Annotated in this window: 53 protein-coding genes and 4 pseudogenes (1 of these 57 only partly in view); 27 read left to right on the forward strand and 30 right to left on the reverse strand. The window is 55.8% G+C overall.

Features of this window, described 5'->3' with window-relative positions; all coding sequences use genetic code 11:
* Positions 1-164 precede the first annotated feature (164 nt).
* Positions 165-1,067, reverse strand: a pseudogene (locus B0G80_RS48265) (LysR family transcriptional regulator).
* Between the two features lie 612 nt (positions 1,068-1,679).
* On the opposite strand from B0G80_RS48265, the gene B0G80_RS28990 reads away from it, so the two are divergent.
* Positions 1,680-2,978: an MATE family efflux transporter gene (locus B0G80_RS28990; RefSeq protein ID WP_116121426.1), complete on the forward strand. Its 1,299-nt coding sequence runs from the start codon at positions 1,680-1,682 to the stop codon at positions 2,976-2,978.
* A gap of 128 nt (positions 2,979-3,106) precedes the next feature.
* On the opposite strand, the gene grxC is transcribed toward B0G80_RS28990, so the two are convergent.
* The 3 genes from grxC to B0G80_RS29005 form a co-directional block, all read right to left on the reverse strand.
* A complete protein-coding gene (gene grxC / locus B0G80_RS28995) occupies positions 3,107-3,376 on the reverse strand; it encodes a glutaredoxin 3 (protein WP_116123749.1) in 270 nt (89 codons plus the stop codon).
* Positions 3,377-3,424: 48 nt separating this feature from the next.
* Complete coding sequence (locus B0G80_RS29000; RefSeq protein ID WP_116121427.1) at positions 3,425-3,769, reverse strand: DUF4148 domain-containing protein; 345 nt, start codon at positions 3,767-3,769, stop codon at positions 3,425-3,427.
* A gap of 220 nt (positions 3,770-3,989) precedes the next feature.
* On the reverse strand, positions 3,990-4,940 hold the full coding sequence (locus tag B0G80_RS29005) for an AraC family transcriptional regulator (protein ID WP_116121428.1): 951 nt from the start codon (positions 4,938-4,940) through the stop codon (positions 3,990-3,992).
* A gap of 169 nt (positions 4,941-5,109) precedes the next feature.
* Here B0G80_RS29005 and B0G80_RS29010 point away from each other — a divergent pair, with 169 nt between their 5' ends.
* Positions 5,110-6,507 carry a dihydrolipoyl dehydrogenase gene (locus tag B0G80_RS29010; RefSeq protein ID WP_116121429.1) on the forward strand — a complete coding sequence of 466 codons (1,398 nt, stop codon included), beginning with the start codon at positions 5,110-5,112 and terminating at the stop codon, positions 6,505-6,507.
* A gap of 58 nt (positions 6,508-6,565) precedes the next feature.
* On the opposite strand, the gene B0G80_RS29015 is transcribed toward B0G80_RS29010, so the two are convergent.
* From B0G80_RS29015 to B0G80_RS29030, 4 genes are all read right to left on the reverse strand, one after another.
* Entirely contained in the window at positions 6,566-7,573 is a 1,008-nt protein-coding gene (locus B0G80_RS29015) for an MBL fold metallo-hydrolase (RefSeq protein WP_258879066.1), read from the reverse strand.
* Positions 7,574-7,750: 177 nt separating this feature from the next.
* The gene (gene cynS / locus B0G80_RS29020) at positions 7,751-8,221 is read right to left on the reverse strand and encodes a cyanase (RefSeq protein WP_116121430.1); all 471 of its coding nucleotides are present in this window, start codon (positions 8,219-8,221) and stop codon (positions 7,751-7,753) included.
* Between the two features lie 28 nt (positions 8,222-8,249).
* Positions 8,250-8,912 (reverse strand): carbonic anhydrase, encoded by a 663-nt coding sequence (locus B0G80_RS29025; protein ID WP_116121431.1) that lies wholly within the window; start codon positions 8,910-8,912, stop codon positions 8,250-8,252.
* A gap of 573 nt (positions 8,913-9,485) precedes the next feature.
* The gene (locus B0G80_RS29030; protein WP_116121432.1) at positions 9,486-10,355 is read right to left on the reverse strand and encodes an AraC family transcriptional regulator; all 870 of its coding nucleotides are present in this window, start codon (positions 10,353-10,355) and stop codon (positions 9,486-9,488) included.
* Between the two features lie 1,238 nt (positions 10,356-11,593).
* Here B0G80_RS29030 and B0G80_RS29035 point away from each other — a divergent pair.
* From B0G80_RS29035 to B0G80_RS29075, 9 genes are all read left to right on the forward strand, one after another.
* The gene (locus B0G80_RS29035) at positions 11,594-12,241 is read left to right on the forward strand and encodes an isochorismatase family protein (RefSeq protein WP_116121433.1); all 648 of its coding nucleotides are present in this window, start codon (positions 11,594-11,596) and stop codon (positions 12,239-12,241) included.
* Positions 12,242-12,473: 232 nt separating this feature from the next.
* Entirely contained in the window at positions 12,474-13,292 is an 819-nt protein-coding gene (locus B0G80_RS29040) for an alpha/beta fold hydrolase (RefSeq protein ID WP_116121434.1), read from the forward strand.
* Between the two features lie 20 nt (positions 13,293-13,312).
* On the forward strand, positions 13,313-13,786 hold the full coding sequence (locus B0G80_RS29045; RefSeq protein WP_116121435.1) for a nuclear transport factor 2 family protein: 474 nt from the start codon (positions 13,313-13,315) through the stop codon (positions 13,784-13,786).
* 80 nt (positions 13,787-13,866) lie between these two features.
* Positions 13,867-14,484: a glutathione S-transferase family protein gene (locus B0G80_RS29050; RefSeq protein WP_116121436.1), complete on the forward strand. Its 618-nt coding sequence runs from the start codon at positions 13,867-13,869 to the stop codon at positions 14,482-14,484.
* Between the two features lie 52 nt (positions 14,485-14,536).
* On the forward strand, positions 14,537-16,615 hold the full coding sequence (locus tag B0G80_RS29055; RefSeq protein ID WP_116121437.1) for a pyridoxamine 5'-phosphate oxidase family protein: 2,079 nt from the start codon (positions 14,537-14,539) through the stop codon (positions 16,613-16,615).
* An 88-nt stretch (positions 16,616-16,703) separates the two neighbouring features.
* Positions 16,704-17,144 (forward strand): DUF305 domain-containing protein, encoded by a 441-nt coding sequence (locus B0G80_RS29060; protein ID WP_116121438.1) that lies wholly within the window; start codon positions 16,704-16,706, stop codon positions 17,142-17,144.
* Between the two features lie 53 nt (positions 17,145-17,197).
* Positions 17,198-18,673 carry a YncE family protein gene (locus B0G80_RS29065; protein ID WP_116121439.1) on the forward strand — a complete coding sequence of 492 codons (1,476 nt, stop codon included), beginning with the start codon at positions 17,198-17,200 and terminating at the stop codon, positions 18,671-18,673.
* 157 nt (positions 18,674-18,830) lie between these two features.
* Positions 18,831-19,058: a DUF4148 domain-containing protein gene (locus tag B0G80_RS29070; RefSeq protein ID WP_116121440.1), complete on the forward strand. Its 228-nt coding sequence runs from the start codon at positions 18,831-18,833 to the stop codon at positions 19,056-19,058.
* 74 nt (positions 19,059-19,132) lie between these two features.
* Positions 19,133-20,593, forward strand: a complete 1,461-nt coding sequence (locus tag B0G80_RS29075) for a catalase (RefSeq protein ID WP_116123751.1) — start codon at positions 19,133-19,135, stop codon at positions 20,591-20,593.
* Positions 20,594-20,708: 115 nt separating this feature from the next.
* Here the strand turns inward: B0G80_RS29075 and B0G80_RS29080 are convergent, their stop codons facing one another.
* Positions 20,709-22,343: an NADP-dependent glyceraldehyde-3-phosphate dehydrogenase gene (locus tag B0G80_RS29080; RefSeq protein ID WP_116121441.1), complete on the reverse strand. Its 1,635-nt coding sequence runs from the start codon at positions 22,341-22,343 to the stop codon at positions 20,709-20,711.
* A gap of 227 nt (positions 22,344-22,570) precedes the next feature.
* Entirely contained in the window at positions 22,571-22,771 is a 201-nt protein-coding gene (locus B0G80_RS46480; RefSeq protein ID WP_220377534.1) for a hypothetical protein, read from the reverse strand.
* A gap of 543 nt (positions 22,772-23,314) precedes the next feature.
* On the opposite strand from B0G80_RS46480, the gene B0G80_RS29090 reads away from it, so the two are divergent.
* The 7 genes from B0G80_RS29090 (at position 23,315) to B0G80_RS29115 (ending at position 28,093) form a co-directional block, all read left to right on the forward strand.
* Positions 23,315-23,851 (forward strand): carboxymuconolactone decarboxylase family protein, encoded by a 537-nt coding sequence (locus B0G80_RS29090; RefSeq protein ID WP_116121442.1) that lies wholly within the window; start codon positions 23,315-23,317, stop codon positions 23,849-23,851.
* 170 nt (positions 23,852-24,021) lie between these two features.
* Entirely contained in the window at positions 24,022-24,228 is a 207-nt protein-coding gene (locus B0G80_RS48270; protein WP_408969443.1) for a DUF6130 family protein, read from the forward strand.
* Positions 24,229-24,278: 50 nt separating this feature from the next.
* A complete protein-coding gene (locus B0G80_RS48275) occupies positions 24,279-24,458 on the forward strand; it encodes a hypothetical protein (protein WP_408969445.1) in 180 nt (59 codons plus the stop codon).
* Positions 24,459-24,665: 207 nt separating this feature from the next.
* Entirely contained in the window at positions 24,666-25,133 is a 468-nt protein-coding gene (gene tnpA / locus B0G80_RS29100; protein WP_116121443.1) for an IS66-like element accessory protein TnpA, read from the forward strand.
* A complete protein-coding gene (gene tnpB, locus B0G80_RS29105; RefSeq protein ID WP_116121444.1) occupies positions 25,133-25,486 on the forward strand; it encodes an IS66 family insertion sequence element accessory protein TnpB in 354 nt (117 codons plus the stop codon). Before tnpA ends, tnpB begins: the two co-directional genes overlap by 1 nt.
* Positions 25,487-25,575: 89 nt before the next feature.
* Positions 25,576-27,147, forward strand: a complete 1,572-nt coding sequence (tnpC, locus tag B0G80_RS29110) for an IS66 family transposase (RefSeq protein WP_116121445.1) — start codon at positions 25,576-25,578, stop codon at positions 27,145-27,147.
* 115 nt (positions 27,148-27,262) lie between these two features.
* Positions 27,263-28,093, forward strand: a complete 831-nt coding sequence (locus tag B0G80_RS29115) for an alpha/beta fold hydrolase (protein ID WP_116121446.1) — start codon at positions 27,263-27,265, stop codon at positions 28,091-28,093.
* A gap of 471 nt (positions 28,094-28,564) precedes the next feature.
* On the opposite strand, the gene B0G80_RS48280 is transcribed toward B0G80_RS29115, so the two are convergent.
* The gene (locus tag B0G80_RS48280; protein ID WP_116121447.1) at positions 28,565-28,891 is read right to left on the reverse strand and encodes an AraC family transcriptional regulator; all 327 of its coding nucleotides are present in this window, start codon (positions 28,889-28,891) and stop codon (positions 28,565-28,567) included.
* Positions 28,855-29,466: a hypothetical protein gene (locus B0G80_RS45450; RefSeq protein ID WP_147309936.1), complete on the reverse strand. Its 612-nt coding sequence runs from the start codon at positions 29,464-29,466 to the stop codon at positions 28,855-28,857. Before B0G80_RS45450 ends, B0G80_RS48280 begins: the two co-directional genes overlap by 37 nt.
* A gap of 413 nt (positions 29,467-29,879) precedes the next feature.
* Here B0G80_RS45450 and B0G80_RS29130 point away from each other — a divergent pair, with 413 nt between their 5' ends.
* Complete coding sequence (locus B0G80_RS29130; protein WP_116121449.1) at positions 29,880-30,842, forward strand: helix-turn-helix domain-containing protein; 963 nt, start codon at positions 29,880-29,882, stop codon at positions 30,840-30,842.
* 272 nt (positions 30,843-31,114) lie between these two features.
* Here B0G80_RS29130 and B0G80_RS29135 read toward each other — a convergent pair whose 3' ends face one another.
* From B0G80_RS29135 to B0G80_RS29175, 9 genes are all read right to left on the reverse strand, one after another.
* Positions 31,115-32,014, reverse strand: a complete 900-nt coding sequence (locus B0G80_RS29135) for a helix-turn-helix domain-containing protein (protein WP_147309937.1) — start codon at positions 32,012-32,014, stop codon at positions 31,115-31,117.
* A gap of 827 nt (positions 32,015-32,841) precedes the next feature.
* Positions 32,842-33,327, reverse strand: coding sequence for a DUF3331 domain-containing protein (locus B0G80_RS48285; RefSeq protein ID WP_116121451.1), 486 nt, complete (start codon positions 33,325-33,327; stop codon positions 32,842-32,844).
* A 695-nt stretch (positions 33,328-34,022) separates the two neighbouring features.
* The gene (locus tag B0G80_RS29145; RefSeq protein WP_116121452.1) at positions 34,023-35,183 is read right to left on the reverse strand and encodes a porin; all 1,161 of its coding nucleotides are present in this window, start codon (positions 35,181-35,183) and stop codon (positions 34,023-34,025) included.
* A gap of 291 nt (positions 35,184-35,474) precedes the next feature.
* A complete protein-coding gene (locus B0G80_RS29150; protein WP_116121453.1) occupies positions 35,475-36,470 on the reverse strand; it encodes a succinylglutamate desuccinylase/aspartoacylase family protein in 996 nt (331 codons plus the stop codon).
* Between the two features lie 20 nt (positions 36,471-36,490).
* Complete coding sequence (locus B0G80_RS29155) at positions 36,491-37,315, reverse strand: transporter substrate-binding domain-containing protein (RefSeq protein ID WP_258879068.1); 825 nt, start codon at positions 37,313-37,315, stop codon at positions 36,491-36,493.
* 96 nt (positions 37,316-37,411) lie between these two features.
* The gene (locus B0G80_RS29160; protein ID WP_116121455.1) at positions 37,412-38,200 is read right to left on the reverse strand and encodes an amino acid ABC transporter ATP-binding protein; all 789 of its coding nucleotides are present in this window, start codon (positions 38,198-38,200) and stop codon (positions 37,412-37,414) included.
* Positions 38,200-38,847 (reverse strand): amino acid ABC transporter permease, encoded by a 648-nt coding sequence (locus B0G80_RS29165; protein WP_116121456.1) that lies wholly within the window; start codon positions 38,845-38,847, stop codon positions 38,200-38,202. The genes B0G80_RS29160 and B0G80_RS29165 overlap by 1 nt, the downstream gene beginning before the upstream one ends.
* Positions 38,848-38,906: 59 nt before the next feature.
* Complete coding sequence (gene metC / locus B0G80_RS29170) at positions 38,907-40,184, reverse strand: cystathionine beta-lyase (RefSeq protein WP_309568797.1); 1,278 nt, start codon at positions 40,182-40,184, stop codon at positions 38,907-38,909.
* A gap of 278 nt (positions 40,185-40,462) precedes the next feature.
* Entirely contained in the window at positions 40,463-41,443 is a 981-nt protein-coding gene (locus B0G80_RS29175; protein ID WP_116121457.1) for a LysR substrate-binding domain-containing protein, read from the reverse strand.
* Positions 41,444-41,550: 107 nt separating this feature from the next.
* Between B0G80_RS29175 and metC (B0G80_RS29180) the strand changes: the two genes are divergently transcribed.
* A complete protein-coding gene (gene metC, locus B0G80_RS29180) occupies positions 41,551-42,723 on the forward strand; it encodes a cystathionine beta-lyase (protein ID WP_116121458.1) in 1,173 nt (390 codons plus the stop codon).
* A gap of 384 nt (positions 42,724-43,107) precedes the next feature.
* A pseudogene (locus B0G80_RS29185) lies at positions 43,108-44,363 on the forward strand (PLP-dependent aminotransferase family protein).
* Between the two features lie 59 nt (positions 44,364-44,422).
* Here B0G80_RS29185 and B0G80_RS29190 read toward each other — a convergent pair.
* From B0G80_RS29190 to nthB, 5 genes are all read right to left on the reverse strand, one after another.
* The gene (locus tag B0G80_RS29190; RefSeq protein ID WP_116121459.1) at positions 44,423-44,611 is read right to left on the reverse strand and encodes a DUF2970 domain-containing protein; all 189 of its coding nucleotides are present in this window, start codon (positions 44,609-44,611) and stop codon (positions 44,423-44,425) included.
* Between the two features lie 27 nt (positions 44,612-44,638).
* Positions 44,639-46,009 (reverse strand): pyridoxal-dependent decarboxylase, encoded by a 1,371-nt coding sequence (locus B0G80_RS29195; RefSeq protein WP_258879069.1) that lies wholly within the window; start codon positions 46,007-46,009, stop codon positions 44,639-44,641.
* A 704-nt stretch (positions 46,010-46,713) separates the two neighbouring features.
* The gene (locus B0G80_RS29200) at positions 46,714-47,058 is read right to left on the reverse strand and encodes a nitrile hydratase accessory protein (RefSeq protein ID WP_116121461.1); all 345 of its coding nucleotides are present in this window, start codon (positions 47,056-47,058) and stop codon (positions 46,714-46,716) included.
* Between the two features lie 2 nt (positions 47,059-47,060).
* On the reverse strand, positions 47,061-47,714 hold the full coding sequence (gene nthA / locus B0G80_RS29205) for a nitrile hydratase subunit alpha (RefSeq protein WP_116121462.1): 654 nt from the start codon (positions 47,712-47,714) through the stop codon (positions 47,061-47,063).
* A gap of 85 nt (positions 47,715-47,799) precedes the next feature.
* Positions 47,800-48,486: a nitrile hydratase subunit beta gene (gene nthB, locus B0G80_RS29210; protein WP_116121463.1), complete on the reverse strand. Its 687-nt coding sequence runs from the start codon at positions 48,484-48,486 to the stop codon at positions 47,800-47,802.
* Positions 48,487-48,692: 206 nt separating this feature from the next.
* Between nthB and B0G80_RS29215 the strand changes: the two genes are divergently transcribed.
* From B0G80_RS29215 to B0G80_RS29220, 3 genes are all read left to right on the forward strand, one after another.
* Positions 48,693-48,908 (forward strand): hypothetical protein, encoded by a 216-nt coding sequence (locus tag B0G80_RS29215; protein ID WP_116121464.1) that lies wholly within the window; start codon positions 48,693-48,695, stop codon positions 48,906-48,908.
* Positions 48,909-49,337: 429 nt separating this feature from the next.
* Positions 49,338-49,691: a hypothetical protein gene (locus B0G80_RS45455; RefSeq protein WP_147309938.1), complete on the forward strand. Its 354-nt coding sequence runs from the start codon at positions 49,338-49,340 to the stop codon at positions 49,689-49,691.
* A 154-nt stretch (positions 49,692-49,845) separates the two neighbouring features.
* On the forward strand, positions 49,846-50,745 hold the full coding sequence (locus B0G80_RS29220) for a LysR family transcriptional regulator (protein WP_116121465.1): 900 nt from the start codon (positions 49,846-49,848) through the stop codon (positions 50,743-50,745).
* A gap of 130 nt (positions 50,746-50,875) precedes the next feature.
* Here B0G80_RS29220 and B0G80_RS29225 read toward each other — a convergent pair whose 3' ends face one another.
* Complete coding sequence (locus B0G80_RS29225) at positions 50,876-51,268, reverse strand: helix-turn-helix domain-containing protein (protein ID WP_116121466.1); 393 nt, start codon at positions 51,266-51,268, stop codon at positions 50,876-50,878.
* Positions 51,269-51,360: 92 nt separating this feature from the next.
* On the opposite strand from B0G80_RS29225, the gene B0G80_RS29230 reads away from it, so the two are divergent.
* Entirely contained in the window at positions 51,361-52,110 is a 750-nt protein-coding gene (locus B0G80_RS29230; RefSeq protein WP_116121467.1) for an SDR family NAD(P)-dependent oxidoreductase, read from the forward strand.
* Positions 52,111-52,493: 383 nt separating this feature from the next.
* On the opposite strand, the pseudogene B0G80_RS29235 reads toward B0G80_RS29230, so the two are convergent.
* From B0G80_RS29235 to B0G80_RS29245, 3 genes and pseudogenes are all read right to left on the reverse strand, one after another.
* Positions 52,494-53,299 (reverse strand): annotated as a pseudogene (locus B0G80_RS29235) (dicarboxylate transporter/tellurite-resistance protein TehA).
* A gap of 934 nt (positions 53,300-54,233) precedes the next feature.
* Positions 54,234-54,809 (reverse strand): MFS transporter, encoded by a 576-nt coding sequence (locus B0G80_RS29240; RefSeq protein ID WP_116121468.1) that lies wholly within the window; start codon positions 54,807-54,809, stop codon positions 54,234-54,236.
* Positions 54,788-55,480 carry an MFS transporter gene (locus tag B0G80_RS29245; protein ID WP_116121469.1) on the reverse strand — a complete coding sequence of 231 codons (693 nt, stop codon included), beginning with the start codon at positions 55,478-55,480 and terminating at the stop codon, positions 54,788-54,790. Before B0G80_RS29245 ends, B0G80_RS29240 begins: the two co-directional genes overlap by 22 nt.
* Positions 55,481-56,092: 612 nt before the next feature.
* Between B0G80_RS29245 and B0G80_RS29250 the strand changes: the two genes are divergently transcribed.
* Together B0G80_RS29250 and B0G80_RS29255 are read left to right on the forward strand one after the other, a co-directional pair.
* Positions 56,093-56,641: an OsmC family protein gene (locus B0G80_RS29250; protein ID WP_116121470.1), complete on the forward strand. Its 549-nt coding sequence runs from the start codon at positions 56,093-56,095 to the stop codon at positions 56,639-56,641.
* Positions 56,642-57,169: 528 nt separating this feature from the next.
* Positions 57,170-57,671, forward strand: a pseudogene (locus B0G80_RS29255) (sulfite exporter TauE/SafE family protein) (it continues 252 nt past the right edge of the window).

The following is a 57,671-nucleotide window of genomic DNA, read 5'->3' on the forward strand; positions in this document are numbered from 1 at the left end:
TCTCTGCATGATGTGCTTGAAACCATGCACTCCGACGGTGTCTCATTCACTCGTCACAACAACCTTCCACACCCGGCCGGGAGACGTCTCGCTCCCGCGCATCAAAATAAGTGGACGCGGCTGGGCTCGCCCAGCTGTGAGGAAGCGTCGTCATGGCCGGCTTATCAAATCGACGCCCTTGTCCGGAATGTCTCGATGGCAATATCCGGAAATGAGCGGACCTTCTGATTCACGTGCTGGCCTTCGCGATGGACGACATGCACAGGGACGAGCCCTAGTTCATAGTCGGCCAGCACAATCTTCAGCACGCCTGGCTCGAGTCCGCTGGCCACCCGATCTCTCAGTGAGCGCGTGGTTACCTGTCGTCCGGTGATTACCGCAATAGCGGCATCGTGCATCGCCATAGTCGGGCGTGGTTGAATTGGGACGGCAAGCGGCCGCTGGTCGGGGCGGGAGCGCCATTCAGGTGCAGGCGAGACTCCGCTAGGTTGAATGGTGGTCTGGCGGCCCAGAGTCCGGCGCCCTGGACGAACCATATCGTTCGAGGTAAGCGGCAGCCGCGCAAAGGACGCCGCGAGCCTTGCCCACCGCGATCGCTTGCAGGGAACAGCTCGGTAGTTCACCAATACGCACCGCGACATCCGCGACATCCGCGCCTTCGTCGACCAGATTCACAGCGCGGTCGAGAAACCAACAGTTAACGTTGCCCGACGGATAGCGCTCCAAATGGTCAAGCCCAATCGGTATAAGATGCATGCTGCCAAACACCGCTGGTGCAGTCGCCGTCAACTGGCCTCACGGCGCCGCGTGCGCGCCGGTCGTGATTACTTCCGCCGCTTCAATTTCTCCAAGTATGCGGCGACAGTCTTCGAAATACGTCGACCCGGCATCGGCCAGCCTGACGATATGCTTAGTGCGAGTTAGCAACCTGACACCGAGCCGTCCTTCGAACTCGGCCGCCATCCGGCTCACTACCGACGGAGACACATTCAGCTTGCGCGCCGCTGACGCGAAACCCTCCGTTTCGACAACGGTCACAACGTCGTCATTGTTTGAAGTCGGTCCATAACGGCCTGAATGTTGGATTGAGCGCTCGACATGCACGCTCGCTGATCATCAGCAAACCTCGATAAGCCGCGCGAATTCGCCAAGCACAGCAGGTGCGCCGCGCAGCTTCAGACGTTGACGAATTTACATGAAGGTCCGATAGTGGTTCCGGCACACCGATCGGCGCGCGTCACATCTCTGCCAGCAATAACGTTCTATATCCGGCAAACGACTTCATCTACGCTGCGTAATCTCAGAGAGCGGACGTCCGCGTTCATAGAGACGGCAGACCAATGATCGAGCTTAGCTAACCTCTTGCCGAGCTGCATCTCGAACGGCGGTCCGGATGGCCGCACCTGAACTTTCAGGCGTCGGGAACGCGGCCCCGAAGGGGCGCGGCGCGAACGCGTCAATCCGCAAATTGCCTGACACACAACTGCAGGGACAGCTAGTTGAGACCACTTCAGAAGCCAATTGACGATGAGGACTACCCGGCCCCATCTCACCATTCCGTCGGACTAACCGGTAGCCCTCAGAGACGGGCATCCGATCGGCATTCAGGTTCCCACCGCGCCTCAGGTCATGGATCGTCCAGCACAAACGCAATCCTCGATGGCCCGGTCCTCACGACCATGCTGCGACTGGCGATCCCGACCATCATCGTACTTGCTGCCCAGACTCTCGTAGGTGTCGTAGAGACATACTACGTCGGGTTTCTTGGAACAGCGTCACTCGTGGGCGTGGCGCTGGTGTTCCCCTTTTCCATGCTGATGACTATGATGTCTAACGGCGGAATTGGCGGCGGCGTGGCGTCTGCCATAGCCCGATCGAAGGGGGCCGGCCGCCATGACGATTCTGACGCTTTGGTGCTGCACGCTCTCATACTCGCCATTGCTTTCGGACTAGCGTTTTCGGCCATCGCAATCCTGGCCGGGCCTACCATTTACAGTGCGTTCGGCGGAAGCGCCGAGGCTCATCAGGCCGCGCTGCAGTATTCCAAGTATGTGTTCGCGGCGGCAGTACCAGTTTGGATCGTCAATCTATGTTCCGCAGCGCTTCGTGGGTCCGGCGCTGTAAAAGTGCCAGCAATCACCACACTTGTAGGTTCCTTCCTACTCGTCTTTTTATCCCCTGCTTTGATCTTCGGGTTCGGCCCTGTTCCGCGACTCGGCATAGCTGGCGCAGGCGTTTCTGTTAGCCTCTACTACACGATTGCCGCCGTTGTATTAGTTCGGCACCTGTTGCGAGGAACTTCGGGGCTTCGCCTGCGACGGTCGAAGATCGAATGGCGCCTGTTTCTGGACATACTTCGCGTTGGCGCACTGGCCTCGATCAGCACAGTCCAGTTGAATCTTATGGTCATTATCGTCACAGCCTCCGTCGGCTTTTTTGGCACGACGGCATTGGCTGGGTACGGAATGGCCGCCCGTCTCGATTACGCGTTGATTCCGATTTTGTTCGGCCTCGGAACGTCTGTGCTGACGATGGTGGGAATCAACAGCGGCGCGGGAAACCAGGCCCGGGCCAGACGCATAGCGTGGACTGGAGTCCTGACTGGCAGCCTTTTCATGGAGGTGGTCGGGGCACTTGCAGCGATATTCCCCCACGTCTGGATTGGACTGTTCAGCAGCGATTCGGCCGTCATCGAACCCGGCGCAGCATACCTGCGCATCGTAGGCCCCTTCTACGGCGCCGTCGGGGCCACATTCATTCTAGGTTTCGCAGCGCAAGGTGTGGGAAAGCCAAAGTGGCCTACGCTTGCTGGCACCTCGCGGTTGCTGATTGCGGGCGGTATAGGATGGGTGTGCGTAGCCCGTTTCGGCACAAATATGCATGTACTGTTCGCCATTACTGCAGCCGCATCGGTGATCTCGGTGGCGATCTGCCTTACAGCAGCATTGTCGGGCGCGATATGGAAGATTGGGCATTGAACGCTTCAGATTCTGATGCGCACGCAAGCGCGGAAGTCAGCTTAGATCCTTGAATTGCCTACGCGGACAACCTGCCTCTGCGATTGCGTGTGCTTCTCTGCATCGGATGCTATTTCCTGAAAGTTCCCTTAAGCTTTCTGGTTCGTCGGATCAAGAAACTCGTCTAAGCGACCGGCTTGTTCAAGTGCATTCAAGTCGTCAAACCCGCCGATGTGTTTCGCACCGACGAAGATCTGTGGCACCGTGGCACGGCCAGTTCGCCCAGCAAGGGAGAAGGCCGCAGCCCGATCCCCTTCGATGCCAATTTCGTTGAACTGCACACCTTTCTGGCGTAACAAGGCCTTGGCGGCAATGCAGTAGGGGCAAGTCGGAGTGGTGTAGATCGTTACAGTGTTCATGTTGTTTACCATTCAGTGAACTGCAATCGGAAAATTGGACGCCCAGAGTTATTGACCGCGATAGATGTCATTACTGTCCGGCTGCGCGCGCGTCAGTGCATGCCTGCGCGGAAGACGAACGCCCGTTTCTGACCGAGTCATCCCAGACGACCCGTACGATCCTTCAGCTCCCGTACGAGCAGCGGAGCGATCGGCCACATATTCCAGTGCAGCATCCGGTGCTGCGTCAGGGTAATGTGAATAGCTCTGCGGATACTGGCCGGCTTGCTCAGCAGCAACGAGTTCAGCACGAACATCAGCACGGCTAGTATTCGTTGTGGTTGTTTGGGCGTGGCTCAACAAAGGAAAAGTCAAAGCAGACGCGACGATGGCAGCAAGGTAAATGCGTTTCACGGTTAAGCTCCTTCAGAAGGTTACCGTTTAGGACGGAGTAACCAAACTATAGGAGCCCACATCTGTTTCGTTAATGGCCGAACGGCTCACCAAAATGCTCTTTCGAATCAATCGCCGAATTTGGGCAACTCCACCCCTGAACGGTTCCGTAGCAACCGTGCCTAGGATCTCACCACCAAGATACGGTGGAAGTTTGGTCCGTCTTCCTCGCCTCGAGCATCTAGTCCGACAGCAATTTTCCGCGTGACGCTCGGTAGCGCGATGGCGTTGCCCCAACCAAACGCTTGAACATCCGTTGAAATGCCGCATCAGATTGATAACCGACCTTCTCGCCTATGTCGGCGACCGGCAGGGCCGACTGCACCAGCATACGACCGGCGATTGTCATGCGGACCTCGGTCAACACGTCGGTTGCAGAGCGGCCGATTGCTTCCTGGAACTGGCGAACGAACGTTGCACGCGACATGTTGCAAAGCCCCGCAAACTGTTCCAGCGTCCATTGCTTGTCGGGCGACTCGAACATTGCCGTTACGGCCGCCTGTAAGCGAGGTCGCCCCGCCAGTGCAAGGAGCCCGTGCGGCGCCTGCGGCCCCTCACTTGCGAAGCGCAACGTCAACGCAAACAAGGCCGCCGAAAGATGATTCACCAGCGTCTCGCTGCCAGGTCCCTCCTCGACCGACTCTTCTCTCATGAGCCCGATCAATCGCGAGAGCCGGGAATCCGCAATACTAGACGCCGGCTCGATCCCGGCGTGTCGCGTGCTTCGAACGACAAGCCGGGCCGGCAAGTGATCACGCAACAGCCGGTCTGGCACCGCACCGAGGAGGAAACGTCCGCATAGGATGTCGGCACGCGCGCCCAATCCTTCGTTTTCTGCGATCGTCAGCGATATGTTGCGGCGCTCAACAGGCGGTCTTGCCACCTCCCCACTCCCGTCATGAATACGATGTGGACGACCTGCCGGAAAAACGATGATATCGCCAGCGACCAACTTCTCGGAAACCCCGTCTCCCTGATCAAGCACAGCATCGCCCGACAGCAGCACGTGATAGGGAATCTCCCGAGCAGCCGCATGGCCTTGTGAAATAGCCCATGGCGCGCCGAAGTGGCAGCGCACGTCCAGGCGACCGCTGACAGGAATGAGCGAAAGAACTCGACTGAGCAGATCCATTTGATCCGATTGAGCAGGTTTGTGCGCCGCTCAGGAATTAGCACGGCCAGCACGTATGCATAAAGTAACGACATCGTAGTCAACACGATACTACCTGAGCGCCGGATTATCCATCACGCTGACTGCCCAGCCCATCGTGAGTCATTGCGCTTACCTTTTAGAGGAAGTCATGAAAACAGTTCAAATCGATGTAGCGATAATTGGTGCCGGCAGTGCCGGGCTTCCGGCCTACCGCGCGGCCAAGGCGGCCGGCGCGTCCGTAGTCCTGATTGAGGGCGGTCCGCACGGCACCACGTGCGCTCGCGTCGGTTGCATGCCGTCAAAGCTCTTGATTGCCGCAGCCGAAGCAGCACATTCTGCCGCTCACACCGCGCCATTTGGTGTGCATGTGGAAGGCTCTATCCGTATCGACGGACGCGAAGTCATGCAGCGTGTGAAGAGCGAGCGTGACCGGCTTGTTGGCTTCGTGCTCGACAGCGTGGAAGCGATCCCTGCTCACGAAAAGCTCAGCGGCTATGCTCACTTTATCGACGATGGTCTTCTTCAGGTCGGCGACCATACTCGCGTGCGAGCACGCAGCATTGTGATCGCTACCGGTTCCACGCCGGTTATTCCGCAGAAATATCGGGCTCTGGGCGACCGCCTGATAGTCAACGACGATGTCTTCGAATGGAATGATCTGCCGCGCAGAGTTGCTGTGATCGGTGCCGGCGTTATCGGATTGGAACTTGGTCAGGCGCTCGCGTACCTCGGCGTCGATGTAACCGTCATTGGCGCGCGCGGGCGAGTCGGCCCGCTTACCGATCCGGAGATCAAGGCTTACGCTGAACAGACATTCAGCACTTCCTTTCGCTTCCAAGCACGCGCGGAAGTCGAAACTGTCGAGCGTCTCGGCGAGAAAGTGCATATCCGCTTTCGGACTAACGTGAGCACTGTCGTCGAAGAATCTTTTGACTACGTGCTAGTCGCAGCAGGCCGCAAGCCAAACTTTGACCGGTTGGGCCTCAAGAACACGTCGCTTACCCTTGACTCTCAAGGCAATCCCGTCTTTGATCCGCATACCTTACAAGCAGGTAGGCACCCGGTCTTCATCGCCGGCGACGCAAACGGAGTCTTGCCGATACAGCATGAGGCCAGCGACGAAGGCCGCGCGGCCGGCACCAACGCGGCCCACTTTCCCAATGTCGTCCCGCTGGTTCGGCGCGCGCCCATAGCCATCGTGTTCTCTGATCCCGGCATTGCGATGGTCGGGGCGCGCCACGCCGACCTCGCGGCGGAAAGCTTCGTGACGGGTGAAGTGAACTTCGAAGATCAAGGACGCAGTCGCATAATGCTTCGCAACCGGGGATTGATGCACGTCTACGTCGACAAGACGACCCGGATGCTTTTGGGCGCTGAATGGATCGGGCCCGACGCCGAACACATAGCGCATCTGCTCGCCTGGGGGTTACAAATGAAGTTGACGGTGGATGCCATGCTGGAGATGCCCTTCTATCACCCTGTGGTCGAGGAAGGGCTTCGTACCGCGCTGCGTGACTCCGTGGCGGCCCTGAGGGCGTCAGAATAGTATTCCAATAGATTGCGTCGCCCGATGCGAAACAAATTCTCCATTGCCAGGCGACGCGTCAATCCGGGTTCTCGACACGCAACGCCTGGATCATAGAGAACGCGTGATGCTTCGTCCACACGTCTGCGCCGGCAAGGCGCTCGCTCCAGAGGCGCCCGTCTGATGTCGAAACTGTCAGTACAGTCCTGGTGGCCATCTCGATCATGTCGTTAAGGTAACCATCCATCAACGCCCATAAGTTGTCGAATCCGGTTCTGCTCCCAACATCTTCGATCTTGACAGTCGCAAGCGCGTTTTTCGATGCAGCACGAAGGTTTTGAACATATTCGCGTTGTGCTTCGACATCAGCGCGCGTGCCGGGGCGTGTGAGGTGGCCGCAAACCATGACGTCGAAATCGTACGCGAGAACGGTCTCGTGAGCTTTGATGAATTCGTGGACGTCGTTCGCGACCGCCAGATTCCTGAAGGGCACCCAGCCGGGAAAGATCACGTCGACGAGCATCAGGACACGCTGGGCCGCTTCGTAGATAAAGATATTTCCCGGCTGGTGGATGTTGCCGTGATAACGTAGCTCAAGTTTCCTGCCGCCAACTTCCAGAACATATTCATCTTTGAAGACGATGTTGGGAACCGGTCGGTGTGAGTCGGCATAGCGGGCAAGCAGGTCTGCTGTGCTAGAGTGGGCAATGCGAATGGCACTATCCGGATAGAGGTTTGCCGCGCCTATATGATCGAAGTGAGAATGGCTGTAGACGACGTACTTGATCGGCTCTTCAGTCTTCGCTCTTATTGCGTTCAGCATATGCGGTCCCAACGCCGGAGGCGCATCCACTACAATTACCCCGTCCCCCGTCGGCATGAAGATCGTGTCATAGCCACCGGCGCTTATCCAGAAGATGTCTGGCTTAATTTCCTCGAGTACAAAGCCTTCGGGGCCCGGAGGCTTGCCCCGAGAGGCGACCGGGACAGCCGCGAACAATCCGCCCGACCCGGCGCAATGAAAATTCGGGGTAATGGTCTTTGCCTCGGCTTCCTCGCTCGCCATTTCTGCGGCCTTGGACGTCATGACTCTCTCCCTGTGACATAAACTCCGGGCAATACAGTCTGCACAAACCCCAAATGCGGCAGGCGTCAGCGCAGCGCCGAGGCTGGTGCACCTGCATGCAGCATGCAGGCCCAAGGGCCGCGATGCGGGACCGATCGCTTTTCTGTTGAGCGCGGCCCGCAGAATCTCGCAAAGTCCTTAGAAAGGCTTGGTCGGCAAGAACTTGCCGTCAAGTGTTATGACCGCGCGTTGGCCGCCCTCGGGATCGTCGACTTTCTTCAAATCCATTTTGAAATTAATCGCGCTGATGATCCCATCTCCGAACATTTCGTGAACTAACGATTTCAGCGTTGTGCCGTAAATCTGGATCATTTCGTAGAATCGATAAACTGTCGGATCCGTCGGCAGTCCTCCCGGAATACTGCCGCGCAGTGGAACAAGCTGTAGCAAGGCCACTGCGTCGTCACCGAGCTCGAGCTTCTTACAGACGGTCTCTGCGGCTTCTTTGGAAATCGGGTGTTGGCCCAGCAATGCCGCCGTCAGAAACACGAGGCTAAGACCGGTGCCTTCAGTTAGGTCTTGCCAAGAAAGGCCCCTGCGAGCCTTAGCTTCGATCACCTCTTCCGTAAGCGCCTGACGGGAGACCGGGGATACCAGAGTCTGAAGCATGATTTTTTCCTTAAGAGAGGGTAATGGATCAGGCAAAGCGCGAGGCTTCCATTACAGGGGTTGCACAGGCTTGAGGGAACTCGGCAAGCGGAACAAAGCATCGGGTCTCTCCATTGAGCGCAAGAATCGACCCAGTTTCAATGTCATACACCCAACCGTGCAACGTAAGCGATCCGTTCGCAAGTCCGAGCGCGACCGACGGATGCGTCCGGATGTTTGCAAGCTGAGCGATGACGTTCTCACGCACCATCGAATCAACGGCCTCGGAAGATGATGCATGCTCATGCGCGCAGCTTATCGCCTTGGCAGCGTCCGCATGCCGAAGCCAACCCGCCACCGCAGGCAGATTTGAGAGATCCTTGTCCTTCGCAACCGCCGTCATGGCGCCGCAGTCGGAATGTCCACAGATCACGATGTCGCTGACCCGGAGCACGGCCACCGCGTACTCGACCGTCGCCGAAACTCCGCCTGGCTCACCGCCGTAGGACGGAACAATATTGCCGGCATTGCGGATAACAAAGATGTCTCCCGGCTCTCGCTGAGTCAAGATCTCTGGAACTACGCGGCTATCCGAGCACGTCACAAATAAAGCGGTCGGAGCCTGTGAAGTCGCAAGCTTTTTGAACAACGCTGCCTGCGACGGAAATACATCCCGTTGGAATTTTAGGAACCCTTCAATGATCTCTTTCATAGCGCCCTCCTGTGGAACTGGACTCGCGACCAGAATGAGCCGCTCTCTACAAGTCGGTCTTTCAGTTTTGCACTATGGCTGGACACTAACGCACGATGGTTGGACCGGCCAGCCGGGACACCGGCTGGAGCGTGAAAACCGTTGCCTTTTCCGCAAGCCCCGCTGGTGGGAATCGAGTTAGCGAGGAGCTTCTTGAAAAATGACGTTCTAGACTTGATGGACGGTGATGCGTAGTCAGCGCGTTGCGCCCGAGGTACCCCGCCAAGCGCCTCACTAAAGCAACCGCGCAACAGGCTAGACCGAGACAAGCGTGAAAATGGTGAGCATACGCGTAGGATCTACAATGTTTACAGCAAAGACGGCCGATGAAATTACGGTGACTGAGTTCCAATCAATCTACCAAGCAGAGATTGTTAATGATCCTTGACGTACAAAACCTGGAAAATAGCGTCAACATTTCTCTTGAAGAGCAATCTGACTTGCTCGATATCGAGGGTATGCGTTCTGCGTCACGGTTGTGGTCGTAATTGCACTACAAGGGCGCCAAACCTGTCGCAAACGCACGCCATAGCGCTATTTCCCTCTGGCGCGAGCAACCTCTCTGACCACGCTACCAGGAGTCAAGCCAAAGACCGATTTGAAGTGCCGCCCCAAATGACTTTGATCAGAAAACCCAGTATCGCTCGCAACCTCAGAAATGCCGGCACCCTGCAGCAATTTGGATTTGGCGTTCATCACCCGAAGAACAAGTTGATAACGGTGCGGGGTCAAGCCATAGACCGCAGAAAACCGTCGACATAATTCATACGTGGACATGGACGCTTCCCGCGCGAGCTCAGTCAGGGACACGTTTTTGTCCCAGAATTCTCTCAAGTAGTCATGCGCGCGAAGTATAGCGGGATCTCGACTTACGCGACTGAGGGCAGCAGAAGATCGAACAGATTGGACATGGCTGTATGGCGACAAAATTGTCTCGCAAAACACCGCCCACTCTCCAGCCCACTTGGAAAGCATATCGGGATGTCGAAGCACGAGACTGACGAAGGAAGCGAGTTGCCTCGCTAACAGTGGCTGCTTCGGTACCGCGCTCAAAAAAAGCGCTGGGTCAACGCCATAGACTTCGCATTGTTCCCTCCATTCGGCATCGGGAACATACAACATCACATACTCGCAGTGGTCCGCTACGGACTTTCCAGCGTGCGGCCGATACGGAGGCAGCGAGTAACACTCGCCGATGCTTACAACTTGTTTCGCCCCTCGCCTTGCCGAGATATCTTTCGCACCCGACACAACTGCCCCTATGGCCCACGTGTCGTGCGCATGGGTAGCGAACTCGTGCCGATCGAACTTCGCATGCAAGCCTTCAATCCGTAGCGAATCCTCGAAAAACCCGAATTTTGCAAACTCCGTGAAGAGGGCTTCCGGCTTCCTGTCTATGTCCATATCAAAATGAGTAGCGCCCTCAAAAGCGTCACGGAATGACCAAACTGTTGCCACAAGGCATTGAACGCAGAACAGAACAGTCAGGACGCGAGTTCAAGTGGGTACGACGCGTCAATCAACAATTCAGCGAACAGGATACACGGCTTCGGACATGCATGCACAGCGCGGAAAGTATCGCAAGAACGTTCTATACACGTCTCGTAGCGACATGAAAAACTCGTGCACGACACGTGTAGCCAAGTTCGCGCGGCATATAGGTCGCATTGCAATACCGCGCCGCGAGCCGGACGCATGGAGTGTCACAAAGGTATGACGAAAAGCCGCCAATGCAACAGATCGCAGCTGGCAAGGCCTCTCAACCGGTAATCGGATTCGTTTCAGCCGCGCACGGCTGGAGCAGAATACATTACGTAGGAATATTGATTCGGAGCGTCTCATCAGAAATCTAACTTGAGACTGAGCTGGTCGCGCCACCAGAGGCACTTCCATCCGATCTAGGCCTACAAAGCCCGCGTCCGGAGCGCACGCTCAAAATGAGCAGGTAAAGATGCCGTCACATTGGACACTCAGCGCATTTACCACCCAGCTGCGGATTGCCGGGGTTTCCATCGCTGGCAGTGAAGCATTTTCTGTGTCCAATGCGCCTCAAGGCGTACGCCTTTGTTTGGGCGCACCTGACACGCGTGCCGACCTCGACCGTTGCCTGCAGCGAATCGCCGATATATTTCACCTTAAATCGCCTACTCATAGACAGGTCATTTAACCTCGAACGTATCCGGGAAAAAACACCTGCGGTCGCTCACATACAAATTACATTATTGCCCCAACCGCGCTCGCGCCAGTAAGCGGGAGACAGTACGTGCGCGACATTAGAAGTAGCGTGGGCACCCGAGGTCACGACGCGTCCGCATCAATTTGCGCTGAGAAAATTCTTCGACCAGCCTTGCGTCGATCGGCGAGCGCCGTCTTCTCCGTGCCATTTCAACAGTGCCTAGTGCGAAATTGTAAGACGTTCTGATACGCAAAGTAGATAGTTGCGTCACAGAGTCTGAATGCAGTCGGTCCTGACAAGCGGCATACCGCTCAGCGTCTTGCAAATTAGCAAGACAGCACGACGCTTAACCGCACCCCCGAAAGTCTGCCGTTGCTGAGCGGAGCAGTCAGGCTACGCCCAACTCCGCATCAGGGTGACGCGGGCGCCTGTCATTTTCGGTTCACTGTCACGCAAGGAGCACGTCATGGACATCCGTAAGAGTGATACCGCAGTGGTTTTCATTGACCCGCAGAACGACGTCCTGAGTAAGACAGGGCTCAACTGGGGAGTGGTCGGCGCAAGCGTTACCGAGAACCGTACGGTCGAGAACATGGAGCGCATTTTCAAGGCAGCCAAGGCCGGTGGCTTTGAGGTGTTCATCTCCCCTCACTATTTCTTCCCGACGGATAAAGGTTGGAAAATGAATGGACCGCTTGAGACCATGGAATTTGACACAGGAACGTTCAGTCGCAGCGGCGCTCTCAGCCTCGACGGATTCGAAAACTCAGGCGCGGATTGGCTCAACACCTTCAAGCCCTATATCGAAGATGGAAAGACGATTGTGGTTAGCCCACATAAGGTGTTCGGCAATCAAACAAATGACCTAACCCTCCAGTTGCGCAAGCGTCAGATCAACAAGATTGTGCTTGGCGGCATGCTTGCCAATATGTGTGTCGAGTCGCATTTGCGCGAACTTCTTGAGCAAGGCTTCGAAGTCTGCGTAGTCAAAGACGCGACGGCAGGACCTCGACACCCGGTATGGGGCGATGGCTACCTCGCCGCGATGGTCAACTACCAGTTTCTCGCGCACGCGGTTCTATCAACCGATGCCGTCGTCGAGGCGATGTCGTAGGGCAGCCGACCATTGGACAGCTCGATTCCACGAACTGTGGATCAATCGTCATCGTGGTCACCGGGAGCGTACCGTGAACGGAAAGAAACGAACCGCAGAGTTCTCGTCCCTGCGTCGTCATGTAATAAGCGCTAGTGCCGCCATTGCAAGCCTCCCGGCTGTCTCGTTCGCCGCCGGTAATTCAACTGCCGACAATACTGCCGGCCACGCCACACACCGGGGAGCCGATGCTATGAACGTCTACACAGCAAAAGATGGTACTCAGATTTTCTTCAAAGATTGGGGCAAAGGAAAGCCTGTCGTCTTTTCGCACGGCTGGCCGCTTGATGCGGACGCCTGGGACCCGCAGATGCTCTTCCTTGGACTACAAGGCTACCGGGTTATCGCCCATGATCGGCGCTCGCATGGCCGCTCAAGTCAGTCATGGAACGGCAACGACATGGATACGTATGCCGATGACCTCGCCGGGCTGCTTGACACACTGGACGTACACGATGCCATGCTGGTCGGCCATTCGACCGGTGGCGGCGAAGTCGTCCGATATATCGGTCGGCACGGAACGAAACGCCTTTCAAGGGTTGTACTGATCGGAGCGGTGCCTCCGATCATGCTAAAGACAGCCGAAAACCCTGGCGGACTATCAATCGATGTGTTCGACAAGATTCGTAGCGGTGTAATCGATCGAGCTCACTTTTACAGAGACCTTGCGATGCCGTTCTACGGGTACAACCGCCAAGGCAGCACCCCAAAACAGGGGGTTATTGACGCGTTCTGGCTGCAGGGAATGTCAGGCGGCATAAAAGGGCAATATGACTGCGTCAAGCAGTTCTCGGAGACCGATTTCACACAAGATCTCAACAAGGTCAACGTTCCAACATTGATTCTGCATGGCGATGACGATCAAATCGTGCCGATTGCCGACTCCGCCCTACTTTCTTCGAAATTAATCAAGAACGCAACGCTCAAGGTGTATCCCGGCGCGCCGCATGGCATGTGCACCACACTCGCTGGCAAGGTGAATGCAGACCTGCTCGAATTCGCCAAGTCCTGAACCCAAGTCGGAGACAAATCATGCCATCTGAATCACGCCCCCCCTTTCCGCCCTTCACCGCCGAAACCGCTGTTGAGAAGGTCCGTCTTGCCGAAGATGGGTGGAACACCCGTAGCCCCGAGCGTGTTTGTCTGGCTTATTCAGTCGATTCGCGCTGGCGCAATCGGGCGGAGTTTGCGAACGGGCGAGAGGAAATAGTCGGTCTTCTAACGAGAAAGTGGCGGCGAGAATTGGACTACCGGTTGATTAAAGAGTTATGGGCATTCACCGGTAACCGGATTGCGGTTCGCTTCGCCTACGAGTCTCACGACGATTCGAACAACTGGTATCGATCGTACGGAAATGAAAACTGGGAGTTCAACCACGATGGTTTGATGGTTCATCGCTACGCCTGCATCAACGACCTCCCCATTCAGGAATCGGATCGACTGTTTCACTGGCCTCTTGGGCGACGTCCAGACGACCATCCTGGTCTGAGCGATCTTGGCCTTTGACCCTACCGGTTGAAACTGACCTGCCCCGCTCTACTAGATACTACGGCCGCTCAAGAAGCTCACCCCCAAGGAGTATTACTGTGAAGCTCTACTATCACCCGCTTTCTGGACACTCTCACCGCGCGCGCCTGTTCCTGTCACTACTGGGTGTCGAGCACGAGCTCGTTGAGGTCGACCTGATGACTGCACAACACAAATCGCCTGAATACCTCAAGCTTAATCGCTTCGGGCAGGTACCGGTTCTCGTCGACGGTGACATCAAAGTAGCTGACTCGAATGCGATCCTCGTCTACCTCGCCAAGAAGCTTGGCAAAGAGGATTGGCTTCCTGAAGAGGCCGAGGCGGCGGCAACCATTCAACGCTGGCTATCTGTCGCTGCTGGAGAAATCGCCTACGGCCCTGCTGCGGCACGTCTGATTACAGTTTTTGGTGCGAACCGCAATCCGGAGGAAGTTATCGCGCGTGCCCACGGCGTGCTCAAGTTCATCGACACGGAACTCGCCGGTAAGAACTTTATCGCGAAAAACACTCCGACTATCGCGGATGTCGCGCTGTACAGTTACATCGCTCGTGCGCCAGAGGGAAACGTCGATTTATCTGGCTACCCCAATGTGAACGCGTGGCTACGCCGTATAGAAGCACTGCCGGGTTTTGTTGAGTTCAAGAAGACGCCCGTCGGATTAGCTGTGGACGGCTGACCGTTCCAGCAACGACGTTGTCCGATACTTGACCGCTGCGCGGAGTATTAGAATGACCATACCGTCTACAAACCCGACCACCTCACCATGGCATGCGGGTGAGGTGACTCTTCAGCGACGGCTCGGGGTTGAGGCTCGAATGCATGAAGTTGGGAAACGGGTCATCCGCGACGCGATGCCGGACCAGCATCGTGAGTTCTTTTCCCGACTGCCGTTCGTTGTCTTAGGCGCGGTCGATGCAGGGGGCAACACTTGGGCAACACTCATTGCTGGCATGCCGGGTTTTCTCGCATCACCGACAAGCCGCGCATTGACGGTCAAAGCAGCGCTGGACCCTGACGACCCGACGACCACGGGACTGAACGACGGGTCGGCCGTTGGTTTGCTCGGTATCGAATTGCACACGCGTCGGCGCAACCGCCTGAATGGAATCGTGAGCGAAAGGACTTCGGCTGGCTTCTGCGTGCAGGTGACCCAGAGTTTTGGCAACTGCCCACAATACATCCAGGCCCGTGATTTCAATTTCGCTCGCGACCCTGCAACATTGGCACCGGCTGGCGGCGTTGAACTAGAGCACCTTTCTGTCGAAGCGCAAGCGCTCATTCGGAACGCCGATACGTTCTTTGTTTCATCGTACATCGACGACGATGACGGCCGACGTCAGGTAGATGTATCACATCGCGGCGGTAAGGCAGGCTTCGTCAGTATTAGCGAAGGCGGTGTCCTGACGATTCCGGACTTCGCAGGGAATCTCTTTTTCGCAACCCTCGGCAACTTTCTCATCAACCCGCGTGCGGGCCTCGTTTTCGTGGACTTCGAAAGCGGGGATATGCTGCACCTATGCGGCTACGCCGAGATCGATCTCGAGTCGCCCGGAATCGCCGCATTCCAAGGTGCTGAGCGGCTATGGCGCGTCACGCCTGAGCGGATTATCTACCGTGCCGGTGCACTGCCGTTACGCTGGCAGCTTCAGGCGAACGGCTGGTCACCCAACTCTCTGATGACGGGTAGCTGGGATGAGGCCGCCAGCCGGTTGAAAGCGGCGGCGCTAGCCACCGCGTGGAGACCATTCAAGGTTACGAAAATCGTGGATGAGAGCAGCGTCATCCGATCGTTCCATCTTGAACCGCTCGACGACGCCGGACTGATCCCACACACAGCCGGGCAGCATCTGCCTATTCGGCTGACACCTGCAGGATGCGACAAGCCGGTCATACGAACATACACACTGTCCTCGTCCCCCGCTGACGGCCTCTACCGAGTCAGTATCAAGCGCCAGGGCCGCGTGTCGGAACACATGCATGACAACATCCAGATCGGAAGCGTGATTGAAGCACGAGCGCCGGCTGGCCAATTTGCGGTCGATGCGTTCGAACGACGTCCTGTTGTTCTCTTGGCGGCAGGGGTAGGCGTGACACCCATGCTCGCTATGTTGCGTCATATTGTCTACGAAGGCCTGCGCACGAGACGCATTCGCAAGACATGGTTCTTTCATGCGGCGCGTTCTTTGAGCGAGCGTGCGTTCGACCAGGAGATCAGCGGACTGGCAGCAAGTTCCGGCGACGCCGTGCAGGTTGTCCGTCTACTGAGCGACCCGCAGGGCGCGCTCGAGGTCAAGGATTACGACAAGGTCGGCCGAATCGATGCCAAATTGCTTTGCAGTACGCTTCCGTTCAACGACTACGATTTTTACATGTGCGGCCCAACTGGCTTCATGCAGTCCGTCTACGACGGCCTACGAAACCTGAACGTCGCCGATAACCGCATTCATGCGGAGTCTTTTGGCCCAGCATCGCTCCAGCGACGCCGGGAAAAGGCAATCGATACACAGCCGGCGCGGGCGGCTGCATCCAAGCCTACGCCGGTAGTGTTCGTGAAGTCTGGCAAGGAAGCTAGCTGGTTCCCCGAAAGCGGCTCGTTGCTTGATCTCGCAGAGTCACGCGGGTTGTCTCCCGACTTCGGCTGTCGTGGCGGTAGTTGTGGCACTTGCCGCACGAGAATATTGGATGGCGCTGTGGCCTACGTCCTCGAAGCCGAATTCAAAGTAGAAGATGACGAAGCACTGCTCTGCTGTTCGGTTCCCGCAGACGAGGTGGCTGGCGGCGGAAAGCGACTATTACTGGATGTATGACACTCCACTCTAAGCCCCGTTTGACTGTACAAACGACTCGCTTGCGGGAAAAACTGGCAATCGATGCATAGCGAAAGGAGCGAGCTTCATGCTAGAACCACAGAAATTTTCGTTTAAGCACCTCCGTGTCACCACGATTACTGTTTTTGCGTGTGGCATCTCTCCGCTTCCGGCGCTCGCGGGCAATCAGAATATGGCAACTAGTTCAGAGCCCTGCTTCTTATCGGAAAGCGAAAACGCAATGACCAGGATGATGGACGACATGTCCGTCAAACCGGTGGGCAATGTCGACAAGGATTTTGTGTCAATGATGGTGCCACACCATCAAGGAGCTATAGACATGGCTCAGGCGGAACTTCGCTACGGCCATGACAAGCACTTACGCCGTATAGCACAGGAAATCGTCGTCGAACAGCGGCAGGAAATCGTTGCGATGCGCGTCGCCCTGGGCGAACCGATACCGCCCTATGAGCCCAATACTGCCGGCATTCTCACACGGGATTGCACAGCCGCGTTGACTCAACCCTAGTCGTACGACTACGGGTGGAAGGGTCAACTTCCATATGCGATACTGGAGTCATCATGAAACAGCGATGTTTCTCGACTAGTGCAATAAGCGCCGCTGCGTTCGTTGCTTACCAATTCGTATGGGCTGGACAAGCACCCGACTCGTCGTCAGCCCCTGATGTGCCAATAAGTCACCAAGACCGGGTGTATGCGGCCGAGCAGTTTTCCAACACCATCTCCGTAATCGACCCTGTAGAAAACACACTGCTCGGCGTAATTCGCCTTGGCGACCCTTCTCCGGGGAATATGAGTCCACTATATCGTGGGCAGGTGCTTGTTCACGGCATGGGCTTCTCGCCAGACCATCGCCTTATTGCCGTAGTGTCCATTGGCACGAATTCCGTCTCATTCATCGAAACGCAGACCAATACGGTCAAACACATCACCTACGTCGGCCGGGCGCCCCACGAGGTCTTTTTCACGCCAGACGGCAAAGAAGTCTGGGTAACGATACGCGGCGAAAACTATGTTTCGGTTCTAGACGGCAAGACGTTTGAAGAGAAGGATCGAATTGTCGTCCCGAACGGTCCCGGCATGCAAATCTTCTCGCCGGACGGCAAGTACGGCTACGTGTGTTCGTCGTTCACGCCAGAAACGGAGGTGATTTCTGTAGCCGACCACACCATCATTGGCAAGGTAACCCAGGCCAGTCCGTTCTGCCCAAATATTGCGGCTACGCCCGATGGCAAACAGGTGTGGTTTACGCTAAAGGACATAGGAAAAGTACAAGTTTTCGACGCCAAGCCACCGTTCGCACTACTCAAGAACATTGACACTGGCCCCATCACCAATCACGTAAACTTCATTCGCAACGCTAAAGGACAATTTGCCTACATAACGGTGGGTGCTCTCAATCAGGTCCAAGTGTTTCGTACGGACAATTTTGCGCCGGTAGCGACCATCCCTGTCGGTAATCTACCGCACGGAATCTGGCCATCAGGTGACGGCAATCGAGTCTATGTCGGACTCGAAAACAATGACGAAATGGTGGCGATCGATACACTGACCAATAAAGTGATCGCGACCGTCCCCATCGGACAGGCGCCACAAGCGGTTGCCTACGTACCAAACGCCGTGACGGAAGGAGACGGCACGCAAAATCTCCAGGCGCTCAATGTGGCAGGCCGGGCTACCCATCTCGCACTAGTGCCCGCCGTAGCGGAAGGATCGAGCACCGCGAATGCACCGACGACGGTCGCTCTCTTCGACCAAGGCCTACTCCAGGTATTGCAGGTATCCGCCAGTGGACTTCGACCGAGACAGCAGTATCTTTTAGGGCTTGCGGCGACCCCAGACGGCAAAGGTCCAATTGAAGCATTGGCGATTTTCATGACGAATCCAGCGGGCGCCGCGATTGTCAATGCAATCGGACAAATTCGGCAAGTAGTTTCCCCGGGCGATGCGTCGCCACGGAACAAGCGACGCTACTTGATAATCGCACCATCAAAAGACGGCGAGCCCTCCGAACCGGTTCAGGTACAGGCCTTGTAATCACCAATTTGGCGGAGGCCCGCGTGCCATTGCTACAGCCGCAGTGCGAAACAATAAGACGCGCGACGTATCCAGAGCGGATAGTGGTCTCGTTAGTCCGCTGGTCAACGCTATCGATGTGGTGGTCTAGGGCCGCCCTTCACCGCAGGAGGTCATCATGAAAGCAATCGTCTTTATCGCTATATTCGCCTCGGCCCTCGCTTCGGCAAGTCTCTTCGCCGAAAGTAAGACGCGAGCTCAGGTCTATCAGGAATTGATCGACGCCCAACAGAACGGGCTCAACTACGTCACAGACACGTCATATCCGGACGTCCATCCGTCTTTCACCGCGCAGGTCGCGCGGCGCAAACAGCAAGCCCCAACTCCGAGCACAGACAATCACTAAGCGCATTGAGCGAAGTCTAGACCACTAACGCTACGTTATCTATGTCGCTGATGTTGATTGCCGAGAGGTTTAGAATGAACAAGCTTACTACCGGTTTTGGTGCCCCAGTCGTTGACAACCAGAACACGCAGACTGCCGGTCCGAGGGGACCCGCACTCCTTCAGGACGTCTGGTTGTTGGAGAAACTGGCCCACTTCGACCGCGAGGTCATACCGGAACGCCGCATGCATGCCAAAGGGGCTGGCGCCTATGGGACCTTCACCGTCACGCATGATATTACGAGGTACACGCGGGCCAAGATATTTTCAGAGATTGAAAAAAGAACCGAAATGTTTGCGCGCTTTTCGACTGTCGCCGGCGAACGGGGTGCCGCAGACGCCGAACGAGACATTCGGGGGTTCGCACTGAAGTTCTATACAGAAGAAGGAAACTGGGACCTGGCGGGTAATAACACACCGGTTTTCTTTCTACGTGACCCGCTGAAGTTTCCGGATCTGAATCACGCCATAAAGCGAGATCCTGCAACCGGCCTGCGAAGTGCAGAAAGCAGCTGGGATTTCTTCACCCAATTACCCGAAGCGTTGCATCAAGTCACCATCGTCATGAGCGATCGCGGACTTCCACGCACATTTAGACACATGCATGGCTTCGGCAGCCATACCTTCAGTTTTATAAACGCAGCGAATGAACGCTATTGGGTCAAGTTCCATTTTCGTTCGCAGCAAGGCATAAAGAATCTGACTGACGCAGAGGCCATGGAACTGATTGGACATGATCGTGAGAGTTCGCATCGCGATCTTTATGAGAGCATTCAAAGGAAGGAGTTTCCGCGCTGGACCATGTTTGTACAGATCATGCCGGAACGCGAAGCGACCACGTACCGAATCAACCCCTTCGACCTGACCAAGGTATGGCCCCATCGGGACTATCCACTGATCGAAGTGGGCGTGGTCGAACTTAACCGAAACCCAGACAACTTTCTCGCGGACGTGGAACAGGCGGCGTTCAACCCCGCGCATGTCGTGCCGGGTATTGGATTTTCTCCGGACAAGATGCTGCAAGGAAGGCTATTTTCGTATGGGGATGCACAACGCTATCGCCTTAGCGTGAATATCAACCAGATTCCGGTAAACGCGCCGAGATGCCCGCTTCACAGCTATCACCGAGACGGCACGATGCGAGTCGACGGCAACGCCGGCGGCGCAACGTCGTATGAACCTAATACGCGTAAGGAATGGCTCGAGCAGCCGGAATTCAGGGAGCCGCCATTGAGCCTTGAAGGTACGGCGGACCATTGGAACCACCGTGTCGACGAAGACTACTACTCGCAACCAGGCGCGCTATTCAGGCTGATGACCCCGCCCCACCAACACGCACTATTTGAGAATACCGCCCGCGAGTTGAGCAACGTATCAGAGCCGATTCGGAAGCTTCACATCGAACACTGTATGAAAGCGGACCCTGCATATGGCGTCGGAGTCTCCCGGGCCATTGGTCAGATAATGCACGGCAATGGGCCCTCGACGGATCGCTGAACCGCGACTAGGCCGGCCATTTTCCTGACAGACAGGAGCCGCGCAGCCCGACAGGTGTGCGCCTTGGCAGCGCACACCTGTCTGGACATGCATGGGTATCTCTGGAAACAACAACCTAGAAAATAAACCCCGTTTTGATGAACCTCGATCGATGATCAGTGACAATTGCGTCGAGGAGAATCTTACTCTCGTCCGTTTGCTTGGCTGCGACCATCGAGCGAATCGAGAATGCGCGCAACGCGTCGGTCACAGAGAGTGTCCCTTCAGCAGAATCCTTGCGGCCAGCGAACGGAAAAACGTCTGGCCCGCGCTGGCACTGACAGTTAAGATTTACGCGACAAACCTGATTGACGAGCGGATCGACCAGCTGTCCTATCTGGGAAGGATCAGAGCCGAAGATACTGACTTGCTGCCCATGATCCGACGTGATCACGTACTCAAGCGCCGTTTCAATATCCTTGAATGGTGTGATCGGGATAAGTGGACCAAACTGCTCTTCACGATAAAGAGTCATTTCTTCCGTCACGGGGTAAATAACGGCGGGATAGAAAAGCGTCTGGCAGAACGTTCCACCACCTTCGTTCACAATACGCGCCCCTTTGGCCTCCGCATCGTCGATAGCAGCGATCATGTAGGCGGTCCTATGTAATCCCGGCAGCGGCGTAATATTCACACCAGTCTCCCAAGGCATGCCCACTTTCAGCTTACCGACCGCATCGGCAAATCGCTCCATGAATTGCTCGACGATGGACTCATGCACAATGAGAATCTTGAGCGCGGTACAACGTTGACCGTTGAATGAAAGTGTCCCAAGCAGACATTCTTTCACGGCCAGATCGAGATCCGCATCCGGAAGGACAATGGCCGCGTTCTTGGCGTCGAGCCCAAGGATCGCCCGAAGCCTGTGCGACTTCGGATGTTGTTTCTTCAAATGGTCGGCCACCTTACTCGAACCGATTAATGCCAGCACGGCGATCTTTCCCGTCGCCAGCATGTGCGGCACCACTACGGCTCCGGGCGCATAAATCGTGTTAATTACGCCCTTGGGAAACGCGTCACGAAACGCTTCGAGCAGCGGGTAAAACAGAAGCGTGCCGTATTGCGGCGGCTTGAACACGATGGTATTGCCCATCAAAAGCGCGGGAATCAGTGTTGCAAAAGTTTCATTCAACGGATAGTTGTAGGGTCCCATACACAGGACTACGCCAAGCGGTGTGCGCCGTATTTGACCGATAGTGCCCTCAGCAATGACAAAGCGAGAGCTGGCGTTGTCTTGCACCTTGAGGGCTTCGATCGTTGCGCCCATGTACTCGACCGTCCGGTCGAATTCCTTTCGCGAATCGCCCAAACTCTTGCCAATTTCCCACATGATCAGATTGACGATTTCAGCCCGCAGCACAATCATGCGTTTGATGAATTCCTGCATGCACGTAATGCGCTGCTCCACCGTCATTGTGGGCCATTCGCCCCGGCCCGCGTCGTAGGCTCTGACGGCAGAATTTAACGCCGCGTCGCTTTCCGCCTCGCCCATCACTGGGTAGCTGCCGATTTCGACCTGTTGTACAGAGCCATCAGGCTGCATTACGCACACGGGCGACAGTACTGTCTTGCAATCTCCCTCCCAGGCGACCAAATTCCCGTCGACAAGGGAGACGCGCTGATGAACCTGCGACGCGAAGCGGAACTCTTCAGGTATGTCGAGAAATGCCGGAAAACATTGTTTCAGCGATTCAGGAGAAACTCCAGACATGTTGCTTCCTCCAGCCGTCTCACGACCTTTGGCCGTCGAGACTTCACAAGAATCAATCTGTCGCCGCGAACTTTTCCCCGAACGGGGGTGAGAAGATCTTCAAGGCGACGCACTATTGGGGACAACAGCCAGAGGCTTTTCGAGACGGAACTGACGAATTGACAGTGCACCTGCAACGCAGTCGACAATTCCATACTCTGCGAGCTCAACCTCGAACCCAGCTCGCATCAACTTGCCGAAATTAGACTGCCGAAGCCAAAACCAAAACCAAAACCAAAGCCAAAGCCAAAGCCAAAGCCAAAGCCGGACGGATAGGAGTCTCGAGTGGCGCTACCATGTATGTCGAAAAGAAATGGCGAACGTAATGTACGTGAAATCCAAAGCAGCCGCACCCTTTCTCGCAAGTCATCATCATTGACCGTCCTCATGTCGTTGCCGCGTTGCCCCCTTCTCATGGAAGCAGAGTCACTCGGTTCCAGATGTGCGCAACACATTAGCAGTACAGCGCGATATACGATGCATTTCAGACGTTACATCAAACGCGTGGAAGTATCTTTCTAATTCGCACGGTGACAATACAATTAAGCAACACATTGACGAAATGCGGGTACGGGCGCTTTCAGTGTTAAAGAGCGCGAGTCTACTCGTGCAGGTTGGCCACGCAAGAGAAACGGTTGCTCTCGCTGAGGAGTTCGACATTGCAGCCGTGATCCGGGGTAACGGGCCAGCGGGCCGCTTAAGCGGATCTCCTAAACAATGGTTGCCGTGCTTTCCTGACAGTGGCCGTTCTCAACTGATAGCGGCATTCACGAGGGCAGTTCATAATTCTAATCATGCGTCTTGCAGCAACGTTACCCTAAGTGAAGTACCACTCTTCATCCGATACATCTATTGGCTAGCGTCTGCGCTTCCTCATCTCGCTAGAGTGCCAAATCTGGCCGAGAGCTCAAAACACCCTCTAGGAGGGACCAATGTCACGTATTTCGACGATTCGGGCCGACCAAGCAACCGGTGCCGCAGCGGACATCTTCGCCAAAATCAAAAAATCTGTCGGCAAAGTGCCCAACGCGTATTTGACTGTCGGCACCCATAACCCGGAAGCGTTGGGCGCATTGCTTTCGGCCGATGATATCGTCAGCCGTGGCACTCTAACCAAGCAGGACCATGAGGCCATCAACCTTGCTGTTAGCGAGGCCGTCGGTTGTGACTACTGCGTGGCAGCACATACCGCGATCGGCAAGATGGTCGGCCTCTCCGAAGAGGCAACCCGGCAAATCCGTGCAGGGCAGTCCACCGGTGACGCAAAACGAGATGCGCTGGTGCACTTCGTCCGAAATCTCGTTCTCACGCACGGAACGGTCAGTGAGGCGGAATTCTCAGCCATTATCGATGCGGGCTACACGCAAGCCGAGCTGATTGATATCAGCCTGGCCATATCTGCAATCACATTCACCAACGCGATCAACCGAATCAGCGATACGACACTGGATTTTCCGAAGATCAATTGATCGACAGACTTTGGGCAATCCACCGTCACAGCTACGCGTTAGCAAAGCAGCTCTCTGGTACTTGCAACAGGGGGTTCCACGCCTCCAATTGAGCGGCCGTGTCGACGCGAGCCAGTGCGCCGCCAGAAAGCACCCAGATTGGAGCGCCGTCATGATGCATGACATTTATTATGCTCATAGCGGTGGCAGCAATACTCTCCGATACCATCGCGTCGGCGCAAACTGCCAAGGAGATTCGCGGCGCGAACCCAGTTGTACCGCACGCGACAGAGCCGCCGGCGAAGATTGTGGCCGACCCGCCTCTTCCGCATTCACTCGCCAATGGATACATCTTCATCCAGAATCGCACCGACAATCTTCACATCGACCGGTGTTAGGACCGAAAGCGATTGATGATTCACCCGGAACGGGACACATCCACGTGACCGTGAACGATGCGCAGTGGCACTGGGCCGACTCGAGCGGCGAAGCCGTTAATCATCGTCGGTCTTCAGTTGGACCGCACAAAGTGTTGATACAACTCGTCAATGCGAACCACGAGACCCTCGACAAGACAATAGTCACCTTCGTGGTTCCGAAACAGTTCTTGAGAAAGCCCGCGCCTTGACCTGTCTAAGTCAGGATATTCCTTCCGTCATCGTGCGAGACTTTGCGGAAATTCTGCTGGTAATAACCCGTTTTACTCGCCCGACACAGGGATCACAGGACACGATCATGAGACCAATGAACCGTAAGCGCTAAATAGAACACACCTATCATCGTCTGTGTTTAAGGGCGACGATTGCGTCCGCAACCTACATTGCGGACGCAAACCATGAACGACGACGAGTCTGATTTTCTGCCACTGCGGGTCATTCGAGAATGCTCCAACGGCAAGCGAAGGTACGACCCTGAGGGTAAGCGCCGACTGATCGAGGCGTGCTTGCTGCCGGGTGCGTCAATCGCCGGCCTCGCACTCAAGGCTCAGGTAAACGCAAACCAGCTGCACAAGTGGATTCGCCTGCATGAGAGGGCAAAGTCTGCTCGTGCAGCCGAAGACACGGTCGACCCGGCAACGACGGCGTTCATCCCGGTGGTTTCTCCCGAACACAGCTATCCGGATTCCGATCCCAAGTCGTCAGCGCTGCCAGTGTCTTCGAGTCACAGGCAATCGGCGACTGTGTCGCGACCCATGGCGCGCCTGGCGGCGCAACTGCCAAACGGGGTAAAAGTCGAACTTGAGTGCTCACGACACGATGCGACACTTGTCACGGCATTGATCGCCGCACTGGGAGCGCATTGATGTTCCGCCTTGACTCCGACCTCCGCGTCTACCTGCACCGCGAGCCTGTCGACTTCAGGGCTGGCATCAATAGCCTCACGGCGTTGGTTGAACAGTCGATGCAGCTCGATCCCTTCGCCCGCGCCGTATTCGCGTTTCATAACCGCAAACGCAACCGCGTCAAGCTGTTGCTGTATGAGCGCTCAGGCTTCTGGCTAATGTTAAAACGTCTCGAGAAGGACCATTTCATGTGGCCGCGCCGCAAGCAGGCAGTGATCGAGCTGACGACCGAACAGCTGCACTGGTTGCTTGATGGCATTGACGTCGATGCGATGCGCCGTCATCCCGCACGACAGTACCATCATACAAGCTGATGCTGAGAGCATTGCTGGGCAACGTCGTCGACAGCCGTTACAAATTTCCGTAAACCCATTGTGCGTTCTGATTCGCTACTGTGGGTAGCATGGACGAACGCGAATTCTCCCGATTGCCTCCAGCCGCGCAGGCTTACATTCGTGAGCTCGAGGCCCGCAACCGCCAGTTGGGTGAGCGAGTTCGCCATCTCGAGGAACAGTTCCGGCTTGCGCAACACAAGCGCTTCGCACCGAGCAGCGAGAAGCTTCGGGATCGTGTCTTCAACGAAGCCGAGCAGGCCGCAGCCGAGGATCCTGAGGATGACGTGGGCGAACTCGACTTGCCTGACACGGGTTTGCCGGAAGCGCCAGAGGCTGCTCGCCGCAAGCGAGGTCGCAAGCCTCTGCCAGCGGATCTTCCCCGCCAGCGCATCGAGTACGACCTGCCCGAAGAACAGAAGATCTGTCCCTGTTGCAGCAACGCGATGCATCGTATGGGCGAGGAAATCAGCGAGCAACTGCATATCGAGATGAAGGCCTCAGTCTTGCAGCATGTTCGCTTCAAATATGCATGCCGTCATTGCGAGCGTTTCGCCGAGCGTACGCCGATCCTGGTCGCGCCGATGCCGGCGCAACCATTACCAGGCAGTCAGGTCAGCCCCGCTATGATCGCCACAGTAATGACGGGCAAGTATGTCGACGGCACGCCGCTATACCGGATGGAGGACGCGCTCGGGCGCGCGAACATTCCGGTGGGCCGAGGTACATTAGGACACTGGGTCATCAAGCCAACGCAATTGCATCTGGAGCGCCTCTACCAGTCGTTACGCAAGACCTTGCTGTCGCAGCCACTGATTCATGGCGACGAAACCACCGTTCAGGTGCTGAAGGAGCCGGGCAAAACCGCGCAAAGCCAGTCTTATATGTGGCTGTATCGAAGCGGGCAGGATAGCGCAGAGCCGGTGGTGTTGTTCGACTATCAACCCGGACGTGGCAAGCAATATCCCCAGACGTTTCTCGCGGATTACAAAGGCATGGTGATGTCCGACGGCTACAGCGGGTGGCGAACGATCAAGGGCGTGACTCACTTCGGTTGCCTTGCTCATGCGAGACGCGGATTCGTGGAGGCCCTGAAGACGCAGAAAAAACCAGGCAAACGGGCACAGCAGGCTCTCGAATTCTTCCAGCGACTCTATCGCGTCGAAGCACTCGCACGAGAGAAGCCGCCGAGCGGCGAAACCCGTGCTGCGTATACATTACGATTGCGACGACAGCACAGCGTTCCGCTGCTTGACGCATTTAAAGCCTGGCTGGACGAGCAGGCACCACAAGTGCCGCCCGAAAGCTCGCTGGGCAATGCCATCAGATACACGCTTAACCAGTGGGAGTATCTCAGCCGTTACGTTGCCGACGGGCTAGCCCCGGTTGACAACAACATTGCGGAACGCGACATCCGCCCGTTTGCCACCAGCAGGAAAGTCTGGCTCTTCAGCGACACAGTCGCGGGAGCGAAAGCCAGCGCCGTCATCTACAGCCTCGTGCTTACGTGCCGCGCGTGCAACGTCGAGCCGTACGCGTACCTGCGTCACGTCCTTACGCAACTGCCTCAACGAGCCCCCGAGACCGACATCAGCGATCTGCTGCCATGGAGCTTTCTGCAGGTCTCCAGCCACGTCGGCTGACGCCAGCAACCCCTTGCGCAACGTCGCCAGTCACTCCAGACCGCTTGCCCGCTAGCAAATTCACGGCGCTGGGCGACGCTCATACGTAGGCCGTGCGCTCAATTTAGCGCTTACAATGAACCGACGCTCCCCGCCTGCTCTTCTCAAGACAAGCGCCATCACAGTCTGTCTCCTTGCATTGTTGGTGTTATTTGGCTTCGGTCCCTCCACGGAAGCGCGCGCCGCATCGCCGCCGACCAAGCCGACTATAGTCCTCGTGCACGGTGCGTTCGCGGACTCCTCAAGCTGGAATGGCGTAGCGAGCCGCTTACTAGCAAAGGGATATCCCGTTGTCGCAGTCGCAAATCCGCTACGCGGTGTTCAAAGCGATGCGCAATACGTTGCTGGAGTCCTAGCTTCCATCGCGGGACCAATTATCCTGGTGGGTCACTCATACGGAGGGAACATCATTACCAACGTGGCCACAGGCAAAGACAATGTCAAGGCACTCGTCTACGTATCTGGCCTGGCGCCAGACTCTGGCGAAAGCGCCGCAACTCTCTCAGGGCAATACCCAGGAAGCACGTTGGGCCCAACGCTTGCGCCTCCAGTCCCACTAGCGGATGGGGGGAAAGATTTGTACATCAAACAGGCAGATTTTCACGCACAGTTCGCCGCCGACGTTCCTGCAGCACAGGCAGCACAAATGGCCGTTGCACAGCGGCCGATTACCGAAGCGGCGCTTAAAGAGCCGTCCGGAACACCCGCCTGGAAAAGTATCCCCTCGTATTTCATCTACGGTAGTCGCGACAAAAACATTCCGCCGGCGCTTCAACCCTTCATGGCGGACAGAGCGCATGCCAAAAAGACGGTCGAAATCCTTGGGGCCTCACACGTTGTCATGATTTCTCATGCAGACGCCGTCGCAAAGATAATCGAGGACGCGGCTGACGCCGCCGGCAAATAAGTAAGCTGTCTCGATGTGCCCGCGAACTAAGCAACGATGGCCGCTAAGAAACGCATCGTTGTGTGTGGCTTCAACATCTCGGACACTCTGAGCGGATACCCGCAGCTCGCCACCTGTAACCAGATTGGTCGAGCAAATGAGATAAGACGGTGATTGTGAAGCTGGCAAGACCTGTATTCGCGTCTGGCGTCGCCACTCGACGGACGGTGTTATGCGGCAACCGATTGAGCACGCACACTTCACCGCTCACCCATTTTGTATATTCGACGGCGTCGATCGGCACGGGACATTTCGAACGTCTGGCCTGCGAATGATCACCGCTGATATGTCTACATTTTTTCTCCTCGCGTGCGGGAGACGCGAAATCGGGCGGCAGACAAGAGCTGTTTGCGGGCGCACAAAGTAGCAGCCGCGAACTGCAACTGCTCGGGCCGTCTACATGACTCGCCGCCGCGTCCCTACAGTAGCGAACTAGCGAGACCGAAAAACCTTCCAGGCGCGAGGCGTCATGCCAACCCCCTTATAAAAAACCCTAGTTAAATGACTTTGGTCTGCGAAACCCGCTAACGACGCGATCTCTGAGATACTCATTGAACCACGTTCCAATAGCCTCTTTGCCATTTCCACCCGGCGCAACAATAGCCATCGGTGTGGAGCAATTCCCACTGACTGCTTGAATGAGCGCGCGAAATGATTGGCCGACATTCCGCATTCCATCGCTAGAAATGCCAGGCTCACTGCCCCGGAGAGGTTATTGTCTATTAGCTCTTTCGCTCGCGCCAACTGCCACGGGGCCAATCCCCCTTGGCACCACGGTCTTTTAAAAAAATGTTTCCATACTTTCCGGATAAGTGGCCATAGAAAGCCTCCATAAGTCCAGACAAATAGAGCAGGTCGGCGTCCTCTGGACGGGCGACTGCAGCCCGCATCATGAGACTCAACTGATATGTGACAGGATCAACCGTGCCATTTGGGACCACGAGCTCACGTATCAGCGGCGCGTCGCTGTTTTCGGCCATTGCGGCGAGGTTGGTGCGAGGGAAATATATCTGCAACGATTCCAGTGCCCCTCCATAGTATGCGGTGGGCTTCTGCTCAAGGTCGACCACCGAAATTGTTCCGACTGGCAATGGACCAACGGGTACGGGTCTTCCATCTAGCCACAGGTCATGCACCAGCGGCTGCAAAAGGACGCAAATAATCAACGCCGGCTGCACTGGAATGGGTAGCGTCTCTCCAACTCCCTCTTTACCGCAAGCCACGTGCGTCGCAGCAAAGAATGCCCCCGGCCTAAGAACTGCCGATACCGAAGGGGCCTTTGGCATGCGAAAACGACGCGCAATTTCGTCACCGTATGCACCGACAACTGTCATCTCTCCCCCAACGAAGATCTCTGGACAATCCAATCCTTATTGATAGCAGACGTAGAAGGCACCTTCAAGCACGCGGACCAGCGCCCGTGCAAGTTTGCTTACATGGCGTATGCCGATTGGATGCACATTTATCACGAACTGCTGCCGAAAGACGGTTGCCCGCTATGCCCCTCGAAGTGGGAGCGCCAATCTCGAAGAGATCGTGCTCAGCACGATAAGAATGTTCAAAGGTCGCAGGAACGTACTAGAGTACGCGGTTTTGTAGACTGACAATAACCTCATGAGATGCTTAGATTTGGCGCGCGAACCTCAGCTTCCATTGGTCAATTGAGCCAGAGCTTTAGACGATTCTAGGTAGCTCCTCCTCAATAGTACGAATATGCACCTGGTACAGAAAATAGCCGAGGCTCAAAATGTCGACAACTGTGGAAAGCTTTCAAAATCACACAACGCTTACCCTGCCACGCAATCGCGCATCGATAGAGGAAGAGGCATCCTGGCGATGGAATACAAAGGCAAAATCGAGCAACGATCAACCTTCGATCGAGATTGGTCGATGGAATAAATGGCACGCAGGAACGCATGAACTTATCGCCCCGACCTTCGAAAATCATTACACGATCGAAGTACTCCTTGGCGAGACCTACGTTGACTGCTTCAACGATGAGAAACACGTTACTGGAAAACTAGCCGGGTTTGGGTCGACTCAAGTCGCAGCGCCTGGCCAGCAAATTCGTTGTCGCTTCGACAGATCAACTGAAGCCATTCATCTGTTCATCCCACGCCCAACTATCTTGACGGCTTGCGAAGAGTTGCAACATCGAAATTGCGCGGAGGAAATCGCAATTTTTGATCCCTGCTTCGCTACGGATCCGACCATGGGAAGGCTTATTGAGGCCATAGCCGGGGCTTATAGTCTTCACGACGCCTTCATTTCGTGCTACGTGGAAAGCCTTATGGTGGCCATTCTCGCGAGACTGATCGGCGCTCGAAGCGACCTGATTGCTGACAGATCGTCTAGTAGCGGGCTCGTGAAATGGAGACTCCGCCGTGCGATAGACTTCATCGAGGCAAATCTTCAGGAGCATGTAACATTATCGGACATTGCTAAGCATGCCGGCCTCAGCCGCATGCATTTTGCAGCACAGTTCCGGCGGGCAACTGGGTTTACCCCTCACCAATTTTTGACGCTTCGGCGAGTTGAACGCGCCAAGAGTCTTTTAAGCGAAGGACGGCTCGAGATCGTGGAGATCTCCGCAAACGTCGGGTTTCATTCTCAAGCTTACTTCACGAGCGTTTTCCGGAAAATAACGGGGACGACCCCAAGTTGTTGGCGCCGCAGCACGAGTTACAATAATAAAAATGGTTGGACTTGAGAGTATGACTTTTTTAATCTCCACTCTGGAAAAACGCCACTCCAGACGGACTTCATTAGCCGCAGCATGCATATAATAAGCACATGCAAATTATACTCTTCACGACAGCTCATATTTTACCGCCGACTCCGTCGGTCGATACGACACGGATTTGATAATAAACCTGGTTATAATTCTTAAGTTAGATTTTCCAATCCATTAAATGAATTACCCATGCAGCACCAAAATTGAAGTTCGCTCTGGTCAAGCTAGGATTTTGCGCATTTCCAAGCCTAATGCGGGCGCAATACTCGCCATGCGTTTGGAGTGATACCCACCAATCGCGAAAACACTCGAGTGAGATGACTTTGATCGGCAAAACCGGTTGCGAGTGCTATCTCAGCTACGCCCATATTTCCAAGCCGCAATAAGTGCTTCGCCACGTCAACTCGACGCAGTAGCAGCCATTGATGGGGAGGAATACCCACCGACTCCCTGAACGCCCGCGCGAAATGAGTCGGTGAGAGGCCACACTCTCGAGCGATGAAGGCCAAGCTAACATCACCAGAGAGATTTTCGGAGATAAGTTCTTTAGCAGCCGCCAATTGCCATGCGGTTAGCCCACCCTTTCCACGGTTCCGGATTCCCATATTGCCGTATGTAGCCGCCAAGTGCCAATAAAAAGCGTGCAGTAAGCCGGACAAGAACAACTGGTTAGCTTGCTCTGGATGCTCAAGCGCGGGAATCATCAACTTAGCAAGCTGATACGTTATGATATCAACTGTTCCATTCGGAATCACGAAATCATTGATTGCTCGCTCTTCGTTTTCGTCCGCCATCGCCGCGAGACTCTTTCGGGGAAAATAAAATTGCATACAGTCCAATGCGCCGCCAAAAAACGCACATGACTCTTGTTCCAAGTCGACAACGGATAACGCAGCAGACGGCCACGGATGAACCGGAACGGGTTTCCCAGCGATCCAAAGCTCGTGAATCAGTGGTTGGAACTGAACATTCACCATTAAGGCAGCCTCGACAGGGAGCGGCAGCGTCTTGCCGATTCCTTCTGGTCCGCAAGTTACCCGTGTGACCGCAACCGCCGCTCCAGGTCGGAGGCTTGTCAATATCGACGGCGATTTCATCAGACGAAAAGCCTGTCTTATTGATTCGCCATATGCGCCGGGCTCTGCCACGTTCGATCCTCAACGCGACAACGTATCGCATCAAGCCAGAATTGATACCACACACCAGCTGCCGAGAAAATGAACATTTGCATGTGGGAGCTTGTCAGCAATATATTTCACGACACCGCTGCTGGACCTCCATGCTAGTCCCGGCGGACGGCACTCGAGACGAGGCAACGGTTTTTCCCTTACTGAACAGGTCATTCTTCTCTGTGTCGTGATACGACGTCATCGATCCGCAGGTGTCTAGCACATGCGGCGATCGCTCGATACGAGGCGTCATCCAAATCGAAGGTGACGCCGACGGTGCCGTAACCAATATGGAGTGAGCCGCAACCTGGTTTGGGTCATCGCCTGTAGCAGACGGACAGCATCCTCATGTTTTCGTAGGCTCTAGTTCTTCAGCCATTTCTTCAGGCAACGTGCTGTCGCGAGAAACGGTACGTCCCGTATCGAGGAAGACTATTCGACGTGTGCATACTCGCGGACTCGAGAAAGCAGTGCGCGATTGAGCCGCCGCAGACGGTCCTTGCTCAACAGTATCAAATTTGCGGATATCGAACAGCAGTTATTCTAGCTCGTGCGCGTGCCAATTCAAGCCGTTGGCCGACATTGACCACGTCAAGATTGGGTCGAGAGAACGTACACGTACCAGACAGTCTCGGTAGCGGGGACGGTTTCGACGCCAAGAGCGGTCCCCCTGCGAGCACCGAATCTGTGCAAACATGAACAGCGCGTTTAGAATGGAGTTCGGCACCGATATACAGGATGCGACTCCTTATGTTGGCGAAGCGGCACTATCAGAAAGCTGTTTTCCACCGATCCGATCGGAAGACTTATTCGGCGGCCAGAGCTGGCAGTGCGCTCAGCAGAATCATCGCGTCTGCGTTGACCGGCGGAGGCTTGCTCCGGCTAGGCTTGAAAATATCCTGGCCTCGGGAAATGATTGCACCACTCAGGGCACAAACACCCGAGCTAGTTGATTTTGACCTGCTCCAGCGTTGGTCGACGTAGCTGCAAGCGGTCGGATCATGCCAGACAATCGTTAAGCTCCTTTCTGACCACTCAACGATTTCGACGTTGGCCTGTGTGACCGTATTACATTCCCACGCTTTCGTGGAAGTTCCGACACACCGCGCGACGTCCCTGTGAGCTCGACCCCGACTATCCGCGTCTACCGCACTCGGGGAATCGCCGGCAAACGCACCGGTTACGGCCCGAAGCTCATCCAGTATGATCCGCCAGGCGTCGAGGCTGCCGATAACAGAATCCATAGCTGAAAATCCTCCTGATAGCCACAAGTGTAAGCTGGTCGCCGACATTTAAAACTAGGATGTTGGAACCCGATCCGGTTGTATTTCACTATTGCACGAAGCGGCGTGCGCGTAACGAAAACGCACGCTTACCCGCTTTCGTGGCCTGTGCGAAAGCTGCCCCACGGACTGGGCGCCAGTTCGACAGACTGTTGGCGGACATAACCGTTACCTGCATGATAAGGGGCATACCAGCCTTGGCATGACGCTCACCCTGATCAACAAGACGGTCTGCTACGCCCGTGTGTCTATGCATGGCTAGGGCTAACAGCTAACGACATAGGCGACGCGTCTGGCTTGTGCGTGCTGCTGCGGCGTGCGTCATTGCCCGTCGCGGGCAAGTTGACTGAACGTGTGCCACGCCCGAATACGGCCGTCCAGATTCCGGTGCGAGACGGTCATCGCGCCCTCCATCTACCTGCGAGGAAAGCCCAGAATCGCGTGTGACCGCCTCGCGTGGCGTTCATCGGGCGTACAAAGGTTTAATGCGCGAGCGTTAGCTCGTCGCCCTACAGTGCGAACGACACCCTCGGTAACGAGCGCTCGTCACGCTGCCTTAGCAGGGCCATCGTTTGTCCTGCGAAGACAATCTGCACGTGCAGACCTGCGCACGTTGAAACGATCGGTACCGATGTTGCAAATGCGCGGTGAACGGTTCGCACAATAGTGCATCGAACACGTCCACACCGGCATAACTATGTAGCTTAAAACTTATGGCGGATCCCTGCAGCCACCACTGATTGGTTTGTCGTAGAGGAAGGGGACAAGCCGAGAATGTTAGCGCGTGCAGTCATACGCGTCGAATCCGTACCAGATGCATGCTGGTACACTGCCGCGACGTAGAGATCCGTCCGCTTGGACAGGAAGTAGTCTGCCCCAATCGCTGCCTGGTGGTATTCCACGCTGTTTACGCCGTAGCCTTTCGTATAGTTATAGGCAATACCCAAGAGAAGAGCCGGCGACACCAGATACTTGAAATTGAGTTCAACGTTGTGGAATTTTGCCGACCCGCCCTGATATCCATAGGGATTCAGTCCGGTGCCTGCTTCGCCCCCCAGGTTCTTGAACTGTGTGTTGCTGTAAGTTGCTCCGACTGTCGCCGGCCCGATCGTGTAGGCGCCGCCGGCCGCAAAGACCGTCTGGCTCTTCGCAGAGGCGTAGCCACTGATCACCACATTCGATCCAAAGTTTGAACCGGTAGCACTCGATTGTGGGTTATTTCCGAAAGCGGAAAAGTTCGGGTCTTTGATGTCCAGATAGCCTACGCCCAAAGTGATCGGGCCCTGAGTATAGCCCGCTCCCAACGACCATATTTGATTGCGCGAATATTGACCGGCGACTCCGCCCACGCTATACAGCCCACCGAACTTCAATCCCGCGTAGTTTGCACTCGTGTACTTGACCGCATTATTAGTGCGATTGGAGTTGTTCATGTTATCGAGATCACCAGGGTGGGCAGCGAAGTAGGTGGCCCACTGACTGCCGACTTCAAGCCCGCCCGTGTAATCGACGACTGAGTCGTATTGACGACCGAGGGTCACAGTCCCGTACGTACTTGACATGCCGACGTAGGCGGAACGGCCGAATTCGCTCCCGCCTTGGGACAGCGTACCCTTCATCACATTGAATCCATTTTCGAGAACAAACAAGGCCTTTAGTCCGCCGCCGAGGTCCTCAGTACCACGCAAGCCCCAACGATCGCCCTGCAAACCACCCCCAATCAGGGCGACCTGGCTGTGCCCGCCAGCATTATTTGTGTACTCCGCCGCCGCGTCGACGATGCCGTATAACGTCACGCTGCTCTGCGCTTGGACCGCGCCGGAAAACGCGCTGATTGCGGCCACAGCGCATAAGGATTTCTTCATAAAGCAACCTCTATTAATTTAGTCAATTAGGATCAAAATAAGCATCTTCTATTAAACACCGAGACGTTCTTTTATATTAATATGTACCCCTAATTTATATACATATACTACTTATAGCGCACGTTTCCATCGAAAATCAAACGTACAGAGCACCAAGCGGAAAAGGCATAGGGGATAGACGTGCGTTCACATTGCGTTGCCATACGGCATTAGCATCGCAATGTGAACAGCTAAGCTTTTAGCTGCGCCGACGGGCCCGAAAACGCTTTGAAACAGATAGGTAGCTAGCCCTCACGCGTCGCTGGCAAGTTGGAAGAGACAATCGCCACGGCGAACCGCTGCTTGGACCCTCCTGAGTACGACTTCACCCTCGGACGAAAACACTTCCGGCACCGGCTCACGCATCGGGGTATCGGGAAAATGAATCAGCGCGGCGGGTTGCCCAACGCTGACCCGCTCGCCTAGCTCCACGAGCGGCTCGTACACTCCATGTTCGGATGCGTAGACGTACTGCTGAGCGCCTTCAACTCGAAGAAACCGGGTCCGCGTCGGTGCAGATGCCGGCACAAGGGGACCACGCAGAACCTTGATGTAGCCGAGCAGGTGCAGCAGGCCGTGCGTCGCCTCACGCAACAGTGTGGAACTCACGGTTGCGCCACCGCCTAGCTCTGTCAAAATTGAGATAGCCCCCTGTCGACGTGCCGCTGCCGAGATATTTACGGAATTCGGCGCATGTAGAAACGCTTTGGCAAGACCAAAGGCGCCAAGTAATCCCCTAACATGTGTGTCTTCTTCCGGCGTGCGCGGCTCAAGAGCCAGCATATTGCAGCCCTCATAAAGCAGCGAGCTGCCCCCTGAGTGCAGATCCACCAGATACTGTGCTCGCGATAGCAGTGCGTTTTCGATATAGTCGGCAATAATCTGAGTCGGTGTGCCGGCCGGGTCTCCCGGAAAAAGGCGGTTCAGATTTCCATTGTCGATCGGTGAAGTTCTGAGGCCTGCCTCCGCCGCCGGGAAGTTAGCCATTGGGAGCAAAATGATCTGCCCAGACACCATTTCTGGCTCGATCTCTCTGACAAGGCGCGACGCAAGAATTTGCCCTTCGAATTCGTCGCCGTGATTCCCGGCCATAATCAAAATAGTCGGCCCCTCACCGCGCTTGATTGACGCCACTGGAATCGGGATGTAGCCGTACGCTGAGCGATGTACGGAATGTGGCAGTCGAAGATAACCAACGTGCTTTCCCTCTGCGTCGAAATCCACTTCACTCCTGATTGGATTTTTCATATCCTAGCCTTCTTTCCCGTTCACTTGGAGAGCGCTTTTTTGATATTGCCGGCCATGTCGTAATCCTTCCCGAGGTACTTCTGGCCTATCTTCTGGACGGTGCCGTCCGCCAACATATCGGACAGCGCCTGGTTCACAGCCTGTGCCAACGTTGGTTCGTTCTTCGGAATAGCGATACATCCGAGCGAGAACGTAAGGGGCTCTCCGACCTCCTTAATAGGAAGATGATTGATCTCTTTAGTCTTGTAGCCTGCAAAATGTGACTCGATGACGGCGTCCGTTCGTCCTGTCGCCAGATCGTTATAGAGAAAGCCCCCATTGTCATAACTCACAATTTCGGACTTCGTAAGATGCGCACGCGCCCATACTTCGTTGGCGGTGCCCGCGTCAACGCCCACTTTCTTCCCCGCCAACGACGCTAAGTCTTTGATATCGGTGTTTTTATCGTTGACCCAAATTAGAAATCCCTGGGCTGTGTATGGCACGGAAAAATCAACAACCTTTTTGCGCTCCGATGTCGCCGCCATGCCGCTTACGATCAAATCATATTTTCCGGTCTTCAGCCCGTCGACGAAGTTCGAGAACGTGTCAGCTACAAATTCAACCTTTTTTATACCAAGTCGTCGCGCGACCTCGTTGGCGACATCGACGTCATAGCCGGCCAGCTTGTTGTCGGTCCCGAGAAAACTCCAAGGAGGGCTAGTCTGCGTGTTTGCGATTGTAAGCACGCCCTTCTTCTGTAAGTCGGCGAGTGAGTTGTCACTTGTCGCGGCCTTCACCGTATTCGAAAAAAATATTGCGAAAGGAAGTATGAATGCGAGGAGTGTTCTGCTACGAATATTCATTCTAATCATCCGAAAGGAATTAAATCTGAGGCGAAGTCACCGGAAGAGTGGCTCTCTCGTTGCGATCGATCTAAACGTCAAACGCTGTCGCCGGTCTCAGGCGGTCAGCCGCCCCAGAAATTGACGAGTACGTTGGCTTTGGTTGTTGTCACCGAAAAACTCCGACGAACTCGAATCCTGGACCACATTGCCTCCCTCCAGGAACAACACTCGGTCGGCCACGTCGCGTGCAAACTGAACCTCATGGGTAACAACAAGCATAGTCATACCGGACCGGGCGAGATCACGCATTACGCCCAGCACTTCATCCCTGACCTCCGGGTCAAGCGCTGACGTCGGTTCGTCGAAAAATATGACCTTTGGGTCCATCGCGAGCGCGCGCGCAATTGCGACGCGTTGCTTTTGTCCGCCTGATAAACGACTTGGGTATTCGTTCGCCTTTTCAACCATTCCAACACGCGCTAAAAGCGTTCGTCCGCGCTCGCGCGCAACGTCTTTTGCGATGCCTTTCACGCTAATCAGACCTTCGATGACGTTCTGCAGAACAGTCATGTGAGGAAATAGATTGAACGACTGAAAAACCATGGCAGTGTTTTGACGAATTTCTGACATGCGTCTGCGATCATCGCGGCTGATCTTCCACGCCTTGCTAGAAGAATTTGGTGCGCGGCACTCAACGGAAATGCCGCAGACTTCAACCGTGCCTGCCGTAGGAATCTCGATGAAATTGAGGGAACGGATCAGTGTAGTTTTACCGGATCCAGACGGTCCCATGATCACCACAACCTCGCCCGCCCAGACGGTCATGTTGATACCGTTCAGAATAACGCTATCGCCGAAGGTCTTCGAGAGACCATTTACTCTTACAACTACATCCGTGGTCATCAATATCTCCTCGAAAGACGGTCTTCTATCAACGTTTGGGCGATCGTCAATGCTTGGCTAATGAGCCAATAAATCGCACCAACAATCAAGAACATGTCCATGTATCGAAACGTTGCCGCGCCGAGTGTGTTCGCGACGCGGGTCAGCTCGACCACTGTTACCGTCGATGCTAAGGAAGTATCCTTCATTAAACCGATTAGGCGACTGGCGACGGACGGTGTCGAAATTCGAAGCCCCTGTGGCAATATGATCCGGACCTGATTCTTCCAATATCCCATCCCAAGTGACATCCCCGCTTCCCATTGTCCTCTGTCAACTGCTCTAATGCCCGCGCGGAAGTCTTCGCTTAAATAGGCAGCGATGTACAGAGTCAGTGCGAGCGCCGCTGCAGCGAATGGCCCCAGCTCTATGCCGTAATACGGGAGGCCGAAATAGATAAGAAGGATCTGGACTAATAGAGGTGTGCCGCGAAAAACGGACACATACGCGAAAGCTAGAGATCGAAAAACCCGATAAATGCTTGTCCGCGCCAGAGCGATTAGAAGGCCCAGCGACGCACCGCAGATGAACGAGACAACTCCTAGTGACAACGTCGCCACAATCGCCATCTTGAGCAACGGCAACGCGCGAAAGAACAGTTCGAACATAGTTTTCCTTAACTCGTCAAAGAGTGACGAGCTGTCTCCATCATACAAATTCCAATTAATCAGCAGAATTTGGCATATTCAGCTAGCCCGTTCTTAAGGTCTTCGATCATCGCGAGGGAATCCTCAAGTCCGATCGAGATGCGTACGACTGGCTGATCGGTCGGCGAGAATTTTCGCCCCTTCTGCAGCGCTGCCGGGTAGTAGGCGATCAAGGCCCGCACTCCCCCCCAACTTGCACCTATTGAAAAAACTCGAAGAGCATCGAAGAAGGCGGTAAAGGCTCGTTCTGGGGCAGGCTTGAGAATGACTGAGAACAAACAACCACTACCGGCGAAATCGCGTTTCCAGATCGCGTGGCCTGGATCTGACTCCAATGCGGGAAGCAAGACTTGTTCGACCAAGGGGTGCGCTGAGAGCCAACGTGCGACAGACAGCGCGTTCGCACTCTGCGCATCAAATCGCAGTCTGAAGGTTTCCATGCCACGCAGAACCAGGAAGCAATCGTCGGCACTTACTGCCAGGCCCAGCGTTGCTTGGGCTTCACGCAGTTGCTCGTAAAGAACGGAATCCCGGACGCTGATCGACCCCATCAGCAGATCCGAGTGACCTCCAAAAAACTTGGTGGCGGCCTCGACGCTGATATCAACACCATGTTCAAGCGGCCTGAATGCCAAGGGACTTGCCCAAGTGTTGTCAATCATCGTCAATACCCCATGCCGCTTTGCGGCTGCCGCAATGGCTGGAATATCAGCGGTTTCCATGGTGATGGTACCGGGAGATTCCAGACAGATCATTTTCGTATTAGGCTTGATCAGTTCTTCGATTTCCCCCCCAATCGCCGGCGGGTACACCTCCACGTCGATACAAAGTTTAGACATCCAGTTGTGAGCGATTGCCTTGAGGCCGCCATACGACGCATCCGATATCAGAAGGTGATCGCCAGCGCGCAAAAATGTCAGTACGGATGCGGCAAGCGCTGCCTGGCCGGAGGGCAAAACCACGCAATGCTGCGCCCCTTCAAGTGCGGCTATCCTTGATTCGAGTTCCCGATGTGTAGGTGTCCCCGTGACACCATAGCTGTATCCGTCCGGCTGCCGCGACTTGCGTCCGACAAAGTCCTCAAGCGTGTCGAACACAATCGTTGAGGCCCGGTGGATGGCCGGGGATAGACTTTTAAACGGCTGACGATTCTCTGAGGCGTTTGGCATAAGACTGTCCGGGAATTCTGGGAGTAGTAACAGCGAAATCGACGGCGCTTCGTGAAGCTTGACGAGGCGAGTATCCCGCACGGCGGTCAGGCCGGCTACACTCGAAATAATTAGGTCAATAAGCCGCACTTATAGATTCCGGCAGGTTCTGAGTCGCATTTGTCTGCGACCCGACCGCCGCTGCAAGGCGATTCGGACATTTCGGCGGAAATCCCACATCCGTAGGGAACGGCCGCCACGCAAGGGGGCGAGCGGGAGCCATTGGGCGCGCTGCTCACGGTGTAAGTAGCTCAGGCGACGCCGTGGAGTGCCTCGTACGTGAGGAGGCAACCGCGCTACCCGATACTCCTAGGTAAAACCCTACAGCGCGTGTGATGAGGTCGCTCGCCCACGCGGCAACATCGTTATTATTTTTGTCTTCTATGTGCGCTGCTTTTCGCGCTAATACGTTTGGCGGAGGTCGGGGTGGCACCCCCCTCCTCTAAGGCGTCATCCAGCACGGCCTGATCTTCGAGCAACTGCACTCGCATCTGTCGAAGAAATTGCTTTGTACTCTCGGACTGAGGCACGCCTGGTCGGAAAATGACCACGCTCGAAAAGATCGCGTGCACCGCAAGCGGCTTGATGACTAGTCCTCGCCCGATGAAGTCAATCGCCACGATCGGATTTACAATTCCTATGCCGACGCCGTTAAGCGCAAGCTCGCAAACTGTATGAGCGTACGGCGTTTCCACTACCGTCTTAAGCCTCACGTCCGACGTGGCCAACAACGCTTCGAGGCGCCGCCTTGCGCTATCTTCCGGATTCAGAGCGATAAACGGCACTTGACTGAGGTCCGTTGGTTCGATGATCGACTTTCGAGCAAGTGGGTGCTTCGCATGCATGACGGCGACACCGGGCAGCTTTGCGAACGAAAAATGCTCGAGGCCCGCCATGGAAAGTTCGTCCGACATCAGGCCAAAGTCGACCAAACCCGCAGATACCTTCTCGTGAACTTCGCGGGAGCTCATTATTTGCAGGGATATCTGTAGCCCCTTTTCCGCGCCATTGAATGCGCCGATGACGCGCGGCAGGAAGCCTGTTCCCAGGGCAGGCATCACAGCTACCGCGAGATTGCCTACACCGTAAGACTTCAGTCCTCGAATACGGTGCTCGATCGCCTCAATGCCGACAAAATATCGGTCAACCTCGCTCATCAGCGCGACCGCTTCCCGGGTAGGGACGAGTCGCCCTCGAACCCGTTCGAAGAGACGAAGATCGGCGCTCGCCTCCAGTTTTCTAATCGATTGGCTTACAGCGGGCTGGGAAATTCCAAGCAGACCGGCGGCCTTGCTTGTAGTGCCCGCCGTCATGACTGCTCTAAACACCTCTATGTCTCGTATTCCCATATAAGCTCTACTTATTGACCTAATTGTTTATGCCGCTGCTGCCGCGCGACGACCGAGTATACTTTGGCATGAAATTCGGCTCGAAGTCTCTTCCGAGAAGTTAAACCATGGTACCTCCCAAGCAGCAACCCTTTCGCAGCTTGTCGCCCGCAGTTTGGCGCGCTTCGACCGTCGTATTTGATTCGCTCGACGAATTTGCACGCCGCAAGGAGCGCCAACCGGATGGTTACAGCTACGGCGTGACAGGAACGCCGACAGCCCGCGAACTGGAGAGGCAGATAGCCGCACTGGAAGGCGCAGCGCATTGCGTCGTTACGCCATCCGGGCAGTCCGCGTTACTCACATCTCTCATGGGCTTTGTGCGCGCTGGCGACCACCTTCTGATCTCTGCTGCCTGCTATACGCCGATGAAGATTTTGGCCGAAAAGTGGCTCATTAACTTTGGCGTCCACGTTGAATACTACCCGCCCACTATGGGAGCGGAGATCGAAACGTATCTCAGACCTAATACGAAAATGATCTGCCTGGAGTCGCCAGGAACCATCACGATGGAAATGCAGGATGTCCCAGCCATAACAGCAGTGGCTAGGCGCCATGGGGTTATGACGATGATGGATAACACCTGGGCAAGCCCGTTAGCATTTAAGCCGCTCCAACATGGCGTCGACCTGAGCATCGAGGCGGCAACGAAGGTATTAGGGGGGCACTCAGACTTGTTGCTTGGCGCCATCAGCATGAATGACTACAGCTACTACGAGGTCTTGCGCGAGACACAAAGCGTTTTCGGTCAGCAAACCAGTCCGGACGACTGCTTCCTAGTGCTTCGTGGCCTCAAAACCCTGAAAGTGAGATTTGCTGCTCAAGGTGCGACTACAATCAACATTGCGGAGCAGCTAGAACTACATCCTCTGGTGCAAACGGTCCTTCTGCCGGCGCTCCCCTCAGACGCAGGTCACGATATCTGGAAGCGTGACTTCAGCGGCACTGGGTGCCTCTTTTCAGTCATTTTGACCCCGGCGCCAGACGAGGCGTATGCCGCGTTCTTTGACGCACTTCGGGTTTTTTCGATTGGCGCCAGTTCTGGCGGAGTCGACAGCCTCGCGGCGTTTTACCCTGCTGCACTTCAGGCCGAACGCTTGTTCGCCTTTACCGACCAACCGGTCGTCCGCTTATCAATCGGGCTCGAAGACGTCGACGAATTGATGGCTGATCTGCACAACGGCTTGCACGCATTCGAGAAAGTGTTGAACCGCACGGGGTGCATCACTTGGGGATTGTGAAACAACAACGGAAGCCTGACGATAGTTTCCCGTCTCAACTACGTTATCGTTCTTGCTTCGCCACAAACCGGCCGCTCTCGACACATCGAACACGATCGACATCGAACGATCAGCCCGGCCGAAGCGCTGGCGTAAGGCTGCACCAGCGATACGAGTCAACAATCGAACTGTCAACAAATCGTTTGCCTAAAAAAAACGTGGACATGCCGGCTGCCGGGCGTCGGCCCAGCGAGCCGTTCAGTCTGACGCGCAGTATGCTGTATCTCACGGTGACTCGCCTGTAGTCGCGTTCGAGGCAACGTCGCCTTCTCGATAGGCCTGTTCTCCAAAACAGACCCTCTGCACAAGCTCACCGGGAAGACTCGGGCGAACCGGGCCGCTACAATGAAACGCTACGAATTGCTGGCAAGCTATGGCCGAAGAGATCCGCTCCGCCAGACGTCTGGTTGGTTCTCGGATGCCCTCTTTGCGACAGATCACAACGCAGCACGGCGTGAGTCAGTCAACGGTGTTTCGCGCCTACTATCTTCTTGAAGAGTGGGGGCTGATTCGAGCACGCGAGCGCTCCGGATACTATGTAGCGCCAGGCGCAGAGCTTAAACGGCCACAGGCCCCCAATGCCACCCCTGCTCTGGCGTCTGGCAAGGTAGCAATCAGCGACCTTGTCTTCTCGGTGCTTGAGGCAGCGAAGCATCCCAACGTTGTTCCGCTCGGCTCTGCGTTTCCCTCTCCGAAGCTTTTCCCCCTTCAGCGCCTTGCAAAGTCGCGAGCGCGCTCCAGTCGTTTAATTAGCCCGTGGAGCACTGTCGTCGACCTTCCGCCGGGCAACGAGCAACTACGCCACGAGATTTCATTGCGGTATATGGATGTGGGCATCGCTCAGTCGATGGAAGAGATCGTAGTCACGAATGGTGCGCTGGAGGCACTCAATCTATGTCTGACGGCAGTGACGCGACCAGGAGACGTGGTAGCGATTGAGTCGCCCGGATTCTATGCAGCCATCCAAGCCATCGAACGCCTCGACCTCCGGGCGGTGGAAATTCCAGTCGACCCTGCTTCGGGTCTTGATTTGGAGGCCTTGGCCAACGCCTTCGAGAAGCACCGTATCCGGGCCTGCTGGTTCATGACCAACTTTCAAAATCCGACAGGTACCACGATGTCGCACGGAAACAAGAAAGCGCTGGTCGATCTTCTTGCCCGGCACGACGCGCCGCTCATTGAGGACATGTGTACGCCTGAAGTTAATGACCACCTTATCGGCCAGCATTCCAGCACAGGCTGGCATCGCGGACTATCTGCAACACGGTGGCTACGACAAGCATCTTCGGAAACTGCGAGGCTCATTACGAGATCAGCTCGAAACAATGGACGCCGCGCTTCACAACTGGATGCCTGATAATTCGCACTGGACGCGGCCGTCCGGTGGGTATTTCCTCTGGGTCCGGCTGCCCCCGAATGCTGACGCGATGCAATTGCACGGAATCGCTATAAAAAACGGTATCAGCATTGCACCGGGCCCCATCTTTTCCGCGCGGCAACCGTTCCGGGATCACATTCGGTTAAATTTCGCTCATCCGTGGGGCGATGGGACCGATGATGCCGTTAAAACCCTGTGCTCGCTACTCCGCTTGCGCCACTGATGAAGATTCCCCATGCTCTCATGGCTGTTGACAGGCTTCTTGCGAACGCCGCTGACCTGTCAATGCGCCACGTTGATCGCAAGCTTCACCAAGCCAAAGAGGATCACTCCGAACCCGGTGGCCAAGCCTACGGCAACGAACGGCAAAAGCGGTAACTTTACACCGACCATATCGGCTTGATGCGAAGCGCCACGACGAATGCCCAGAAAACTCCACAGCACAATTCGCGTCATCTTCAACAAGTTCATAACGTTACCTCTTAAGGCAGGATTGTCTCACAGCGCCGCAATGATTGCGGCAAAAATCCTGTCGGCTTCGCCGAGCTCAGTGCGCCAGTTGCTAAATGCGGCCCGCAGCGCCCATGTGCCGTGCAAGGTTGTTGGCGTGAGAAAAACCTCTCCACGATCACGTAGTTCGCGAACCAGCGCCTGAACGCGTTCCTCGGAGGGCTCATTGGCCAGCGTGAAGCACACTACGTTCATGCGAACGGGATCCAGCAACGACAATCGGGCATCGCTTTTTATGTGCTCGCCCAGCCGACGTGCGGCGTCAACGTTGCGCTGCACGATGTCCCGTTGCCCCTCCTTTCCGTATGCCGCAAGCGAAAACCAGCAAGCGAGCGCGCGCAGACGCCGGGAATTTTCCGGTGTTAGATGAACAAAATCCGGAACGCCCTGTGGCACTCCCAAGTACGTGGCATAGTTCTGGAAGACACGGACTTGAAGATCCCGTCGTCTCGTGAATTGTATTGCGCTGTCATATGGGACATTTAGCCACTTGTGGCAATCAATACATATCGAGTCTGCCTGGTCGAGCAGATTGACCAGACCTGCGTGCTCTTCAGTCAACGCGGCAAAACCGCCAAAAGCAGCGTCGACGTGCAACCAGAACTTGTAACGGGTTCGCAACTCAACGGTGGCTGGAAGATCGTCAAAGTCAACGGTATTGACTGTCCCAGCGTTTGCCACAACTATCGCCGGCGCCCCCTTTAAAGCCCGAAGTTGCTCTTCAAGGGCAAAGACATCGACCGCCTCGCGCGCTGGCAAAAGCGCGATACGCTTCATCGCTTGCCGACCGAACCCAAGTATGGATAAAGCCTTATACACGCTCGAGTGCGCGGCCCCGGACAGGACATTCACGGCCCCGAGGGCTGCTATCCCGTCCTCACTGACGGATACGCCCATCTGCTCACCGAGCCACTCGCGTCCGATTGCGAGCCCGACCATGTTGGACATCGTCGCGCCGGTCACAAAGCACCCAGTATGAGCGTCCGAGATCCCGAACATCTCGCGCAGCCAGCCAATAGTCTCACGCTCCAGATAAGGCGCTGTCGAGTCCAGTGCTGATGTCGGATTTTGGTCGAAGACGCTGGTCAACCAATCGCCGGCAATCGATGCGAGAGTGGCTCCCCCCGTCACAAAGCCAAGATATCGTGGCCCGGCGCTGCCGGAGAAGCCGGGTGCCCACCGCGTCTGGAAGTCGGCAAGCGCCACCTCGAAACCGTGCCCGACCTCTTGCAAACGTACCGGCTCCGGTGGGTGCGGCTCCGCTGAGACTGGCCTGTCGCTAACTGCCTCAAGAATTGAGGCTGCATAGTCCTGAGTAGTCGAGAGAATTTCGCCGCTGCGATTTAGATCAGACTTCAAGCCAGGCCACATGGCGCCTCACAAAGAAATTGCTAGCATGATGCATCAGCTTCGTTGCATTCAGACGAAGGGTTAGTCGTCGCTTCAAAAATGCGACTTGTTGCTCGTTGGCAGCCCCCTAGCATCTGCCCGCGCCGGGCTTTACCCGTCGGAGGCGGTCCAATATGGACAGGCGAAGTGACTGTTACCCAATGAGGCACCAGGCCGACGAGGCGGCTAGGCGGTCTGCCGCATAGAGAATGTCATTCCCAAATCATGCGCCGAACAGTGCGATCAGCACCCGGGAAGAGCGTTGGCTCAGCGGGTCGCCATACAAAGGGCGCGCTCGCACTGATAATGGTCACCTCACCCGTTAGGCTGACGAAACCGGTTCGCCCACCGGCATTGATGCGTGGGGCTGGCCTTGGACATCGACCGAGGCAATGAAAACATGCGGCCACATCGGGAAAAAACTCGACGTTCAGGTGTTAGGTGTCAGGTATCGGCGGACAGCACGCCTCCCGTGCGCTTCGATCTTTTCGCGAACACCAAAGCGTTCCAATTTCACCATGATCGAACGGCGAGCGGTCAAGGTCCCAGCCCGGTGAAGGGCGAACGGCTGGCTTGCTCATGACGTCCGAGGTTAGAGATTGCCCAGAATGAGAGGCGTAAGACATCCCCTACGCTGCTAGTATGCTCAAGCTGCCCAGACCGATCCAGCATGCTCAGAACACGTCCTCCCGGACGCCCGTTCGAAAGTCCTCAATCCGTCGGCCGATTTCCTGTGCGGTCAAGATTCCTCTCTCCACAAGCAGTCGAAAGGATGCGTCCACCCACTGATTGTAGTACCCGGACTCGTCCGCAGTTCCATACTTGACTGATGCCGCAGCAATCTCAGCGATCAACCGCTGTTTGAACTCATCCCAAGGAAATACGCCACGTACATGAAGGTCAACGACCATCCCGAAAGCACGGCTTTGCCAAGGCGCGGCAAAGGTCGGTTCGCCGTTCTTGCGAGGATACGAGAGTTCGCCGTCCATGGGGGGGATGGCTATACGAAATTCCGACATGACTAAGTTCCCGGTTGCTGAGGATCAAGGGGAAAACCTGTACCGATCATCGAATCACGTGTGACCAGTTTCGCCAACTCTTCCTCGGACATGGCCTCAGTACCCGCCGGTCGCTCAGGTATCACAATGTACCGCTGTTCAGCACTCGTATCCCAAACGTGAATTTTCACGGCTGGATCGAGTGTCAGGCCAAAATCCTTCAAGACTTCACGCGGATGTGACACGACTTTCGCACGATAAGCCGGGGACTTGAACCACGCGGGAGGAATGCCAAGGAGCGTCCATGGATAGCAGGAGCACAGGGTGCAGACCCACATATGGTGATCGGTCTTGGTATTGAACAGTGCCGCAACGTGTTCGGTCTGAAGGCCACGATACCCCATCTCCTCGATTGCGGCGGTCGCATCGACTGCGAGCCGTGCGCGATATGCGGGATCCGACCACGCCTTTGCAACGACCCTCGCACCATGCATCGGACCGAGGTCGTTCTCGAATGCCGCGATCAATGTGTCTATCGCGTCGTGGGTGGTCAGCCCTTTTTCAACCAGCAGGGACTCCAGTGCCCTAACTCGCGCCTCTATCTCCAGCGGGGGATTCCAGGCATGGGCGTGCTGCTTGTGGGCATCAGCGCTGTCGCTCGTTCCTTCGTCCATCATCGAGTGCCTCCGTCGTAAAGAAATGCGCAGTGCCTCTACCGAATTTGTGTTCCGTAGTTGTCTCTGGACACCGAGAGGTTTCAGGTCAGACCGCCAAGAGGTAGTCCTCGAACAAATCCACACACACTGTGGTTTCTCCGGCTTCGCCCCCCGGCCCCCATAAACTGCATGCATTGAAACGCACCGCATATAAGTGCTCAGGAATCTCGCCGCGCCCTTCCGCTTGAGCTTCGGAATGACAATGCGCGCCATGATAGAGTTCGACGACTCCCGTCTTATCGCGCACGTAACCCGGCAGACGACTGTGTCCGCGCGAATTGAGATTTAGTGTTTTTACCGGGTCCCCCGGCTTGAACTTAGGCCGTCGGCTAATGGGGCGATCTTGCGGAGCGCCTTGGTAAAGAACAGATTTCAGTTTCGATGCATATTCGCTCAGATTAGTTGGCTCATGTGGATGATCTTGCATCACGATGGCGCTCTGCTCGCCCGCCCTGCGATGCAACTCAGCCGAAGTGACGATGCCTTTGCGCACAAGCAATTCTTCGAAGGCGCACACCCAGTTCTCATAGTAACTGTTGCGAAGGTAGGTGACATACGGTAACTGCTCGACTGCCGAACGATGCTCCGGAGAATTGTTGATACCACTTATCTGGCAGGCAACTGCTATCCCGTGCATTCGCCCTTCCCACGCTACGTGAAAAGGCGGTTCATTAGCTTCGGGAATAACGGGGCCGAGACCGTGCCTACCGCCAATATCGTGGATGCCGTTCATGGCCTTGCTCCAGAGCGAAACCCATAATGTCTCGCGACAGTTTGCACGTGACAGCTTTTCAGGATAGGAAAGCCTCTTGCCGCGAATCACTGTTCATGCGGACGGCTCTCGTGAAACGCGGTTTGACTTCAACGACAGGTGCGGCATCTAGGCACGCACTGAGAAACGGTTATATATAGAGGCAAGCCCAAGGATTAAGGCCGACTTTGGAAAATAACAACGTCGATTTGCCAAATCGGCTGAACTATCCGATCAAAATCGGTGTTGGAAAGAGTATAGTCGCGGCTGCCGAGTGCGTTGTTCAATTTGCACGTTTCGTTGCGACTGCGCACGGCGGCATCGGCTACCGGCAGGCACGACTGGACTGGAATCCCGATTCGGCGTGGTGCCATGATCAAGCGGCGCACCAGGCGTTCGTTTAGATCGAATTCCGGACTTGTCGCGACGAATTTCTATGGCATCGTGCGAAGGCTAGCCCAATCGTGCATATATGAACACCGAGCCATTAGCGTTGTGTCAAAGTATGCCTCACGATATCTGCCAAATCCGCGAGACTTGCGTTCCTTTAGCTGAAGCTAAACGTGCAGGTACGTTGTACGCGTAACCATCGGTCGGCACAGACGTACCGATGGAATCTATCGCGCAACTTTATCGGAGAAACCGGTGCACACCTATTTTAGTGCCGAAGGGAGTTCGTATGCAAAATCTCTCCCTGAGAAGGCCGGATAAGTTGCCTCGAGAATGGCTCGAGGATCGTGCGAAGAGACCGCACCTTTCCGGCAACTCCCGCCTGATATAGGAGTGGGCGCGAGCCCGCTGCCCCGGCAGAAATGCGGTTGAAGGAGAAAGTGATGGCAAAGACCGAAGGACCGCTACGCTTCACAGTGGAAAAGTGGCTTGCGATGGCTCATGCAATGTCGGCTCGGATAACACGCGGAAGTCGCGCAGGCTCGAATCATGCACCTTCTGTATGCATTGAGGCGTCGATATCAACAGGCGCGTTTGCAATTTATCTCTTCCGCCAAGGCGACGGCACCTGGTGCGTGTTGCCTCCTGATGCCGAACGTCCCGCGATGCGCACGAACCAAATTTGCGACGCGGACGGCATGTCACCGGGGGTGACCGAACACCGATCACCGCCGGCTCATTACTTTACCGAAACGATTTCAAAGGAGTGTCATCTTATCGTAGCTCCGACAGGATAACGATTTAGATAGAAATCCACTTGAGAAATGTTGCATTGGATTTTCGACTGGCGACACTTCGACGGGTGAAAGTCTATCCCGACGCTCCATCCAGCGACGGGGCTAGATACGATCTAACGCTTCGAGTAATTCCGCTTTAATCGTCCGGACAGATATGGATCGACTTCAAGCAATGGTGATGTTTGTGAACGTTGTCGAGACCGAAGGATTCGCGTCGGCAGCGCGCAAGCTCGACGCTTCAACGTCGGTAGTAAGTCGCCTGGTGACGGAACTTGAGGACCGACTTGGTGTGAGGTTATTGACCCGCACGACGCGGGTCATACGTCTGACCGAAGCCGGTGCCGCCTACTTCGAAGACTGCCGCCGAATTCTGAGCGAGATTGAAACGGCGGAACTCGCCGCCACCGGTACACATGGCGCACCTCGAGGCCAACTGGTAGTGACTGCTCCTGTTCTGTTTGGGAAAATATTTGTCGCACCACTGGTACTCGACTACTTGTTGCACTATCAGGATGTCAACGTACATTGCTGGTTCCTGGACCGCATCGTAAATTTGGTTGACGAAGGCGCAGATGTTGCAATTCGAATCGGAGAGCTCGCAAGTTCATCGTTGCAAGCGATTACCGTCGGCAAGGTAAGACGAGTGGTGTGTGCTGCCCCTGCTTACCTAAATCGGCGCGGCGTGCCAAGCCATCCAGACGATCTGGCCCGTCACTCGACTATCCAGGCGAGTGGTGTGTCGTCTTCACCTGAATGGCGGTTCAATGGCGAGGGTCGTCAGCTTGCAGTTCACATCCAACCGCGCCTGACAACCAACACCAATGATTCCGCTATCGTAGCCGCGACTGAAGGGCTCGGGATTGTCAGGTTACTGTCGTATCAGATAGCGCGCGAACTAATGGAAGGCCGATTGAAGATTGTGCTTGCCGAATACGAACCGCCAGCGCTGCCTGTCCATGTAGTCCACCGCGAGGGCCGACATGCGAATCAGAAGGTACGGGCGTTCCTAGACCTTGCCATCGAAAATCTACGGGCGGAATCTTCGCTGCAGTGAGAGCCGGAGTGCCGGCAGACGGTGCGTTGCTCGTCCGGCTTATGGCTTGGCTCCAGAACACATCAAGGGCGAGCGCCACTCATCATGCGATCACTTGATCCGGCTTAAGCGGCCACCCGCATGTACTCGCCTAGCCTGCAGTTGCAAATGGGGCTTCGTCGCTTTTCAACGTGCTCTTTGCCATTTCCGTATGCGACCAGTTCTCTATCCGATGCCTATTTTCGTTACCCCACGTGCACAGAGGCATGAGCGCCTGCGCCAACGTGCGGCCGAATTCTGTCATCTGGTAATCGACTCGAGGCGGGACCTCACGATAATCGCATCGAACGATGATGCCGTCCTCCGCCAGCTCACGAACCTGCTGGATCAATACCTTCTCGCTAATGCCCACGACGAGGCGCCTCAATTCTCCAAATCTGCGTGGGCCTCCGTTGAGATGGAGCAGCACGAAAATGGGCTTCCACTTCCCTCCAACAACCGACAAGGCGACATCAAGCCCGCAGCTTGGTGATCGATTTTCCATAGACGCTCCAGCACTTGCTTTTAGGTAGGTACTATCTCAACAGAAAGCACACATCCATAATCGTCGCTGAATTTCACCAGGAGGTACTTCAGATGGGTAAGCTCACAGGAAAGGTCGCGGTTGTTACCGGCGCGAACAGCGGAATCGGCCTTGCCACGGCGAAGCGCTTCGCGCAGGAAGGCGCGCGCGTGTTTATGACCGGACGGCGTCAGCAGGAGCTTGATGCAGCTGTTGCAGAAGTAGGCGAAGGTGCTGTCGGCATCCAAGGGGACGTGTCGAATCTCGCCGATCTGGATCGACTGTTCATGACTGTAAAGGAGCAAGCAGGGACAATCGACGTTCTATTTGCCAACGCTGGAGGCGGCGAATTTGCAGCTCTCGGCGAGATCACCGAGGAACACTTCGACCGGACATTCTCCACTAATGTCAAAGGCACGCTTTTCACGGTGCAAAAGGCACTGCCGCTGCTAAAGGACGGTGCCTCGATCATTCTAACTGGCTCGACCGGCGCAACAACCGGGATCCCGGCATTCAGCGTCTATTGCGCAAGCAAGGCAGCAATCCGCAACTTCGCGCGCGGATGGATTCTCGACCTTGCACCGCGACGAATCCGCGTAAACGTCCTCGTGCCGGGCGCAACCTCGACTCCCGGCTGGCATAACCTTTCGCCCACCGAAGAGGTACACAAAGGGATGGTCAGTCACGTCGAATCCACCACGCCGCTCGGACGCCTTGGTGATCCGTCCGAGACAGCGAGCGCGGCGCTCTTCCTCGCCTCCGACGATAGCAGCTTCGTCACCGGTAGCGAATTGTTCGTCGACGGCGGTTCATCACAGATCTGAGTCTACAGACTGCTAGGCGGTTATCGGCAACGGGGCCTACCAGCCCCGGGGAAAGCAATGCCGCCAATTTGCGTAAGCGTACTACCGCCGTCAGTACATGAACCGAAGCATTCGCCGCATCGTCTGACGGCGTCAATGCCCCGAAGGTCTTGCACACAGAGCGATTGCCGGTTGCGACGTTACACCTGACGTGCCGTGCGCGCGTTGTACGGCGACTGATGCCTGCCGGTGATGCGGTCCCCTCGACTTTATCAGTGTCCATGGCGCATTGCGTTAGAGGTTTCGGCCTTGGCGAAGCGCTGAATTCTCCGGCCTACGCTAAGGCTAGGCGCGCTGCAATGCCGCCAGTTCGAATGTTCCGGTTTGTCAGCGACATTCTCATCTTAGCTACCGCGCTCGATGCGCGAGGCGGCCGGGGCGCGAGTAGCATCTACGGCCACTGCAGCGGGGGGAAGCAGGCTTCCTCTCAGAACTAACTCAACCGTCTTGATTACCAGCACACCAATGATCAGATTGGCCACGATGAACGCGACCGGCACAGCCGATTCAAGCGGACCGGCTGCCCCACGTTCAAGCATGCGGATCGCCATCGTAGGCAAAGCAGTCACACCGAAGCTAAACGCCCAATAGCACGGCACGAACGCCTGCTTGCGAATCCACGGCAAAAGGCGGAACAGTAGTAGGGCTTGGTAGAGACCGTAACCCAGCAGAAACATCGCGAAGATGTCCGGCGCACCCGTTGTCAGGCTCATGTATGCCACGCCAGCGACCACCGGCGGCGCGAACTGTACGCCAAGCAAGGGGCGCAATGCCGGAGGCAAAGCCCCGTGCACGGCCGCACGGTGCAGTATCAGCGATTCAAGTGCAAGCCATGACAGCAGGCCGGCGCCGAAGAACAGTTCGCCCAGTTGATGGAAGCCAAATGTGGCTGCTGCAGTGCTGGCAACAAAACTCGGCGCAACGGGTGCTGCAACTCTTGGCGCGCGTCGGCTGTGTGCGACAGCCACCTGTGACCGTACGCAACCATAATGACCAACCACACGACAAGCGCCGCGACGCTCATCGCCAGGCCTATGCTGGGCGGCAGATCCCACATCCCGATAGCAACACGCCATAAATTGGCGAAAGCCAGGGTGCCCACCGCGATTCCAAAAAAAGAAACTGGTATCGTCCCGCGAATGCTGTTCATCACTGATGTCCCGAAAGAAAGCGACGCGCTCCAGTGTGCTGGCCTACGCGACCAAAGACCTACTTAGGAAGGCTCTGGCGAAGGGGTGAACGCCGGATCGAAGCAACAAAAGACTCAATCGCCTCAAGAGGAATACGGGTACTTAAATATCGAGCCTTCAACTTCCGTCAATTCGCGGCTAAGGGTCGGCATAGGTACGGCGGCCCGATCAGCGGTCCTCCATCCAGGGAAATATGAAGTACCGTGCACAGACCTCTACGTAAGTGCGCTCTTGCGGCACGCAGGCTCGGCGCTGCAGCGCGGCCCCCTACTTCGGCTACCTTCTGGCACCCTTAGGGCCGCAGCTCGCGAAAGCAAGCGCAAAAACGAGCGGTTTGATCGACGGAACGAGGCTGCTGCAGAGCAGCGGACATGCTTGGCATGCACCGGACGCGAAGCAAGCGGTACGTTTCGAGCAGCGAAGGCGATGTGTGCATTTGGAAACCGGCTTGGACGCCCATGCGTTTATGGCATTCCGCAAATTTCCGTTAACCCGCATGAGGCGATCCGCCGGCACTTCTATAGAGTGTCGTCCGGGGAACGCGGTCGGGAGCCGGTCCGGTACTTCGACGCCGGTGTTCGGCGTCCATCAGAGCCAGCGTCGTGTAATGACCTTGGCAAGTCCCGCTCCCGTCAGTCCATCTCGCTGAATCCGATTCTCAGTCCGCAATTCGCAGCAGCGCATTTGTTTGAGACAGGCATCAGAAACGAGGTTTTCTTCGATATGGTCACCTGAGCCGCGTTTATTGTTCTCGGCGCGCCCAAAGAACCGCAGTCTATACAGCGAGAACTACCAGCTTTTGAACTCGCAAAACCGAACTGCTTGACGCCCGGTCCAGCTGGTCCGTGATCCCATAGGGCAGGCGCCACCCAAAGGTGCAATAACTCCCGCCTTCTACTTGCGACGGAGCCGATCGATACCCCAAGCCAGCAGCAGAATGGCCGGAAGCGTCGCTCCCGCTATCGACAACCCCATCCAGCCCCCGAGCGCAAAACTTTTAGTCGCAATCGCCGATCCCATCGACGCCCCGAAGAACGCGGATGTAGTGAATACTGCTGTCACGCGGGAGCGAGCATGAGGCGCGATTTTGAAGATGATCGTTTGATGAGTAACCTGCAGGCCCTGCATTCCGACATCGAGTAGAAACGCACCCACGATGATCCAGCCGACGGACCTCTGACCCAAGGCGAGCATTCCCCACGACAACAGAAGGATGACCGCAAGAATCACCGTCATCCGCCCGGCGTGACCACGATCGCCGAGCCGCCCAGCCAGGTTTGCGGATGCTGCGCCGGCGGCACCTGCCAACCCAAACAATCCGATCGTCGCTTCCGAATAGTGATACGGCGCTCCGCTAAGCAGGAAGGTCGACCCGGTCCATAGAATGCTGAACGTCCCAAGCCCGAGCATCGAATAAAGCGAACGTAAGCGAAGCTGCGGCTCAGCTTTCACGAGCTCGACGATGGACAATAGCAGCGCCTATAGTGCAGTCGTCCTCGCGCTTGCTCCCCGACCATCACGGCGCGTAACGCGAAGAGCAATCCGATCACCACGCCTGCCGCTATCACGTACATCGACCTCCAGCCGAAGAAATGCCCGACGAGTCCAGAGACTGTACGTGCAAGCAGTATCCCGAGGATGAGCCCAGTCATTACCTGTCCCACTCGCCGACCGCGCTCCGAATCAGGCGCCCGTACCGCCACATAAGAAATCACCACCATCACCGCGCTAGATGTGATTCCTATCAGCAAGCTTGCTGCTGAAAACGTTGCGAAGTTCTGGCTCAGAGCCGCCACGGCTAGCGCCCCCGCGTTGACGATCAGCATGAAAGAGAGCATTTTTCTGCGATCAAGAACATCGCCGACCGGCACAATGAGAAGCACGCCTACCGCATATCCCGCTTGCGTGAAGGTAACGAGATATCCGGCTGTCGTCGTGGCGTGGCCGAATGCGGTGGCTACTGTCGCCAGTAGCGGCTGAACATAGTAAAGGTTCGCCATCATCACGCCAGCGGTGACCGCAAACAACAAAATAGTGCGAGTGCCGAGCGCTCCTGCATCGGGTGTGGATCGGGCCATCGCAATCTGGACCAGGCTTCGCCCTTGACTGACCGGCTGGTTTGTTTCTGGAATCGGATTCATGACCAATCCTTGAAAGAGGTTTCTCCGGCGTCTATCGCCGATAGCAGACTGTCGGCCTGCACACGTGACTTAATGTCTCATCGACAGGCCATCGCTGGGAATAGGTCCCAACAAGAAAACACTGCTGACGATGCGAGAACGTCGCTGCAGCAATTCCCTCTGCAAATGGATCAGCAACGAGCAGACAGAGTCAACGCATACATCTCGCGCAGAACACGTCTTATACGGACGACAACGGACTTAGAAAAATCTTGGCTGTTTGGCATTCGCAGACCCACTTTGCTTCGTGGCTGCAAAATCGTGGTTTAGCGGCTCGATCCACCAACAGTAAGCTCCCTTGTCATGCGGGAAGCGCGTCGGCAGTCTGCGGACGGCGGGAGCGACTTTTTGCAAGCCCAGCGCACGTTCGGTTTAAGAGTGTGTCACCGATCCCCCGTCAAGATGATTCGTATCCGAATGAGCCGATTGAGCAAGCAATCGAGTCGCGCGAGCATGGGTTCCATGAGATTCGCCCACTAATATTTGGGCAGGGTCACACATCCAATGTAGGGCTAGAACCGACACATTGTTCAGGACCAACGATTCAGCCTCCAAACCGCAAGGAGAATTTTAATGACCTCAAATACCACTCAGACACCCCCAGCCTACCTAGCGCCTATCGATTGGCATGGTCTTACGAAGTTTGCCGAAAAGGGCCGCTCCAACCCTGAAATCCGGGGTAAGAATAACGTTCGAACTGTTGCGCAGGGCCAATTCAGAACGCTTACCTATGTGGGTACCCACGAGCCCGTTGTCGTCGACGAACCCCTACACCTGTTTGGCGAAGATACCGCACCTGCGCCGGGAGAAGTCGCGCTGTCAGGACTAGGCGGTTGCCTCGCGGTGGGTATTTCGGCAGTTGCAGCCTGGAAGAAAATCAAGCTTTCAAAGCTTGAAGTATTAATCGAAGCTGACATTGGTAACCCCGCAGCATGGGGAGCAGGCGGCGCCGAGATGCAACCAGCGCAAATGGGCTTCCAAGATATCCGAGTCAAAGTGTTGATCGAAGGCGATGCGTCTAGAGCGGAGCTTGATGAAATCGTACGTCACGCCAATTTCTATTCCCCGGTGGCAAACACGATGCGAAATCCCATCTCGTTTAGTATAAGTCTTGCGGACTGAACGCCGTTGCTCGGCAGGCACCGGAATTATTCGTCGGAACACATCGACAGGGCAAGCGATCCTTCCAAGGTCGAACGGCGTGCCATTCTGATATTTATCGTGCTATGCAACAAGACCGACCGCGCCTCATGGCGCAAGCTTCCATTAAAGTACGGCATAAATGGATGTCTGTTGGCTTGTCTTCATACGTGATTGCTGGCTCCGCGCGCTTATCAACGCGAATTCATAGCTGCGATGCGGATCCGGTCAAAAGCACAGGCACATAGAAGCGAACTACTATTTGCCTCGCACGCATTCCAATGGCACTTGTGCATGATCCTGGCTCGAAGTCGGCCGGGTCATCGACAGAAAGTAGAGCTATACCTAGCGCAACTCAGCAAGCGGTTAGGTTTCCCAAGCGGCCTTGGCTGGGTAACCTATCGAACCGAGATTAGTGCTTCGAACGTCTGCATCTTCATGCGGTAGTGCTGCGCGAATGCACCGAGATTTCGCAAACTACGCCAATTGCCTGACCCGCTTGGAGGCCTCATGCAGACCAAATTCATTCTGTTGGCGGGCCTTTGGGCCGGCCTGCAGAACGCACTGGCCGGCGGCGGCACGTTCGTCGCCTTGCCAGCGCTAATCCTCTCTGGGATGAGTCCGATTGCCGCCAACATCACTTCCACTGTAGCGTTATTTCCGGGGCAGGTAGCCTCGGGACTAGCTGGTCGTCGCCTGGTAACAGGTGCGGATCGACTTTCTTTCAAGACCTTGTTTGCAGTCAGTGTTCTCGGAGGTGCCCTCGGCGGCTTACTGCTGCTTCAAACGCCTAGCGCAATATTTGCGCGCATGGTGCCTTGGCTCGTTCTGTTCGCCACGGCAGTCTTTTCATGGGGCAGCTTTCTCAAGACGTCAGGCGGATCTGCCAAACATCTCGGACCCATCAAAGCCACCATTGGTCTGTTCGTGATAGCTGTTCGTGATAGCTGTTTATGGCGGATATTTTGGTGGCGGCATCGGCTTTCTGATGATGGCCACATTGACGATGGCC

Source organism: Paraburkholderia sp. BL6669N2 (assembly GCF_003387275.1).
Classification (GTDB): domain Bacteria; phylum Pseudomonadota; class Gammaproteobacteria; order Burkholderiales; family Burkholderiaceae; genus Paraburkholderia.

What these genes read in the sequence shown, in the direction of transcription:
- B0G80_RS28990 (WP_116121426.1), top strand. Translation starts at nt 1,680, where the DNA reads ATGCTGCGACTGGCGATCCCGACCATCATCGTACTTGCTGCCCAGACT.
- grxC (WP_116123749.1), bottom strand. Translation starts at nt 3,376, where the DNA reads ATGAACACTGTAACGATCTACACCACTCCGACTTGCCCCTACTGCATT.
- B0G80_RS29005 (WP_116121428.1), bottom strand. Translation starts at nt 4,940, where the DNA reads ATGGATCTGCTCAGTCGAGTTCTTTCGCTCATTCCTGTCAGCGGTCGC.
- B0G80_RS29010 (WP_116121429.1), top strand. Translation starts at nt 5,110, where the DNA reads ATGAAAACAGTTCAAATCGATGTAGCGATAATTGGTGCCGGCAGTGCC.
- B0G80_RS29015 (WP_258879066.1), bottom strand. Translation starts at nt 7,573, where the DNA reads ATGACGTCCAAGGCCGCAGAAATGGCGAGCGAGGAAGCCGAGGCAAAG.
- cynS (WP_116121430.1), bottom strand. Translation starts at nt 8,221, where the DNA reads ATGCTTCAGACTCTGGTATCCCCGGTCTCCCGTCAGGCGCTTACGGAA.
- B0G80_RS29025 (WP_116121431.1), bottom strand. Translation starts at nt 8,912, where the DNA reads ATGAAAGAGATCATTGAAGGGTTCCTAAAATTCCAACGGGATGTATTT.
- B0G80_RS29030 (WP_116121432.1), bottom strand. Translation starts at nt 10,355, where the DNA reads ATGGACATAGACAGGAAGCCGGAAGCCCTCTTCACGGAGTTTGCAAAA.
- B0G80_RS29035 (WP_116121433.1), top strand. Translation starts at nt 11,594, where the DNA reads ATGGACATCCGTAAGAGTGATACCGCAGTGGTTTTCATTGACCCGCAG.
- B0G80_RS29040 (WP_116121434.1), top strand. Translation starts at nt 12,474, where the DNA reads ATGAACGTCTACACAGCAAAAGATGGTACTCAGATTTTCTTCAAAGAT.
- B0G80_RS29045 (WP_116121435.1), top strand. Translation starts at nt 13,313, where the DNA reads ATGCCATCTGAATCACGCCCCCCCTTTCCGCCCTTCACCGCCGAAACC.
- B0G80_RS29055 (WP_116121437.1), top strand. Translation starts at nt 14,537, where the DNA reads ATGACCATACCGTCTACAAACCCGACCACCTCACCATGGCATGCGGGT.
- B0G80_RS29060 (WP_116121438.1), top strand. Translation starts at nt 16,704, where the DNA reads ATGCTAGAACCACAGAAATTTTCGTTTAAGCACCTCCGTGTCACCACG.
- B0G80_RS29065 (WP_116121439.1), top strand. Translation starts at nt 17,198, where the DNA reads ATGAAACAGCGATGTTTCTCGACTAGTGCAATAAGCGCCGCTGCGTTC.
- B0G80_RS29070 (WP_116121440.1), top strand. Translation starts at nt 18,831, where the DNA reads ATGAAAGCAATCGTCTTTATCGCTATATTCGCCTCGGCCCTCGCTTCG.
- B0G80_RS29075 (WP_116123751.1), top strand. Translation starts at nt 19,133, where the DNA reads ATGAACAAGCTTACTACCGGTTTTGGTGCCCCAGTCGTTGACAACCAG.
- B0G80_RS29080 (WP_116121441.1), bottom strand. Translation starts at nt 22,343, where the DNA reads ATGTCTGGAGTTTCTCCTGAATCGCTGAAACAATGTTTTCCGGCATTT.
- B0G80_RS46480 (WP_220377534.1), bottom strand. Translation starts at nt 22,771, where the DNA reads ATGAGGACGGTCAATGATGATGACTTGCGAGAAAGGGTGCGGCTGCTT.
- B0G80_RS29090 (WP_116121442.1), top strand. Translation starts at nt 23,315, where the DNA reads ATGTCACGTATTTCGACGATTCGGGCCGACCAAGCAACCGGTGCCGCA.
- B0G80_RS48270 (WP_408969443.1), top strand. Translation starts at nt 24,022, where the DNA reads ATGCTCATAGCGGTGGCAGCAATACTCTCCGATACCATCGCGTCGGCG.
- tnpA (WP_116121443.1), top strand. Translation starts at nt 24,666, where the DNA reads ATGAACGACGACGAGTCTGATTTTCTGCCACTGCGGGTCATTCGAGAA.
- tnpB (WP_116121444.1), top strand. Translation starts at nt 25,133, where the DNA reads ATGTTCCGCCTTGACTCCGACCTCCGCGTCTACCTGCACCGCGAGCCT.
- tnpC (WP_116121445.1), top strand. Translation starts at nt 25,576, where the DNA reads ATGGACGAACGCGAATTCTCCCGATTGCCTCCAGCCGCGCAGGCTTAC.
- B0G80_RS29115 (WP_116121446.1), top strand. Translation starts at nt 27,263, where the DNA reads ATGAACCGACGCTCCCCGCCTGCTCTTCTCAAGACAAGCGCCATCACA.
- B0G80_RS45450 (WP_147309936.1), bottom strand. Translation starts at nt 29,466, where the DNA reads ATGACAGTTGTCGGTGCATACGGTGACGAAATTGCGCGTCGTTTTCGC.
- B0G80_RS29130 (WP_116121449.1), top strand. Translation starts at nt 29,880, where the DNA reads ATGTCGACAACTGTGGAAAGCTTTCAAAATCACACAACGCTTACCCTG.
- B0G80_RS48285 (WP_116121451.1), bottom strand. Translation starts at nt 33,327, where the DNA reads ATGTCGGCGACCAGCTTACACTTGTGGCTATCAGGAGGATTTTCAGCT.
- B0G80_RS29145 (WP_116121452.1), bottom strand. Translation starts at nt 35,183, where the DNA reads ATGAAGAAATCCTTATGCGCTGTGGCCGCAATCAGCGCGTTTTCCGGC.
- B0G80_RS29150 (WP_116121453.1), bottom strand. Translation starts at nt 36,470, where the DNA reads ATGAAAAATCCAATCAGGAGTGAAGTGGATTTCGACGCAGAGGGAAAG.
- B0G80_RS29155 (WP_258879068.1), bottom strand. Translation starts at nt 37,315, where the DNA reads ATGAATATTCGTAGCAGAACACTCCTCGCATTCATACTTCCTTTCGCA.
- B0G80_RS29160 (WP_116121455.1), bottom strand. Translation starts at nt 38,200, where the DNA reads ATGACCACGGATGTAGTTGTAAGAGTAAATGGTCTCTCGAAGACCTTC.
- B0G80_RS29165 (WP_116121456.1), bottom strand. Translation starts at nt 38,847, where the DNA reads ATGTTCGAACTGTTCTTTCGCGCGTTGCCGTTGCTCAAGATGGCGATT.
- B0G80_RS29175 (WP_116121457.1), bottom strand. Translation starts at nt 41,443, where the DNA reads ATGGGAATACGAGACATAGAGGTGTTTAGAGCAGTCATGACGGCGGGC.
- metC (WP_116121458.1), top strand. Translation starts at nt 41,551, where the DNA reads ATGGTACCTCCCAAGCAGCAACCCTTTCGCAGCTTGTCGCCCGCAGTT.
- B0G80_RS29190 (WP_116121459.1), bottom strand. Translation starts at nt 44,611, where the DNA reads ATGAACTTGTTGAAGATGACGCGAATTGTGCTGTGGAGTTTTCTGGGC.
- B0G80_RS29200 (WP_116121461.1), bottom strand. Translation starts at nt 47,058, where the DNA reads ATGTCGGAATTTCGTATAGCCATCCCCCCCATGGACGGCGAACTCTCG.
- nthA (WP_116121462.1), bottom strand. Translation starts at nt 47,714, where the DNA reads ATGATGGACGAAGGAACGAGCGACAGCGCTGATGCCCACAAGCAGCAC.
- nthB (WP_116121463.1), bottom strand. Translation starts at nt 48,486, where the DNA reads ATGAACGGCATCCACGATATTGGCGGTAGGCACGGTCTCGGCCCCGTT.
- B0G80_RS45455 (WP_147309938.1), top strand. Translation starts at nt 49,338, where the DNA reads ATGGCAAAGACCGAAGGACCGCTACGCTTCACAGTGGAAAAGTGGCTT.
- B0G80_RS29220 (WP_116121465.1), top strand. Translation starts at nt 49,846, where the DNA reads ATGGATCGACTTCAAGCAATGGTGATGTTTGTGAACGTTGTCGAGACC.
- B0G80_RS29225 (WP_116121466.1), bottom strand. Translation starts at nt 51,268, where the DNA reads ATGGAAAATCGATCACCAAGCTGCGGGCTTGATGTCGCCTTGTCGGTT.
- B0G80_RS29230 (WP_116121467.1), top strand. Translation starts at nt 51,361, where the DNA reads ATGGGTAAGCTCACAGGAAAGGTCGCGGTTGTTACCGGCGCGAACAGC.
- B0G80_RS29245 (WP_116121469.1), bottom strand. Translation starts at nt 55,480, where the DNA reads ATGAATCCGATTCCAGAAACAAACCAGCCGGTCAGTCAAGGGCGAAGC.
- B0G80_RS29250 (WP_116121470.1), top strand. Translation starts at nt 56,093, where the DNA reads ATGACCTCAAATACCACTCAGACACCCCCAGCCTACCTAGCGCCTATC.